The organism is Paenibacillus sp. 11B (assembly GCF_030487755.1).
GTDB lineage: Bacteria > Bacillota > Bacilli > Paenibacillales > Paenibacillaceae > Paenibacillus > Paenibacillus vandeheii.
On record NZ_JAUKNS010000006.1, the window covers coordinates 286,193 to 338,469 of the forward strand.

Consider the following 52,277-nt stretch of genomic DNA (forward strand, 5'->3'; position numbering starts at 1 on the left):
CCGGTTAAGGGTATCAATCATCTGAAACAGCTGTTCCTTGGTGAATGATTCCGCCATATCACGGAAAGACTCGGGATCAAGCACCCGATCCGTCAGTTTATCTGCATCCGGCACCATCTTAATCATAAGCAAATCACGGAAATAATAAAGTAAATTCTCCATGCACTTGTCCGCACTCTTGCCTTCATGCATGAACCCTTCGATCATTTGCAAGATATGACCTACATCACCCTTAAGGAGAGAAGCAGCCAGCTTCGCAAACTGTTCAGAAGGAATGCCTCCGGTCATATCCATAACCTGCTGATAGGTCACCCTTCCATCTGTAAAGGAAGAGATCTGATCCAAGACACTGAGTGCATCCCTCATCCCTCCGTCAGACAGGCGGGCGATGTACTGGAGTGCGTCCTGATCTGCTTCCATGCCTTCCTGTTCGCAGATCAGCGTAAGTCGTGCTGTCTGTTCTTCCAGGGACACCCGGCGAAAATCAAATCGCTGACAGCGAGAAATAATTGTCGCCGGAAGACGATGGGGTTCTGTTGTTGCCAAAATAAACATCACATGTGGCGGAGGCTCTTCCAACGTTTTGAGCAGCGCATTGAATGCCTCTGTCGTCAGCATGTGCACTTCGTCAATAATATACACTTTCTGCCGGACTTCAGTCGGGGCGTATTTCACCTTTTCCCGAAGATCGCGGATTTCTTCAACGCCACGGTTGGATGCGGCATCAATTTCCTGCACATCCATCACAGCGCCAGTCGTAATCCTGCGGCAAGCTTCACACTCGTTACAAGGCTCAGGCGCAGGCCCGCGTTCGCAGTTTACAGCTTTGGCCAAAATTTTGGCCGCACTTGTCTTCCCTGTTCCTCTGGGCCCGCTAAACAAGTAGGCATGGGAAGTCCGCTGTTCACGAATCGCGTTCTGCAAGGTCTGAATAATATGCTGTTGTCCCACCATATCTTGAAACGACTGGGGACGCCAAGCCCGGTATAACGCGATATGCTCCATGATGCGTTACCTTCCTTCCACTTCGCATTCGAGTCCTTTGTCGTTCCCCCATTATACTATATTCCGGGGTGAATCCAAACTTTATCTGACTCATCATGCTGGTTTTTTTAGACATATCAAAAAGACCTCTGCATACATACAACTGCAAAGGTCTCTACATTTAAATGGTAAGCCGTGCACCTGCTATCGATATTTGCGATCCAAGCGGCACCCCTTAACAACAGCTCGGGCTAGGCAACCCTCCGGCACAAGAGTGATCTCACTTATGGCTGCTTCCTTCCGGACCTGACCAGGTTCATGAGTACTCATTGCGGAGGACCCAACCGTCAACACTACGTTAAGGGACCAAACCTCACATCGACAAAACCTCTAGCAGGAATTCAACCTCGCTGTAGCGGATTGCGAGTTACAGGGCACCGCTACCTCCCCATCTAGCACGGTAAGAAATAGTATAACTTAAGGTTGTCTAAATTGCAACCGGAGGGAATAGGAGAGCACTACAATTACATAAAAACCTATAAAAACCCCTGCCGGAACGGCAGAGGTGATTTGAATGTAATAGTCAGACAATTCCCGAGGAATTGCTGAATTAGATTCCGTATTTTTTCTTGAAACGATCAACACGGCCGCCAGCATCGATAAACTTCTGTTTACCTGTGAAGAACGGGTGGCACGCGGAGCAAATCTCTACACGAAGTCCGTCTTTAACCGAACCTGTTTCAAAAGTATTCCCGCAAGCGCAAGATACTTGACCAATCGTGTATTTAGGATGAATTGCTGCTTTCATTACCTTTCACCTCTTTCCGCCCTGAGCCTCAAGCGGACCCAGAGTAAATGGCACAACATCGAAGATTATAACACGGCCTAATGCCAGTTGCAATCCATTATTGTCAAGAAGTGATCAGGCGTTTTGGACGTGCCATTCCGGCTGGCGGAACATGCGTATACGAGCCGATAACGACATCAGGCAGCTCTTCCTCAAAGATCTCAATCATTTGCTTCATGCCCAAAATATCACCTTGAGCTGGAGGAATTAATTCCAGATAGCTCTCCGGGTCAATATTGAGGTTACGCATTTGAATAAGACGCAATTCGGTTCTGCGAGCAAACTCAATCATCGCTTCAATCTCTTCCTCACGATCCGTTACTCCCGGGAAGATCAAATAGTTGATCGACGTATATACACCCTGGGAAGCAGCGTATTTCATCGATTTTTCCACGTTGGCCAGTGTATATCCACGAGGTTTGTAATAAGCATTATAGTGATCATCCAATGCACTGATTGTACTTACACGCATTAAATCAAGCCCGGCATCAACAATACCTCTCATGTGATCATTCAAACCGGCATTGGTGTTAATGTTGATATATCCCATGTCAGTTATGGAGCGCACTTCACGAATGGCTTCAATAATCAATTTGGCCTGCGTGGAAGGCTCGCCTTCACAACCTTGACCAAAGCTGATAATCGATTCCGGCGTCTTCAAGTGCTCCAGCATGACTTCAACGATTTCGTCCACTCGCGGACGGAAATTCATCCGGGTCTGCGGGGAAACGAAGCCACTATCATCCGGTTGTTCAGAAATACATCCGAAACAACCTGCGTTACAGGAATAAGATACCGGAACGCCGCCTTCCCAACGATTCAGGAAGGTATTAGACGAAGTCAGACATTCATACCCGAGCGCACAATTGGACAGATGGGTATAGAGGCGATTTTCAGGATATTGCTTCGTTAAACGTTTAACACCCGCACGTACGTCATCTCGATCACAGTTCAACGGATTCCATTGATCTGGGTGATCCGACATCCGGGCAGTGACGTAAAACTCACCATCTTTCCATACAACAGCCGAGTAACCGAACAACGGCAGTTTGTACTCCTTATCCGTCTTTACATACCCTGGCAGACACAACCGAGTGAATCCTTGCGGAAGCAAAGCCCCAACCGCCTGTGTGTCGCTAGGCATTGGCAGCATCTCGCCAGTATCCGGGTCCATACCAATCGGACGTGTACTCGGCAGTCCAACCAGCGTTGCACCTTCCGGCAAAGGAATCAGCTCATCCTCCATAATTTCGACGATCATATCTCCACTGCGGGCAAGCCCGTACAGGGAAGGATGATCAAATACATTACCTTTTTCATCTGCGTATACTAAATACATGATGTTCTCCTCACATCTAATAGGTTAAAGCCAAACGACGAGTATATTGTTATTCCTGCAGCAGCGCTGCAAATTGGAGTTAAATCAACGACGTAATTCTAGGTAGTTGTACCGGAAGCCGCAGTCTGTCTTGGCGAGCGCCGAGTCGTAGTCTGTCCGGAGTTACTTGTCGGACTGTTGCCAGCTGTATCAAATGCCGCCAAGAACTCAGCATTCGTTTTGCTATTACGCAGTTTTTTCAGGAAGCCTTCGACAAAGTCGTGGGAATCGTTCATGTTTTTACGGATCGCCCAGATTGTATCAAGCTCTTCCTTGCTCAGCAACACTTCTTCGCGACGTGTACCGGAACGACGAATATCGATAGCCGGGAAAATACGACGCTCTGCCAGCTTGCGATCCAGATGAAGCTCCATATTACCCGTACCTTTAAATTCTTCATAAATAATATCGTCCATACGCGATCCCGTATCAATCAATGCTGTAGCCAGAATCGTCAGGCTTCCACCCTCTTCCACATTCCGTGCAGAACCGAAGAAACGTTTCGGGCGATGGAATGCTGCCGGGTCAATACCTCCACTAAGTGTCCGTCCGGACGGTGGGATAACCAGGTTGTATGCACGAGCAAGACGCGTAATGCTATCCAGTAAGATAACGACATCTTTTTTCGCTTCAACCAGACGCAGCGCACGTTCAAGCACCAATTCCGCAACCTTGATATGGTTCTCAGGCAGCTCATCAAACGTAGAAGCCACAACTTCCCCTTTAACCGAACGCGACATATCCGTAACTTCTTCCGGACGTTCATCAATCAACAGGACAAATAGTTCAATTTCTGGGTTGTTGGTTGAGATGCTGTTGGCGATTTCTTTGAGGAGAAGTGTTTTACCCGCTTTGGGAGGTGCTACGATCAATCCGCGCTGTCCCAGTCCTACCGGGGCGAGCACATCCATAATGCGTGTGGACAAATGGTTAGGGGATGTTTCGAGAACCAGTTTCTTCTGCGGGTACAATGGGGTTAATGCCGGGAAGTGAAGTCGTTCCGCAGCCGCCGATGGATTCTCACCATTTACAGCGTTAACTTGCAGCAAACCGAAGTATCGCTCGTTTTCTTTAGGTGTTCTACACTTACCTGAGACGAGGTCACCTGTTCTTAGATCAAACTTACGAATCTGTGAGGCTGAGATGTAGATGTCTTCCGTACTTGGCAGGTAATTGATCGGACGAAGGAATCCGTAGCCTTCAGGTAAAATTTCGAGCACACCTTGCATAAACATTAATCCGCTCTGTTCAGCCTGTGCACGTAATATGGCGAAGATCAATTCTTTCTTTTTCAATGTGCCATAGTAGGGAATTTGATATTTTTTGGCCAGTTTGTAGAGGTCCGTTAGTTTCATTTCTTCCAAATCGGAAATTTGTAGATCCATATAATAACCACCTATTCAATTAATAAGTCCGTGAAATGGATAGTTTCGCTTGATGTTCCGGCTATAAGAGCAGCATCGTTCTGCAATTCTCTTCTGTCCATTGTACGGAATGTTACCGTTATAATGCAAATACTTGTCTTTGAGTGTAAGTTTCCGGGCGGGATGGCCAGCATTCGGCAGGATCCGCTAGTGAGTGAACACGAATACATGAGGCGTTCGATCCGGGCAGACCGGCTATGGAGCGCAGTTCAAACAAAACCGGGGTTTGGGGAAAAGGAAATGATGTTCTTACAGCCATATGAAGTCTGACTCAAAAAAAGACCCTCCGGTAAAGGAAACAGGAACATTTCGTCTTATCCCGGAGAGACTGAGAACTCTATTAAAACAGGTTTGCCCAATTATTGTAAGGATATGCAGCTCTGTCAAAATAATCACTTTAATGCCGTAAAACTCGCCATTCCATACAGAATTAATCTGTTTCTCGCCACACATCTGCACCTAGCAGACGCAGGTTGGTTACTAGATGATCGTACCCACGATCGATAAATTCAACGCCAGTCACTTCGGTCACACCTTCACTGACGGTGAGACCTGCGATCACCAGCGCTGCACCAGCGCGAAGATCAGATGCTTTTACCTTGGCCGCATTCAAAGCACTGCCTTCAATAATAGCTGAGCGCCCTTCGACACGGATCTTAGCGCCCATGCGTACCAACTCAGGAACGTGCTTAAATCGGTTGCTATATACAAAGTCGCTCAGGACACTCACACCCGTTGCCTGTGTCAAAACACTGGTCATCGGGGACTGCAAATCCGTCGGGAAACCGGGATAGACAAGTGCCTTAACGTCTACATGATTGTATCTCGGCTTGCCAATGACACGAATACTTTCGTCGAGCTCTTCAATGCCAACGCCCATTTCCAACAACTTCGCCGTTAAAGCCTCCAGATGTTTGGGAATCACATTGTCAATCAGAACGTCGCCACGCGTCGCAGCCGCAGCGATCATATACGTGCCCGCTTGTATCCGGTCCGGAATGATGGAATGACGGCAACCCTTCAGCTCCGACACACCTTCAATACGGATCGTTTCGGTACCGGCACCCTTGATGCTGGCACCCATTGAATTCAAAAGTGTTGCTACATCTATAATCTCAGGCTCTTTAGCCGCGTTTTCGATAATTGTAGAGCCTTTGGCACGAGTAGCCGCCAGCATGATGTTAATGGTTGCACCTACACTGCTTACATCCAGATAAATCTTTGCTCCACGCAGCTCTTTGGCATGCAAATGAATGGAGCCATGTTCATTCGTTACGGTTGCGCCAAGCGCTTCAAACCCTTTGATATGCTGATCAATCGGACGAGGCTCAAAGTTGCAGCCTCCTGGTAAACCAATGGTTGCTTCTTTAAAACGCCCAAGCAGTGCTCCCATCATATAATACGAAGCACGAAGCTTCTTCACGGGACCATTCGGCATCGGAATGGATTTAATATCGGAAGGATCGATCTTCATCTGACTGCCTTCCCAATGTACACGAGCACCGAGTTCCTCCAAAATTTCTGCATAAACCGCCACGTCACTCAAAAGCGGCAGGTTGTCCAGCACGACTTCTGACTCGGCAAGCAATGCTGCAGGAATAAGCGCGATGGCGCTGTTCTTGGCGCCGCTTATAGTTACAGTTCCCTGTAACGGACGTCCGCCACTAATCATTAATTTTTCCATAAAGCTTAATGTCCCCCTACGTGTTTTGCAGCCGGTTAACGGCAATACGTGCTGTTGGCTTTCGATGTAGAAATAAGGCGTGAAAATGGAAAGACACCGGCTAGGCGGTGTTCTTTCCACTTACACTGTATGGAACTGGTAAAGACAAATTACGCTTTGTTGTTAGAACCAAACTCGCGAATTTTACCTTTAACGGTTTCTTTGATTGCATCACGGCCTGGTACGATGAACGTACGTGGATCGTAAGCATCTGGTTTAGCTGCAAGCACTTCGCGAACTACTTTGGAGAACGAAATTTGGTTCTCAGTGTTCACGTTGATTTTGGAAGTACCCAGGGAAATGGCTTTGTCGATATCATGTTTAGGGATACCTGTACCACCATGCAGTACCAGTGGAACGTTAACTGCATCGCGAACTTCTTCCATTTCTTTGAAGCCCAAGTTAGGCTCGCCATGGTAAGGACCGTGTACGGAACCAAGAGCTGGAGCCAATGTGTCGATACCCGTTTCTTTAACGATACGTACACACTCGTTCAGGTCAGCGTACATGATACCACCGATAACGTCGTCTTCTTGTCCACCAACAGTACCTACTTCGGCTTCTACAGAAACACCTTTAGCGTGTGCATATTCAACAACTTTTTTAGTCATTTCGATGTTTTCATCGATGGAGTGGTGGGAACCGTCGATCATTACGGATGTAAATCCAGCATCGATCGCTTCTTTACACTTATCAAAGCTGGAACCGTGGTCCAAGTGAATAGCAACTGGAACGGTGATTTTCATGTCGTGAATGAGTCCTTCTACCATTTTAACTACTGTGTAGAAACCGCTCATGTGACGAGCTGCGCCTTCGGATACGCCCAGGATTACTGGGGATTTCTCTTCTTCAGCAGCAGCAAGAATCGCTTGAGTCCACTCAAGGTTATTGATGTTGTATTGACCAACTGCATATTTTCCTTCGAGTGCTTTGTTCAACATGTCTGTCATAGATACTAATGGCATGGTTTCAATCCTCCTAGGGGTGTTGGGTTGTGTCTATGGTTTTTAGCCGAAATCACATACGGGCTTATTATACCACATCCCATGTCAAATACTAAACAAGCATTTGCAAAAATGCTGTGCTTTGCAGCACAGTTTTCATAGACACAGCATGATGGCGTATCCATTTCCAATATTCCCCCGATACCAGACTGAAATACCCTTCATGCCTACCCACAGACTCTCAAAGCTTCACACGCAAAAAAATCCTGTATTCACAGGATTCAGCTGCACTTATTCGCAGTATCATTTCGAAGCTGCATATTGACTGCCACTCGCATTTCATCGATATCAAACGGTTTCGTAAAGTGCATGAGCGCTCCAAGATCCGTAGCTTCCTTGATCATGTCCAGTTCACCATAAGCCGTCATCATGATGACTTTGATATCCGGATCAATTTCCTTAATATGTTTCAGAATTTCCAGGCCATCCATGCCCGGAATCTTCATATCGAGCAGTACAAGATCAGGTTTGTCATTATTTACTATCTCCAGGGCAATCTTCCCATTAGGCGCTTGGAACGTATTATATCCTTCGCTGCTGAACACTTCCATTAACAGGATTCGGATACCATTCTGGTCATCGACAATTAACACTTTTTTATTTTCCACTGATTAACCTCCTAGAATTAGGAAAGCATGTACGTCTGAATCTGGATAACAATCCCATAGTCGTCATGATAAGTATTCTACCTCCCCCATTGAAATCCTGCTTACATCGTAAAATGCCAAAAACCATTTTCTCTTATCTCGACATATTAAAAAAGGATGTTCCGGCATCCTTATCGGTTGCCAAGAACATCCTTTTATTTATAGCTTAATAATCAGTGCTTATTTTCCAACGCTCTCCAGAGAAGCTTTTACAAACTCACGGAACAACGGCTGTGGACGGTTCGGACGGGAAGTGAATTCCGGGTGGAATTGTACTGACAGGAACCATGGGTGACCCGGAAGCTCCACGATCTCAACCAGACGTCCATCCGGGGATGTACCCGATATAACCAAACCGGCTTTTTCAATCGCTTCACGGTATTCATTGTTGAACTCGTACCGGTGACGGTGTCTCTCATAGACCAATTCATCATCGTAACAAGCCATTGCCAGGGAACCTTCTTGAAGCTTACAAGGATACAGACCCAGACGCATTGTTCCACCCAGGTTTTCGATATCTTTTTGTTCAGGCAACAAGTCGATTACCGGGAACTCCGTAGCTGGATTAATCTCAGAGCTGTTCGCTCCAGTCAAACCAACGATGGAACGTGCATATTCAATAACAGACACCTGCATACCCAGGCAAATACCGAAGAACGGAATTTGTTTCTCACGGGCATAACGAATGGCAGATACCTTACCTTCGATACCCCGATCACCAAATCCGCCAGGTACGAGGATTCCGCCTACACCATGCAGCAGATCGCCTACATTCTCATCCGTGATATCTTCGGAGTGAATCCAGCGGATCTTCACATCAGCATTGGATGCAAATCCTGCATGAGACAAGGATTCAACAACACTTAAATAAGCATCATGCAAAGCAACATATTTACCTACAATGGCAATCTCCACTGTATGCTCCAGCTTGTTGATCCGGTCAACCAGCCCTTCCCACTCGCTCATATCCGGTGCAGGAGTAGTCAGCTTCAGGTGGTTTACCACGATCTCGTCCAAACCTTCTTCACGCAGATTCAAAGGCACTTGGTACAATGTGTCTGCATCACGGCATTCCACCACTGCGTTTTCATCAATGTCACAGAAGAGAGCGATCTTGGCTTTCATGTCTTTGGAAAGCTCATACTCTGTACGGCAAACAATAACGTTTGGCTGAATTCCAATGCTGCGCAATTCCTTCACACTGTGCTGAGTTGGTTTGGTTTTCACTTCACCAGCAGCCTTGATGTAAGGGATAAGTGTTACATGGATGTACATGACGTTGTCACGACCTACATCGCTCTTGATTTGACGAATAGCTTCCAGGAAAGGCAAGCTCTCGATGTCACCCACCGTACCGCCAATCTCCGTAATAACGACATCCGAACCCGCTTCACGTCCTGCGCGGAATACACGCTCTTTGATCTCGTTCGTGATGTGTGGAATGACTTGTACCGTTCCGCCCAGATATTCCCCGCGCCGCTCTTTGCTGATGACGGAGGAGTATACTTTACCAGTCGTGACGTTGCTGTTTTTGGAGAGGTTGATGTCAATAAAACGTTCGTAGTGGCCAAGGTCAAGATCCGTTTCCGCGCCATCATCCGTTACAAACACCTCACCATGCTGATAAGGACTCATTGTTCCCGGGTCGATATTGATGTATGGATCAAATTTTTGAATGGTTACCTTCAACCCTCGGTTTTTCAGCAATCTGCCCAGCGAGGCAGCCGTTATCCCTTTGCCCAGGGAGGACACAACTCCGCCCGTCACGAAAATATACTTTGTCACTGTTATTACCCTCCTAATATAAGTACGGAATTCAGGCGATATATGGTATTATCGTAACCCGTTTCCCAGGTAATCATCGTTAAAAAGAGCAATGGCAGAAATTCCCTGCATCTGCGAACTGCTCTTTCATGCGAAGACCGTTTGTAAACAACGTTGTTCTACAGCGTAGAATGGTGCAAACCTTCCGGAAGCCATTACCCAGATCTGTCCCAAAAAAGAGATCATTGGATCAGTGAATTTGGTGTTTTGGATATACAAAAACAGACCACGGATTGTTGGCCGGGAGCATGCGGAATTCAAATCATTTTGCAAAATTCTGCCTCTAAAAATACAAAAAAAGTACTCCCGCAGGACGGGGCACTTTTTATAAAAAACATAAATATTTTGTCGCTCATTCATAAGCCCATGCAATAGTTTACCCGTTACCCCGTCTGCTGTCAAGGTTGACAATGCGGGGAAAATGGGTAAACTATCGATGTCAAAAATGACGGTTACTTATCGGAATCGTCGTCAAATTCAGCCTCGTCTTCAGACTCTTCTTCTTCGTCTTCATCGAGGTCTTCCTCTTCCAAATCGTCATCTTCAACCAGAACTTCTTCATCGCTATCTTCTTCGTCAAAGATGTCGTCTTCGTCATCATCATCGTCATCATCATCTTCGTCCTGATCATCATCAGAATTATCGAAGTCTTCGTCGCTGTTGTAGCTGTCTTCCTCTTCGCCGAAGTCCTCATCTTCCAGATCATCGTCTTCATCGTTGATAATGCGCGGACGCTTCGCACCCGTCATGGTATCTTCCGATCCAGCTACCGGATACCAGCGCTTCAAGCCCCACAGACTCGTACCGACGCAAGCAAAACGGCCATCGATATTAATCTCGGTATATAGCTGGGCGATAAACTCGTTGATTTCTTCATCAGTCATTCCGCGCTGTTTAGCTACCTCATTCATCAAATCACGGTAGTAATACGGCGTATTGGCCGCTTTCAGCACCATAAAGGCGAGGTCCACCAAAGGAATCTCTCTGACCTTTTCTTTATCAATTTTCAAATTGAGCGAGGTACTCACTGACAGACACTTCCTCTCACACATAATTCACTTTATATCCCTACGAACTGGAACGTTACGTATAACATATCCATTAACAAACCTAAGTAAAACCTATTTAGCGTTAAAAAGCAAGTTTTTATGTATGGATGTCTCATAATTCCAAGAAGCGACTTTTAAACGAGCAATATACAGACTGTAAGAGACAACTAACTGGCGGGCACATCATCTTTAGGTCAAAAATGGCAGCATCATATAAAAAAGACGGAGTCCCCCTCCGCCTTCTGACTGTATACCCTTGAAGGATCGCTCCTCCCAGGGTCCCCGCAAGAGCCCTCTAGCCCTCCATCCATCATATGTCCCTTCGCCCGTTTTGACACGAAGAGAATGTGTTTTTGTAAAAAAAGGGCAGGTTCCCCATGCGGCGAGATGAACGCATTCATAGAATACCTCAGCATGTTCATCCCGAAGGGGGCTGCCCATTATGGACTATACTGGTTTTCTACATCAATTGGTTGAAGGAATGCAACGTCCCGAACCAGAACAGGGGCGGCGATACCTAATTCGGTTCGCCAAACCGAAGCAATATGAAGCCTGCCTCGTGGAACTGTCGCGGATGAGGAATGAATTTACTGATCTTAGTGCGGTCCGCTCCTCCCGGCTGGCCCGCTCCATTATCGCCCCGGTGCATGACCCGGAAGAACTATATCGCTACAGTGATGACATTACGGTAGAAGAAGACGCGTCCATTTCATTGCATGCCGCCACCGCGCTACACAGTAAACCGAGCAGCGTTCAGGGCGTACCTTGGGGCGTAAAGCAGATTCGCGCTCCCAAAGTATGGTCCGTTTCCACAGGGCACCGGATAAAAATCGGTGTAATTGACACAGGTGCCGATTATCAGCACCCTGATCTTCGCTATTCGCTGGCACGCGGAATCAATCTGTTAAACCGCAGCCTGCTTCCTCATGATGATAACGGTCATGGCACCCATATTGCCGGAACCATTGCCGCAGCTAATAGTACGGCAGGCATGATCGGTGTAGCTCCCCGCTCGCTGATCTATCCGGTGAAGGCGTTCGACCATAATGGCTCGGCCTTTGTGTCAGACATCGTGCTTGGGATCGACTGGTGTGTGCGCAATCGGGTCGATATCATCAATATGAGCTTTGGCATGAAAACGCGCAGCAAAGCATTGCTTGATGTCGTGAACCGTGCGTATCAGGCCGGGATCGTCATTGTCGCTTCGTCAGGAAATGACGGCAAACGCCGCAGCATTGATTATCCGGCACGTTATCAGCAAACGATATCGGTCGGTGCAACCGACAAAAACCGGCGGATTGCCTCGTTCAGTAACCGAGGCGCATTCGTCGATGTATATGCGCCAGGGGACAAAATCGTCTCCTCCTGGGTGCAAGGCAAGCACCATGAGATGAGCGGCACCTCCATGGCGACGTCGCACGTCAGTGGCGCCATAGCGCTCCTGCTTGCAAAGCATCCTGGCCTGTCGCCAGCCGAGATCAAAACGCTCGTGAAGCGCTCGACCGTTCCGCTGCGCGCACGCAAGACCTCCACCGCGAAGAGCAAAATACGCGGTGGCGAGATTGACGCCCTCAAGCTAATGCAGGAGGGCGGAGGGTAAGGAGCGTCGGCTGCCGCTGGGGCCGCCCCGTGAAGCATCGCTAAGCGCAGCACTGCCGCGCGGTGTGATGCTTCATGGCGGTAACCATAGCGGCAGCCGGCGCTGGCCTTAAGTGCCTCGGGCCGTGTAACCATGGCCGCGGGCACAGCAAAAAGTCTCCATGTCCACGCTGCATTGCAGGCGCGTGGTGCATGGAGACTTTTTGTCAAAGCCATAGGGCGGCTGAGCACCGCCAAGGCTTGAATTACATTTTGTCCGGTGCGGACACGCCCACCAGACGAAGCGCTGTTGCGATGACGGTGCGTACAGCACCGATCAGCGCCAGACGCGCCTGCGTTTGTCCCGCGTCTTCAGTAATGACGCGCTCCGCACGGTAGTAACTGTGGAACAGGGATGCCAGTTCATATACATAACGAACAATACGATGAGGCGCATATCCCGTAGCAGCAGTCGCGATTTCTTCAGGCAGCTCACCCATTTTGCGAAGAAGGTCATATTCATGCTCCGTTGTCAGCTTCGAAAGGTCGATCTGTGACAATGGCAACAGCTCAATGCCTTGTTCTTCTGCCTGACGGTACACGCTGCATACCCGAGCATGTGCGTATTGTACATAGAATACCGGATTTTCATTAGACGTCGAAATGGCGAGGTCCATGTCGAAGTCCAGATGAGAATCCATGCTGCGCATGGTGAAGAAGTAACGAATGGCATCGATGCCTACTTCGTCCATCAGATCTTCCATCGTTACTGCCTTGCCTGTACGCTTGGACATCTTCACTTTCTCGCCGTTCTGGAACAAGCTCACCATCTGTGCAATCAACACGACCAATTTCTCCGGATCGTTGCCGAGTGCTTGCATGGCCGCTTTCATCCGTGGAATATAGCCGTGGTGGTCCGCTCCCCAGATGTTAATCATGGTGTCATATCCACGCGCATATTTATCACGGTGATAAGCGATGTCTGGCGTAAGGTACGTGTACGTACCGTCATTTTTAATCAAAACGCGCTCTTTGTCGTCACCATACTGCATGGTTTTCAACCAAGTTGCTCCGTCTTGCTCATAGATTTCATTACGATCACGCAATTCGTCAAGCACACGCAGCACTTCTCCGTTATCATACAGTGAAGTTTCGCTGAACCAGATGTCGAAATTGACACGGAAGCGATTCAAGTCACGTTTGATCTTGTCCAGCTCTTTCTCCAGACCGAAGTCACGGAAATAGGCAGCACGGTCACCCGGATGCATGGACAGCAAAGAATCACCCTTCTCGGCTACCAGCTCCTTGGCAAATCCTTTGATATCCTCACCGTGATAACCGTCTTCCGGCATCTCTGCATCTTGGCCCAGTTCTTGCAAATATCTAGCTTCAATGGAGCGAGACAGGTTAAACACCTGGTTACCGGCATCATTAATGTAGTATTCACGTGTTACATCATACCCGGCATAGTCGAGGATGTTACAAAGCGCATCACCAACAGCCGCTCCACGCGCATGGCCCAGATGCAGGCTGCCTGTCGGGTTGGCACTGACAAACTCCATCTCGACCTTGCGCCCTTCACCCACATTGATTCTTCCATAATTCTCGCCCTGCTCATGTACAAGCCCCAGCACAGGATAGAGATAGCTCTTGTCCAATTTGAAGTTAATGAATCCTGGTCCGGCAATTTCCGCCTTCTCGATTCCAGCTTCAGTCAGATTGAGATTGGCAATAATCTCTTCTGCAATCTGGCGTGGATTACGCTTGGCAATCTTGGTCAGTTGCATAGCGGCATTGGTCGCCAAATCGCCGTGTGTTTTCTCGCGTGGTACTTCAAGGGTAATGGTCGGCAGGTCCTCCTGCGCAACAATGCCAGCAGTAACAATGGCATTGCCGATAGCTGTACTTACCCGTTCGTTAATCGTATCTAATGGATTACGTGTCATGAAATTGGTTCCTCCTGTATATGCAAACTTATCGCGAAATGTCCGGATTCTTCGTCAAAGCGGTAAAAGTCGTAGCTCCACGCTGCGCGTGCGCTCAATCCCTGAATGGAAAGTTCCAGCTCCTGTGTATGCGTGGACAAGGCAAACGACATATACGGCGAGCGGTAAAAACCAGGGAGCTTGCGGCCTAGTTCAAACGTTTGCTCCGATTCCACCTCGCCATGACGTATAATCTTGATGGATTGTCCGCCCAGCTTCAATGTTGTTCGGGTAATACCGCCCTCGGGTCCGGTCTGTGGTTCTTCATACCGTACATAGAGCACAGATCCTTTCAACACGGCTTCACCCTGCATTTCCTGCAGTACATCTTCACCTTCATAACGGCTGTGCAGCCGGATCTGAACCGGTCGCATGTTCGACATGAATGTTAACCTCCATTATATTCGAGGCGACGCAAAATCAGGCACGGCCGGTGAGAACAGCCCTTCCTGTATTGTTGTGCCGCTATACGCGCTCATATTTCCGGATAGCTCGCTATCCTAAACTCTACTGTATAACTATATCCAGTTCACCCGCTCAATTCAAATCCAAATTCAGAGTTTTTGCCCATCAGCGCCAAAAAAAGCAGAGCCACACCTGTAAAGTGCAGCTCTGCCTTGCTTCATTAATAAGGAAATACGTTCCGTATCAGGTCCATCGCGGCTCATATGGAAATGGACAGGTCGACTCTACCAGCTTGGCGCGCACCTGTACGAGACAGCCACAATAGCGACAGGTCGTGCCGTACTGTAAAGCTGGACAATGGGAGCAAATGCTCATACGCCGCTCATATTCACTATCCTCGACTGCCGGACGTGAGCGTGAAGCCAACGCCACGAGCCGCGCCATCTTGGCTTCACTGATCTTTACATCATATTGATCATTACATCCCTTGCATGGTTGCTGCTTTCCGATATGTCCACCTGTCACAGATGCTTCCATTGGATCAGCCCTTTACAGCGACTACTCCAACAGAGGCCGGAGGCAGCACAAAACGCAGTTTGTTATTTTCGAGTGTAATACCCTTCCATTCCGCAGGTTGAACCCGATCCGGCTGTTCAAATGTGTTGAACGCACCATAATCTGCATGATGTAGAATCTGTCCCGATACAGAAGCAGCATCCGCTGATTCGATGTGACAGACCACTTCAAGCTCATCCGTATGACTAAGGTTACACGCTGTCACATGAATAATTCCATCATTGCTGCGAGAAGCCGACAAACTTAGTTGAGGGATGGTCTCGTCCCCGAATGTATATCCAGGACTCTCATAGTTCAGCTCCAATCGCTGTGCGTCCATATGCACCTGATACATATCGAACACATGATATGTAGGCGTAAGCAGCATCTTATCTCCTTCAGTCAGAACGAGCGATTGGAGAACATTAACGATCTGTGCCAGATTGGCCATGTGCACTCTTTTATTGTGTGCGTTAAAAATATTCAGGTTGATCCCGGCAAGTACGGCATCTCGCATCGTATTTTGTTGGTACAGAAATCCCGGATTCGTACCCGGTTCAACGTTATACCACGTTCCCCACTCATCCACGATAATACCGACTCTGCCCTCAGGGTCGTATTTATCCATAATCTCGGAGTGCTTCACAAGTAACTCTTCCATATATAGCGTCTTTTTCAACGTTGTGAACCATTCGGCTTCTCCAAATCCTGTAGCCTCACCTTTATCCGCCCACTCACCTGTTGGAATGGTGTAATAATGGAGGCTGATTCCATCCATAAAACGACCGGCCTCCCGCATTAATACTTCCATCCAGTCGTAGTTGTGATCGTTTGGCCCACAGGCGATTTTATATATCTCATTTCCGGAATAATTACGTACATATGTCGCGTAACGACGGTACTCATCTGCGTAGTATTCAGGACGCATATTACCGCCGCAACCCCAGTTCTCGTTCCCGACACCAAAATATTTCAGCTTCCATGGCTCTTCACGGCCGTTGCTCTTCCGCCAGTTCGCCATTGGAGATTCCCCATCAAACGTGATGTACTCCACCCATTCCTGCATCTCCTGCACCGTACCACTTCCCAGATTGCCACTGATATACGGCTCTGTACCGAGCAGTTCACACAATCTCAGAAACTCATGCGTACCAAAATGATTGTTCTCTTCTACCCCGCCCCAGTGTGTGTTGATCATGCGGGCGCGCTCACTTTTTGGACCTACGCCATCTTTCCAGTGGTATTCATCCGCAAAACAACCGCCAGGCCAGCGAAGCACTGGAATATGAAGCTTTTGCAGCGCAGTCAGCACATCGTTACGGATGCCCTCCGTATTCGGAATAGGTGAATCCTCTCCTACCCACAACCCTTCATAGATACAGCGTCCCAAGTGCTCGGAAAAGTGACCATATATATTACGATTTATTAATCCTTGTTCCGAATCAGCCTTTAAAATAACCTCAACCATAATTTCAACCTCCTAAAAGTAATTGTTATCGCTTACAATAACGTGTTTTTGAACAGGATTCAACCGTTTTTATTTCAACACAAACAAGCCCATTCCGGCTTCACTTGCCCGGAAAAGGCTTGTTTGTTCATGTCGGCCTCATCAGGCCAAATAAGTTAAGATTTACACTCTTTTAGATTGAAATCGCCTTAAAATTATTCCATGGCATGACGCCATTTACTCGTTTTCAGCGGGCAATAACATTTTTTTCTTCCATGTTGTTCCATCATCTGTCGTCTCATAAATCGCAGGAGAATTGTTGCTTGTTACGACGAGCCAACCTGTTTTGGCAGAAGGGAACGAAATGCGGGAGCTATAACCTGGATCCTTCAGGTCAATATTTTTCCACGTGGAACCTGCATCATAAGAACGTCCAATCCCTACTTTGCCTGCTGCAGGTGATCCTCCTGAGAGATAGGCCGTCTGATTACCGATCAACGCCATGTTCCCTGGGTGACCCCCTGGTTCTGCGGGACCTTTTCCGTTCCCTGTGCTGCTTGCACCTGGAGCCGGACCACCACCTGCTGTAGATTGAGCGAATACCTGTCTCCAATTCTTGCCCTCATTCCCGCTTGCATAGAGGGAATACGATTGCTGGGACATTCCTGCGTCGCCATACAGAAGGGCCCATACCTGGTTACCGCTTGCGTATAAGTCTCCACCGCTCCAGGTTGTTGATGCCACCTTCAACGATTGCGTCCAGTTCTTGCCGCTATTACTTGTCTGCATGATACGGTAACCCGAACCAGGAGCCACGACAATGGCATAACCTTGCTTCTCTGTCGCAAACACAGCTCCGCGTGTATTGGCTGGTGTAGAGATGGGGCTCCATGTTGCACCCCCGTCCTTTGTCATATATGCCCCATTATAGGTGTACCCAAAGCCTTCATTTTTAGTGCGAAAATCAATTCGCTTAAATTGTAAGCCACCAATATCCATCCGTGTCCAGTGTGATCCACCATCTGTTGAGCGGATGAGATACGTCGTAGGAGAATTCTTCACCTGAGCCAATGCAAATCCATTCACATTATTCGGAAAATCAAGTTGTGTGAACTGCCATTGACCGGTATAAATGGACTGCCACGTACAGCCTGCATTCGAGGTACCGATCAGGAATCCCTCGCCAGCAGCCCGTCCGGTTGTATTGTTTAAAAAGTCGATATCCGTAAATTGCAGTCGCTGGTCTTCCACACCACTGCCCTTTTTCAACGTAGCTGTTAATCCATGATCTCCACTTCCACACGTTGGGGAGGATGCAGCGTTAGCGCCTGGTAGTGTATGTACCGGACCAAGTCCCCAAGCCAGCGTTATCGATAATGCGAGTGCGCCGATCCGTTTCCATGTCATTCTGCTCATTGTTGTCATTGTGACACCTCCTTCTATGGTTTTACCCCATTTTGCAGGATTTAACGTAACAATTTGTTTATCCCGCGTGACATTATTGCAATAAAAAAACACTCATGCCCACATTTTGTATCTCATGGGCATGAGTGGTTCATCATTAATCTCTACTACGAGCCGATTTAAATGGGATATGTCTTAAAAGCAATAATCACAAAAGTGATACTTAAAATCAGGCACAGGACAAAATGCAATTTATTGTATTTAAGTGTCTTGATGCTAAAGGCAACATATAACATAGCGAGATTAGCCAGTATTAACGTTAAATTGATGAACAAAGTCATTGTTAATATAAGATTGATGGTAAATATCATAAGTACCGCTATAAACCATTTGGGATACATACTCAATTGAGCCCGGATTGCATGCATAACAAAACCCCTTCCCTCTATTTCCATATTATACATAAATATTAAGATAGAGTCATCCCGAATAAGTGTTTTCTGCATGACACACGGGTGTATTTATATATACAACAAACGGTAGAGGCATGGGAACGTACGTGCTATAATCGATGTTATGGACTTGAATTGCAAGCGAAAACCCACCTCATAAGGTTGACAGCCTGACGGTGGGTTTCGCTTGAATAGCAATATTTAATTCATGCACGCCGTGGCAGTCCACAGCCTTTCGGGGTCCTAAGAGTCTTTACCGTTGGCGCGGTGAAGGCTCTTTTTTATATATGGTCAAACCCAATCACCATATACTTCACGAATGTAATATATCAATGAATATATTACTGAATACTTTTGTAGTCCGTATAACATCATCCAGAAATGAGGTTCAATCAATCAAGTTTAAGAAACGATCATAAAAAAACGCCCTCTCCTACGCAGGCTTTTAACCCGGCGCAGACAGAGGACGCTGTTATTTTACTGTTATTTTACTATTACTTCACAAATCCAAGCAGCATTTCACGGATCATCTTCGCAGCCACAATTTGTGTCTGTTCCGTAGGATCGTAAATTGGTGCCACTTCCACCAGATCACAACCCACTACATTTACATCTGATCCTGCAATCATGTGGATGGCTTCAAGCAGTTCCTTGGACGTAATACCGCCCGCTTCTGCTGTTCCTGTACCCGGAGCCGCGGACGGATCAAGCACGTCGATATCAATTGTAACGTATACCGGACGGTTACCCATTTTCGGAAGAGCTTCCTTCATCGGAGCTGCCACTTCAAATGGATAGAAGTTGATGTTCTCCCGTCCGAATTGGAACTCTTCACGAGAGCCGGAACGAATTCCGAACTGATAAATATTTTTGCCACCCATCAGTTCAGCTGCTTTACGCACTGGTGTCGAGTGAGACAATGGCTCGCCTTCATAGTTTTCACGAAGGTCGGCATGTGCATCAATATGAATCAGGATAAGGTCGGGATATTTTTTGTACATTTGCTGAATGACAGGCCAAGTAACAAGGTGTTCCCCGCCGAGACCAATCGGGAATTTGTCGTCCGCCAGCAGGCCACCGATATATTCTCCGATGACTTCGAGACTGCGTCCTGCGTTACCGAAAGGCAAAAGCAGATCGCCGGCGTCAAAGTAAGTCATATCCACAATGCTTTTATCCAGGTAAGGGCTGTACTCTTCAAGTCCAACCGAAGCCTGACGGATATGGGAAGGACCAAAACGGGACCCTGGACGGAAGCTGACGGTGTAATCCATCGGCATACCATAAATGACCGCTTTGGAGTTCTCATAATCCTCTGAACTGCAAATAAACACGTTACCTGAATAAGCTTGATCCAATTTCATCTCAATAATCCTCCTTATTTCGTAAGGTCTTCCACGAATTTAGGAAGAACAAACGCCGCTTTGTGCAGACGTGGAGAGTAATATTTCGTATCCATCTCTGGAATCTGCGTCTCGTCCACCTCAAGCGGATTATGTTTTTTGCTCCCCATTGTAAAAGTCCACAGACCACTTGGGTACGTAGGGATATTACAGCCGTACACATGTACGATCGGGAAGATTTCTTTAACGTCCTTGTTTACCTTTTGGATCAGATCCGCTTTGAACCACGGGTTGTCCGTTTGAGCAACGAAGATCCCGTCCTCTTTTAGCGCTTCATAGATGCCTTGGTAGAAACCGCGCTCAAATAGCGGAGCAGCCGGCCCTACAGGCTCTGTGGAGTCAACGATGATTACATCGTATTCATTTTTATGCTCTATAATATGCATGTAGCCATCGTTCACCAGCACTTCGACGTTAGGCTCGTCCAACTTACCGGCGATTTCGGGCAGATACTTTTTGGAATATTCAATCACTTTCCCGTCGATTTCGACAAGAACTGCCTTTTCTACAGCAGCATGCTTAATGACTTCACGGATAACTCCGCCGTCACCGCCACCGACAACCAGCACCTTTTTCGGATTCGGGTGTGTGTTTAGCGCAGGGTGAGCCGCCATTTCATGATAAACGAATTCGTCTTTCACCGTCGTCATCACCATGCCGTCAAGCAGCAACATATTGCCGAATTCCTCGGTCTCTACCATAGCCAGATCTTGAAAATCCGTCTTTTCGCTTACATAGGTCTGCTTAATCTTCGCGGTGATTCCGAATGCGGGGGTCTGTTTCTCCGTAAACCACAATTCCATAATCTCTACCTTCTTTCCGTAAAGTTAATGATCAGCCATACCTGACAAAGCGCGGGTGCGCTGCCAGTTCGCCCAAGCACGTCCAGCGTTCGGCGCCATACAGCGTTATGGTTGCTGGCTGCGGGAAAGGTCCGCGTTTCACTACATTATATAGATTAAATTGACCAGAGCGTACAGAGCGTCTGAGTGATCAAATAATCACTGACAATGGTACTGTTCGATCTTCCTTGCCTGTTGTATGTTGTGCCGAACTGTTATCTTTCATTACCCTTTTGCATTATACGCGATTGACGTTTATACTGCAAAACGGTTTTTTTCTGCAAAAAAGCTATATTTTAAACCGTTAAACGGGATGATTGAATATCCATGTCACCGAATTCCCATACTGGAAAGAAAAGAAAGGAGCCCGTTCCATGACCCAACCAAGCCAAAAGACCCGCAAACGCGGGTTCCGCATATGGAAAGTCATCAAAAGTCTGACTCTGCTCGCTATTCTCGGCCTAATCGCCCTGACAGCAGGATTAGTCTACCTATACGCCACTAGTCTGCCGCTGGCTGACTCGGATCGCAATTCCAGACTGCTGGACAGCCAGGGCGAAGTCATTGCCACTTTCTCGGCGGGAGGCAAAGACTCGGTGCCTGTACAGTTAGGAGATATTTCACCTGACTTAGTCAACGCCACACTTGCAGTTGAGGACCGCAAATTCTATGATCATGTCGGCTTCGACATCCGAGGAATGGGACGGGCTGTACTCGTAAACCTGGAGCATATGCAGATGTCTCAGGGCGCAAGTACACTGACCCAGCAGCTCGCGCGCAACTTGTATTTGTCCCATGAAAAGACGTGGACCCGTAAAGCCAAGGAAGCCATGTACACGGCACAATTGGAGATGAAATACACCAAAGATGAAATTCTGCAGATGTACCTGAATGAAATCTATTACGGTCATGGTGCCTACGGAATCGAAGCGGCTTCGCGGATGTATTTTGGCAAATCGGCCAAACAGTTGACACTCTCCGAAAGTGCCATGCTTGCAGGAATTCCAAAGGGTCCGACGTACTATTCTCCATATAATCATATGAAGAACGCCAAGGATCGGCAGAAGGTTGTACTAAATGCCATGGCTGACATCGGCAAAATTACGCAAGCGGAAGCTGATAAGGCTTATGAGGAAATGCTCTCGTTCAAGCCGGAAAGTGAACGTAAAACCGTGGAAAGCGCCCCCTATTTCCGCGATTATATCCGGAATCTGGCCGTCAAGGAGCTGGGAATCAGCGAAGCGATGCTGGATCATGGAGGATTGAATATATACACCACGCTTGATCTGCGTGTGCAAAAAGCGGCGGAAGACGCCGTAGCCAAAGGCATGGATGCCAAAAGCGAGCTGGAAACCGCTCTGGTATCGATCGATCCCCGTACCGGATACATCAAAGCGATGGTGGGCGGCAAAAATTACCGCACCAATCAGATTAACCATGTACTGGCGACTACACGCCAGCCAGGATCTGCTTTTAAACCGATTATGTATCTGGCTGCCCTGGAATCCAAACAGCTCACCAGTGCTTCCATGTTTAAAAGCGAGCCAACCCTGTTTCATTATGACAATGATCGCAAAACCTATAAACCCGGCAATTTCGGGGATAAGTATTTAGGCGAGATTGATCTGAGACAGGCCATCGCCGCTTCGGACAACATCTACGCGGTAAATACGATTATGCAGATCGGACCTGAACAAGTGGTGAAGATGGCCAAGAATCTAGGGATTACGAGTAATATGAGCCCGGTACCCTCCCTTGCACTCGGAACCTCACCGGTTAGTCCTCTGGAGATGGCTTCCGCATTCTCCGCTATTGCCGCAGGTGGACAGCGAACACCTCCTGTAGCCATTCTGCAAGTGACGGACGCCGCAGGACGAGTAATCTATGAAACACCTCAGACCAAGGCTGAGAGGGTCGTTGAACCCGCTGCTGCTTATGTATTAACACGGTTGATGGAGAGTGTGTTCGAAAATGGCGGAACAGGCAATCGGGTATCTGCAACCATTAAACGGCCTGTCGCTGGCAAAACGGGGACAACGAATACGGATGCCTGGTTAGTTGGCTTTACCCCAGAGCTCTCCACAGCTGTCTGGGTCGGTTACGATCAGGGCAAAGCCATCTCCACATCCGACGGGCGTCGTGCGGCACCTATGTTTGCCCAGTTCACGGAACAGGCTCTTGCCAGTGTTCCACCGAAGATCTTCACCGTACCGGATAACGTCGTCAGTGTATATATCGATCCCGAATCCGGCAAACTGGCGGGCAATGGCTGCGCCGAGAAACGGCTGGAAGTTTTTATTGATGGCACAGAGCCGACTGAGGTCTGTCGCAGCGCTTCAGACGATTCGGGTTCAGAGGATGATAAAAACAGTCGCGAAGTGCAGAATCAGCAGGGAATACAGGAAGAGAAGCATTCATGGTGGAAGGATTTCAAACGCTGGTGGGTGGAATGACCAAAGTGACGTAAATACGTAATGACGCAATTACGTCACTCCAAAATTTCCAGTTTCAGCACAAAAGCAAAAGCCCCGAACCGATCATCTCGGTCACGGGGCTTTTGCTTCTTTTTTTGAACGGCTTTTTCACATTAATTAGGCAAGCGCTTCTTTCAATTCATCTGGAGAAGCGTTCCACCATTCTTCGTTATGCGTAATCAGCAGTTTTTTGAGTGCTGCGCGATCCTCCGGTCCAAGATCATCCAGCATGAACCGGCGCTTCATAGCATAATCCATACGATTCACATGTTCGGCCAGCAGTTTCCATCCACGACGCGCTTCTGTATCAATCCACATCTCACACGCGGTTGCTCCACCATAGAGCTGCCCCTGTTCGTTACGGTCCACAGCTACCCATACCAGCCATACCTGGCGTCCATTGGGTACGTCCTCACGATTGGTGGAGAATTTGATGTTGCGCTCTACCTTACTCTTCGCATGCATTGCACCAATATCGATCTTAGCTTCTCCGTTATCAATAATAACTGGAGACAGGTTGTTCAGATCAATAGAGCCTGCACCGAAGCCTTTGTGTTTGCTCTTTGCACTAACGATATTCAAGGCAATCTGTTTTTTGCCGTTTTGCTCGTTTTGGTCCATTTTATAGCCTCCAAGGGTTGATACAAATATTTTAACTAATAATCGCCCCAATGCAAACATATACATGCTGTAGATGCTTGTCAACGGGAGGTATTTAACGATGATTCCACGACGCGCCAAGAGCTGGCTCACCGCAATTATAGCCCTGTGTGTAATTGCCGGGGGGATATGGCTTGGTCTGGGTACCACACGCTCCATTCATTCTGACTTGCCTGCGCTCGCCCCGGAATCGGGCAAGCCTACGGCACCCGTCAAAACCCAAACATCTCCGGAAAGTATACAGACACCTACCGCTGAAGTGTTCAGCAACCGCGTAGTGGAATATCACATGGATGTGAAGCTGGTAGACGGAAATGTATTACAAGGGACTCAGACGATAACCTGGACACATCCAGGCAAGAAAACCGTCAGTGAGCTTTATTTTCACATGTATCCCAACGCCTTCTCTTCTGCCGACACCACCTTTATGAAAGAATCCGGGGGAAAGCTTCGCGGCGATGTTATGCCCACGGACGGTTATGGTTCCATGCATATTACAGAAATGAAAACAGAGGACGGGCTTTCCCTCCTGCATCGGATGCAATATGTGCAGCCGGATGACGGAAATATGAAAGATACTACCCTAATTAAGGTACGGCTGCCCAAACCTGTTAAAGCCGGTGAAAGCATCACGCTTCACACCCGATTCGAGGTCAAGCTGCCGAAAATTTTTGCCCGCATGGGAACAGCAGATAACTTTGTTATGGCAGGCCAATGGTTTCCTAAACTTAGCGTATATGAGCCAGTAGGCACACGTGGTCGAACGTCCGAAGGCTGGAATTTGCATCAGTATCATGGCAATTCAGAGTTTTATGCAGATTTCGGTATCTATAGTGTACGTATTCGGGTACCGGAAACATACAAGGTGGCTGCTACAGGATTCCCAACCCAGCAAGCTGTGGTGAAGAACGGCGAAAAAATCTATCAGTTCTATGCCGATGATGTACATGATTTTGCCTGGTCAGCCTCACCTGATTTTGTTTATGCGGAAGAGCCCTTCTCTGCTCCTAATGTGCCTGGCGTTCGAATCAAGCTGTACCTCGACCCTGCTCATGAGGATCTGAAGGAACGTTATTTCTATGCAGCCAAAGCAGCACTATCCAATTATAGCAAATGGTTTGGCCCTTATCCGTATTCTACACTGTCCATCGTTGTCCCGCCCAAATCGGGGAATGGTGCAGGGGGAATGGAATACCCTACTTTGGTCACTGCCTTCGGTGCGGATGATTCCGCTCCTGGTTACGATCTGGAACGCACGGTTGTGCACGAGATTGGACATCAGTATTTTTACGGCATGGTCGCCAGTAATGAATTTGAAGAGGCTTGGCTGGACGAAGGATTCACCTCCTATGCGGAAGACAAACTGATGGAACAGGAATACGGACTTATCCCGAATCTGCCCGTACAATCAGGTCTCATTACTTCCCCAGCTCCACTGACACAAGACTCCTGGAAGTTTGATTCCCAGAATCATTATGCAGCCAACGTATACACAAGAGGCAAGCTTGTATTACTCGGGATCGAGCAGCAGGTTGGTGCTAAAACGATGGAGCGCATTCTCTCGACCTATGTGAAGAAATACCGCTTCAAACACCCTACTTCTTCTGATTTTCAAAAGGTCGTGGAACAAGTGACCCGCACGTCCTGGTCGGATTATTTTGAACAATACGTGTACGGAGACGGCATGGCTGACTTTGCAGTGGAGAAGATTAAGGTCACTCCCGTCCTGAAAGACGGTCAAACCTTGTACGAGTCGTCGGTTACAGTGCAGAAAAAAGGCAGTGAATATACGAAGGTGCCTGTTCGAATTATGTTCGAGGATGGGAAAACCATGACGAAAGAATGGGATGGTAGCAAGGAGCGCATTACCTACAAATTGACCTACACTTCCCCGGTTTCCTGGGCGATGACTGATCCGCTATACACGATCGTGCTGGAGAACCATCATATGAACAATTTTCTGAAAGCCGGACTGGATGAGCCAACCAAATCCCGCTGGAGTATGAGCGCAACCAAACTTATAGAAGCTATATTCGGAAGTCTGTCATGGTGAGGTGGATACAGTGAAAGCGAAAATACGTGAAGGCTGGTTTCTCGTCCGTCAGCATATGTTCATTGCGGCACTCTTATTTCTCTATCAATTAATATGGGGATACTTTCTTTATCGGATGGTACAGTCAGCTGTAGTCCCGCTTCTCCTGCGTTATCCTGAACCTGATGCCGGGGAGCTAAGTACGATTCTATTCAAAATGGAGAGCCAGCTTGGTCTGTCAACAAACCCGGAGGTCCATCGCTATTTATGGATTCTAGGGGCTATGCTGCTGCTGCGGATGCTAATTAGCCCACTCATTCAGGCAGGGCTGCTCTACTCACTCCAGCATTTTAATCATTCGGAAGAGCGCGTTCCATTCATTCGCGGCATCAAAAATTTGTGGAAACCGATGCTGTTACTTCACACGATTCGAACCGTATTGCTGCTGCTGCCGGCTTATTGGCTTGCACCGAAGCTCTATTCCATCTTTATGGATGGCTTTCATTCCCTCCAACTGCTCTTGCCGGGTATTCCCTATGTTGCTGGTTGGATTGTATACGGGTGGGTAATACATCATGCCCTTCTCTACATGCAGTTTGGGGTCTCGGCTCCTGACGGGGAAGGCGGAGCCCGTGGTACGTTCCAGGCCTTATGGATTGCTCTGCGCCAAATCATCACTCTGATCGGTATTGCGACCCTGCTGGGCGGTCTTCATCTGCTGGTCTTTGTTGCCTTTACCTCAGCTTCATGGTTAGTAACAGGCTTAACCGGCCTTATACTACAACAAACGTACCCACTTGCCCGGTGCTTGCTGAGTCTGTGGAAAATATGCGCCCATTTCCGGTTATGGCAGTCCAACTCGGTCAAGGAATAAATTGAACGATCAAAATTGTTACTATCTCTATGTAAAGTTAAGTTCATCAAATGCCGTTAAACAAGCAAACCTCGACCTTTCCCCGTCAAAGGTCGAGGTTTTTTTTGCTAATTTTGTTGCTAAACGTTGCCAAAGTGATATACCTCTGTTACAATAATCGCAGTGAGTTTTTAGTAACAACTTTGTAATCTTTACCTTCATATTTGTAACTACTTAAAATTTAATCGTCATTTCTTGATTTCGCAGGTGCACAACTAGCATAGCCAAATTCCTAGCACCTGGGAAGCGGGGGAACCAGTTATGGGTGAATTGATCTTGCAACAGAGGGATCATAGGGGACCTTCAACCGAATCCTTAAGCTAACCTCGCAGGCATTGGAAGGGGTATATCTTTTGTTTAAGAAGAAATTAACCGCAGCTGTACTTAGCCTCACATTCGCATTATCGCTTGGAGCAGGCAGCGCATTCGCAGATTCAAAAATGGACCAAGTCATTGATTCAGCAATGGGAACTACATACAAAAGCGGAGGAACAACGCTTAACGGCTTTGACTGCTCTGGGTTTACAAGTTATGTATTCGACAAGCTGGGCATTGATCTGGCGCGCCAATCAAGTTCACAATTCGACATGGGCGATTCAGTATCCCGTATGGAAATGAGACCAGGTGATCTGGTATTCTTCAATACAACGGGCAAAGGGGTCTCGCACGTAGGAATCTTTGTAGGAGATGGAAAGTTTGCACACTCCTCTTCTTCCAAAGGAGTTACAATCAGCGCATTAAGTGAAAGCTATTGGGCTAACCGCTATGTTGGCGCTAAACGCATTATGAGCACGGACGCATATGAGACATTGGCCATCGACTAGGGACAAGCGGAGCAACGTCATGCTGTAACAATAACACTACTGTAACGAAGCATAATAGAACCGTCTGGTACATTCTCCGCAGGAATGTATCCGGCGGTTTTTTTGTGCTTCGTTTCATCAAAAGTATTTTGGGATAAGCTATCTAACCTAACTTTACTTTTTTCAGGGCTATTTTGCATTGCTTCGTCCGTGCTCTTATAATGTTTTTACCCATCCCACTATAATATAAACGAAATTACCGGAACTTTTGTTTCACGTATCTACATAAAAGTGTACAAAAAGAATATGTACATAATTCTCAGTTATACCAGTGAACCCATATACCTCTGGAATGCCGATTATGATATGTTCATTATGGAGAGGTGTAGCATATATGTTAAATCAACCAATCAAACCTATGCTGCTGTATCCGTTGCAGCCTAATCAAATAAAAAGATGGAAGTATAATAGTTTGAAATGGGATGGCTTTAGAATACTGATCCACTATGAGAATGGTAAAGTTCGTGCATTTTCAAGGCACGGTTACGGAAATTACATCAAGGTTTCCGGAATTGTTAGATATAAAGCTTCCCGTAAAATCAGCGATCCTGGATGGAGAGTGCATAGCATTTGATTTAACCCAGCCCAAGGATCAGCCACCGAAATACTGGTGGGATGATGCTATGGTAAGATTTAATACTAAAACTGAGTCAGGGGTTAAAAGAATTGTGACCACTAGTGGACCGAGTTCACGATCTATTATGCAACTTAAGCACAATTGCTGCTGTACTCTATGTTACAGTAAAGTAATATTCTTGAGGAGGTCTTTTTCTTTTGCATACTGAACACCTGGACATCATAAACAACGGCTAAATAGGAAATACGAACCAATCCTTTTGATTACTTTTATGCTATAATATGGTCAAAAATTAAAAGGAGTTGTATTTATCTCTAACCGGAAAATTATATTTGTTCTGCTTGCTTTACTTTTGTTTTTGTACGGCTGCACGAGCAAATCAGTTAGCGAAAAGCGTTTAGTTGCAAAGTCAGATAATTGGGTAGTTACAATTGATCTTGTACCAAATGAAGATAAGTACGAAGAAATTCCTTCCATACAATATATTGGAGAAGATCCTGTTGATGAAGAGGTAGAAGTTAATATTCTACATCCAAACAACAGTGCAACTAAAAACACAGTTAGTACTACAATTTCTCCAAATGAAGTGATTCAACTACCTACAAGGAGCAGTGTGGATGATTGGAAAGATGTTAAAAGTGTGAAGATAGTTTGGGGAGGAGAGGAAGAGGAAATTCCTGTAACTGAATGAGCACTATCTTAACACAATGGAAGAAGAGAAACAGCTTGAAAACGCTTATAGCCCTTAGCTTCCTCGGAAGCAATAAGGGCTATAAGCGTTTATTTTCTTATTTTTTTTCTTAAACTACACTAATCTACCCGATTAGTAGTTTTTGTTTGTCCAGTTCCAACGAGCACCAACTTCATCAGACGGATCATAATTTGATGAAGGACTTATTGTGATTGTTGGCACACCCGAGAAACCAAGCTCTCCATTTGCCAAATAAGTCCTATGGAAGTATTTCCCAACGGCAGAGCTTGAGTCAGGGGCGCTGTTATTACTATGTGCCTTACCCGCTTTTACTTGGCCAGAACCTTTGTGTCCGTCAACTGTGTAGTAGCCACAGTCTTGGCTCCACCAACTACCAATTAGGTTAATAGCCCAACCCACTCCAGCTCCTGGATTGTATGTGTTGTATCCTGACCAAATAGTACCGCCATTTGTTCTTCTCGATGGGCAACCTGGGTATGCAGTTGGGCGGTCTTGGTATCCTCTCGCTTGATAAGAGTACTTAGCTGTTTCCGGATACGGATCGAAATCATCGGTCCAAGCAATCCCGAATTTCTCTTCGGATGTGAAATTTGGTCTGTAGCTCCAATCCCAATTGTATGAAAAGATAAAATCAACATAACCTGATGGAGCTTTAACTTGACTCACTACCAAGCTATGGGTCCAGTTAGGTAAAGACATGAGGCTAAAATCCTCGGCAACCCCTTCTTCACTCTCGGTTAGTTGGCCAAGAGCGTTTTTGTGAGCTGTAAAGATCGCTTTTTCCTCATAAAGATATTCCTTTTGATACAGTTCTAATGTATCGATTACTTCTTGAGTGTATCCTGCGTTTTTCAGATAAGTATTGATCTCTTGCTCGTTTATTCCATTTAATTCAATGACTTGATCCTCCGCGGCTGCAGATCCAGCTAAAACACTTGTGAATAAGCTTAAAATTAACAGTAAGGTTGTAAATCTTTTTTTCTTTACCATTCAACTATACATCCCTTCTCTATAAAATAGTATAAAACCAAGGATATAATACTATTTAATCCCATTTATGTATATGGGTATAAGGTCATTTAGGAAAATGGTTTATTTCTTTATTTACATAGATTTACGGGAACGTAACCCGATTTCGCTAAAGCCTTTTCAATCTTTCCATATGGTACAATGAAAGAAAATGGGTGAGGAAGTAATGATGAATAAAAGCAAAAATGTATGGTACGTAATATGGACTCACTCGGACGTATTGTTATTCCTATTGAGATGAAACGTTCACTTGACGTGGAAATCGGTAATTCTCTTGAGTATTTTATTGATGAATCGGATCGTAGAATCTTACTGGGAAATATAGGGCAATGGAATGTTTCTTCTGTTCAGCTGGTGATCATTTAACATATTTCAAAAATTAGTCAGTAGCCACAACAGAGTCTGGTGAAGAAAGAAAGTATACCCGCAGCAAAGACATGATCCTGGAATTGATTCATGTCATGGAAAAGTATCTGCTGAAACTCAAAAAAGGTGGGCAGATCTGCTTGGTGTTAATAAGTTGCAAAATAAAAATGTTTCACTAAGAACGGTAAACTTCCTTCTCCGAAGTTCGAAGAATTTTGTACACCTATTTCTGTACATTAAAAAAGCCAAAGATATCCTTGATCCATAAGCAAAAGGATATGTTTGAGTATTTTTGTACAGATAACTCTATGTAGATACTAATTATTTTTTTCAATAACGAGGACTTGCCAAATGAACGCCTCTTTTGTAGAGTGAAAACAAGCATAGATATGGAATGACATATCTATGCTATTGGTTAAATTAAAATCATTATAGCTTGTTCACAATGAGAGGAGCGTGCAGTTGTATGGATGAAGCCCCTGTGACGTTTCACGTTGTGCCCATGCAAGAAGAACATGCGGAGCTCATCTGTGATTGGCAGTATGATCCGCCTTATAATATTTATAGCTGGCTGCCCTGGGAGCAGATGAAAGCACTCGAAGTGGAATTCGGAGATCCCCAGCTTCGGAAGGAACAATATGCAGTGGTGTTGGGAGAGGATCATCAAATTTGGGGTTTCGCTCAATACTTCCCACTTGAAGGTGTCACTCGCATTGGGCTTGGTATGCACCCCGAACGCTGTGGTCATGGTCAGGGAACAGCTTTTGTCTCGGCCATTGTGAAGGAAGCCCTTCGCCGGAACCCGGCAAACGAAATTGATCTGGAAGTCCTGACCTGGAATGAACGGGCCATTCGTGTCTATCTCAAGGCAGGATTTGTTACGCAGGATACATACGAACGACAGACACCGAGCGGTTTGAAACCTTTTTACTGCATGGTCTATGAAGGTCCACGCGATTAAATAGGGCTTCAAATCATCGAAAAAGTCCCCGGTTATGTGATTAGTTCAAAAAATTACCACAAAATGCTATGATGTAACTACAGGTTCCGTTATAATGATATGGATAGTTTCAGGTTAGATGATCTTTCATTCTGGAGGGGACATAAGGGATGCACAAATGGATCATGAGCGGGGTATTTTTTGCAGCGTGCGCTTTAGCTATTGTACTAATGTTTACGCTTCCAGGGAAAGAGGAAGTTGCAGAAGAAGCGAAACCGACGATGCCGCAAGTTACCATGGATGCAGGACAGGCCGAGACACTGGTCAAAGCCAACTGTATTACCTGTCACGGTGATCAGCTTCAAGGGGGCATGGGCCCTAGTCTGCAGAAGATTGGCAGCCAGGACGATGTGGAGAAGATTTATACGACCATTGTCAAAGGCAAAAGCGGCGGTATGCCTTCGTTCAAAGACAAGCTGAAGGAAGAAGAAATCGCGAATATTGCGATGTGGCTGGCGGAGAAGAAGTAACCCCATCGTTTAAGGCGAACAGTTAAGACAGGTTGCAAGCATGTATAGCGTGGTGGCTTCAATCACCTCCTGCTCTTTAACGCATGCTCTAAACCACGTTGATGCTGAACGCATAACGTAGCCAACCGTATCACAGGGTTACCGGGTTTAATCAATGTTCTACAGATAAGAGGCTCTCACTCTCCCTTGCCGGGAAAGTAAGAGCCTCTTGGTCATATTTACATGCTTAGCGTGTAGAGAAAGCTCCGGTGAAAATATGCGGCGCTATGGCTACTCCGGTTGCATGAGCTCATTCTGCCGCCTATAATTCATCCTAAAGAAGAATGGTTTACTGCGTTTTTGCCTTCTGCTCGGCAAGGAAAGCCTGCACTTCACGTGCAGACGGCATCCCGGACTGGGCGCCGAGCTTCGTCACGGACAACGCGGCTGCGCCCATGGCGAAGCTTACCGCCGCGTCCAGCGTCTCTCCGCGCGCGAGGGCTACCGCCAGCGCGCCGTTGAAGCAATCGCCAGCGCCGGTCGTGTCGACGGCGCTTACGGCGTAGCCGGGCGCACGGCATGCGCCGGCACGCCCTGCCTGTACGCGGCCGCCAGGCGCCGCCGCGTATACAGCCCCCTCGGGGCCGAGCGTCGTAACGACAGCGGCCCCGAGGGATGCGGCGAGCTCTGCGACCGCCGCATCTACGTCTTCCGGCCGGAGATCATCCCGGCCGGTAAGCACGGCAAGCTCGCTGCGGTTCGGCGTAACGACGTCGACGCACCGCAGGAGCTCCTGGGGCAGACCCGGCACCGCGGGAGCCGGGTTGAGCACCACCAATGCGCTGCCTTCAGCCGCCAGTTGGGCGGCGCGGGTGACCGCAGGCAGCGGGATCTCCAGCTGCAGCAGCACCGCTGCGGCTGCAGTCAGGCTTTTTACCGTATCCGCCTCTTCCAGCATCGCAGGCACAACCCGCCCATTCGCTCCAGGAATGACAATAATCCGGTTATCTCCTTTGGAGAGCCAGATGGAGGCCGTACCTGTAACCGTATCATTCAGAATACGGACTTGTGAGGCATCTGCCCCACTTTCCGTTAGACTGTGCAGCAAGCGTTCACCAAAACCATCCGATCCTACCGCACCAACCATCGTTGTCTGTCCGCCAAGTCGTGCTGCTGCCACCGCTTGGTTGGCACCTTTACCTCCGGCCAGATAGTGCAGTTCCTCCCCGCTCACCGTTTCCCCTTCCTCGGGAATAATGTCCGTCTTCACCACCAAATCCATATTAAGGCTGCCTACGACAGTAATAAGCGGTTTGTTCTGATTATCGTCTGACATGTATGCTTCACTCACTTCCGGTAGTGCGATGATAACCGCGCCAGTTTATTCCGACCTCTTTTTCTCAAACGCCTCGTTATATTGCTCTGCTTCTTTAATATCTACAGATGTGATGCCACCTTCATCCCAAGATGTGAGACGTAGCGTGACCGTTGTATAGTCAATCGTAATAAAAGGGTGATGATTGAATGCTTCTGAAATCGCTGCGACCTCGTCCACAAATGCAATCCCTTTCATGTAGTTGGAAAATACGAACTTGCGGACAATCCATCGTCCCTCTTCCAGTTCCCAGCCTTCCAGCCTTCCCAGATGAGCTTCGACTTCCTCTTGCGTAAAAACCATACGTTATCTTCCTCCCCATATGATGGCTCATCACAGACAGCTGTCCGCGGTGCCATCAAAACCTTTGGTGCTACCACAGCAACCCAAACGCATAGGTCCACCGCCCTGCGGTTCGCCCGTTTCATGACTATCATCTTACCACGGACAAGCCTCAAATTCCAATAGTACAAATGGCGCTAGATCCACTAACCATAAGGCTTTTGGGAGATTCTCCAACCCCGTTTTCCATGCCAAATATCTTATAGGAGCATACTAAATGAGTGGTACAAAAGTCAGCTCTTCTTCCCCAATTAAGATATGAATTCGGTGCTGTTCCTTGTCATGAATGACCACTCCACTTCCTACCGGAATGACAGACTCCTCGCCCAGCGCATAGAACAGATCTTCCGCCAATGCCTCATCCACTTCGAGTTGCTCTGTTACACCAAGGCGTGACCATTCTTCCTCATCCATCTCAAAGAAAACATAGCGGTCCGGTATTCGGCCTATAGCCTGTGTCAAATCTGTCAATATTCCTTCATAATCCCGTCCATGCTTTACGCCCATTGACTTTTCACTCCTGTTTAGCCCCTAAGGAGCAGATTTGTTCTTATTATACCTGAAAATAACCCTTAAAAAAAAAGGCCATCTGGTCGATAAATACTATACATGACCGTTTTAACTGTTTCTGCAACCCTCAAGGTTGCCTAACATTAAACGGATTGCGGTGTAACGTTCGTCCGGAAGCCCGAATAAAGCCGCTTGAAAGGATTCAATTTTATCTCATGGATGAGGTGTATGATGGAAATTTCAACGATTATCGGACTAGTTTTAGGGCTGGTTTCACTTGTAGTGGGTATGTTCCTGAAGGGTGCACCCCTTATCAACCTGGTTAACAACCCGGCAGCCTACGTTATTATTTTTGTTGGTACGGCAGCAACTATTTTCATGGCATTTCCCATGTCTGAAGTTAAAAAAATCCCCAAGCTATTCGGGGTACTGTTCAAAAAGCAGCAACTGATTGACCGTGTTTCTCTAATCGGCACATTTATGGACTGGGCTTCCACCACCCGCCGTGAAGGTTTACTTGCACTTGAATCGAAAGTCGAAGATATTGATGATCAGTTCCTGCGCGGCGGTATGCGTATGATTATTGACGGCAATGATCAGGAATTTGTAAGTGATGTACTCATGGAAGATATTCATGCTACAGAAGAGCGCCATCGTGGCGGTGCCTTGATCTTCGCCCAAGCGGGGATGTATGCACCAACGCTCGGGGTACTCGGGGCCGTTGTAGGTCTCATCGCAGCGCTTGCCGATCTCAGTGATATGGAAAAGCTCTCTCATGCGATTGCAGCAGCGTTTATCGCGACACTTCTCGGTATCTTTAGCGGTTACGTGTTGTGGCATCCGATGTCCAATAAACTGAAGCGGATGTCCAAGAAAGAGATGGAAATCAAGCTGATGATGGTCGAAGGCTTGTTATCGATACAATCCGGTGTATCCACCATTGCCATTAATCAAAAATTATCTGTATTCCTGACACCTTCCGAACGTAGACAGTTGGAAGAGAAGGAGGGCTCATCAGGTGAAAAAGGCTAAAAAACACGAACCGCATGAAGAACATATAGACGAGAGCTGGCTGCTTCCCTACTCCGACTTGATGACGTTGTTGCTCGCTCTGTTTATCACACTATTCTCTATGAGCTCTATAGATGCAACGAAGTTTGAACAGATGGCTTCAGCTCTGAGCAGCGCATTGAACGGTGGTTCGGGTGTACTGGATCATACATCCATGAACCCTACAGATTCCACTACAGATTTGGGCAAAAACAAACAGCAGCCTGAAGATATCAAGAAGACACCGGCTCAGATTACAGATGCGCAGATGGCTCAGAAAGAACAGGAAGATCTGGAGAAACTCAAGAAAAAGCTTGATCAATATATTCAGAAAAATGGCCTTTCCGACCAGCTGAATACCAAGCTGAATCAGTCTGAGCTCAAGATCACGATCAGTGATAACGCCCTGTTCTCCTCAGGCCGGGCTGATGTTAAGCCCGAGTCTCGTTCACTGGCCAAAGCCATCTCTAGCATGTTGCAGGAATTCCCGGAATATGAAGTCGTTGTGTCTGGCCATACTGATAATGTTCCCATTTCGAACAGCCAATATAAGGATAACTGGGATTTAAGTGCCGATCGAGCACTGAATTTCCTCAAAATTCTGTTATTAAATGAGACGCTGGACCCAGCGAAATTCACACCTAGTGGTTATGGAGAGTATCACCCGATCGCTAGCAACCAATCTGAAGCTGGACGAGCTCAGAATCGTCGGGTAGAAGTTTCAATTATCCGTAAGTACCAGAGTAACAACACGTCCGTGAAAGCAGTTGAACAAGGTAACTAACGGGGCGTTCGTTGTGCAAACTCACGCTTAAGTCACTCTCCTTCATTACAGGAGAGTGACTTTTTTCTATCCACTGATATTAAAAAGCGCCGCTTTCCTTTTGGAAAGCAGCGCTTTGACAATCATTATTTATTATTTATTCCATCGTATAGTCCAGGAGACTGCTTAATTCCGATTTTTCTGCGGACGTTAGTTCTCTCCATGTGCCTGTGGCCTGTTCGCCAAGATGAATGTTCATAATTCGAATCCGCTTCAACTTCCGAACCTCATAGCCAAATGCACTGCACATCCGGCGAATTTGACGGTTTTTCCCCTCCGTCAGAATAATGCGGAACACCCGATCAGATATGCGAGTCACCGTACAAGGCAACGTCATTTCGCCAAGGATCTTGACGCCTGTGCTCATGCCTCTCAAGAAACTTGGCGTTACTGCACGATCCACGGTCACAATATATTCTTTCTCATGGCGCCCTTCGGCTCTTAGAATTCGATTGACGATATCTCCGTCATTGGTCATCAGGATCAGACCTTCCGAATCCTTATCCAGACGACCAATCGGGAAGATGCGCTCTTTGTGCCCTACAAAATCAACGATATTCCCTTGAATGTGACGCTCAGTTGTACTCGTTATTCCAACAGGTTTATTGAGCGCAATATATACGTGTTTGCGTTTTTCCTTAATGGGTTGACCATTAATTCGAACATCATCACCATCTTCTGCTTGACTGCCCAGTTCTGCCGTCACTCCATTAATCGTTACTTTTCCGCTTTCCACCAATCGGTCGGCCTCCCGACGGGAACAAAAACCTGTTTCACTGATAAATTTATTAATACGCAAAAGGTAATCTCACCTCGTCTAGTTCTCTTCGTCTGTAAGTTCATTGTCCGTCTTATGCTCTTCCTCTATACTTTCCGTTTGCTGCTGGGAAGCAGGTAGGTCGATAATGACGGTCGTCCCCTTGTTCATGACGCTTTTGATATCCATCATGCCCTTGTGTGATTGAATAATGCGCTGGCTGACCATCAGGCCAAGCCCTGTACCCGATTCCTTGCTTGTAAAGAATGGTTCTCCCAGCTTAGGCATCAGTTCTTCTGGAATTCCAGTGCCTTCATCCTTGATTTCAATCCGAACCCGATTATTCTCTTCGTCATGATTGAGTTTAATTCGGATATTGCCTCCGTCTGGCATAGCCTCCATGCCGTTCTTCAACAAGTTAATGAAGACCTGCTTCAACTGGTTCTCTTCACAGTGTACCATAGCTGAGTCGGATGAAGCATTCAGTACAAACTCCACACCATGCAGATGCGCCTGGCTGTCCAGTAATGATATAACATCTCCCAGAATGAAGCGAATATCCCGTTCCTGAAAATGAACCGCCTGTGGTTTCGCCAGTATCAAAAACTCTCCCACAATGAGATTAATTCGATCCAGCTCGGATAGCATCAAATCCAGGTGACGATGATTAAGCTTATTCGTCTCTTGTTGGAGCTGGAGGAAGCCACGCAGCGTCGTAAGCGGATTACGTATCTCATGTGCAACCCCGGCAGCCAGCTGGCCTACCGTCGTCAGTTTCTCGGAACGTCTGAGCAGCTCCTCCATACGATTACGGCTGGTAATGTCTCTGGATACACTAATTAGTGCTGTAATCTCGCCTGCTTCATCCCGGACTGGAGCTGTACTCACGCTAACTTCGACACGGCTGCCGTCCTTCTTCATCCATGTCGTTTCATTAGAGGTAATGGACATGCCCTCAATCAACTGGGCATGCTGCTCTCGCATCTGCTCTTCAGTGCCAGGAGGGATAATCTTCAATTGGCGGCCTTCAACTTCACGACTGCGCCAGCCATATAACTGCTCAAAGGCACGATTCACCCGCAGTACATTTCCATCCAGATCCGTAATATGAATCGCGTCTGCCGTTTGGTTAATGATCGATTCCAAATGCTCTTTTACCGCCCGATTTTCTTCATACATCTGTTTCAGGCGATTCGTATAATGCCCCAAATTACGAATCATGGCATTAATACGATTGGCTAATTGGCCCAGTTCATCTTTCCTTCTCACTTTCAGACGGAAGTCAAAATGACCGTCAGCCACATCATTCACTTTGCCCAAAATAGATTGAATAGGACGCGTAATATAGCCCGCAAGCAAATAGCTGCCAAAGATCACAATCTCCAGCAACACAAGTGAAATCGAGGCATGGCTAACCAGCTGTTCAGATACCATGGAGGATATTTGCTTATAGTCCATGACAATACTGATCACATAAGATGATTCATTTGGAGTAAATATAGGAATGAAGCTTTTGAGTACCTTTTGTTCATGAGTTTCACTGACAAAGGATACATTCTGCCCAGTACGAATTGCCCGTACAACCGCCTTGTGATCCTCTTCTGCGGTACCATATTGATATGTACCGAAACGAATAGGCCTGTTGTTTAGCTTGCTGTGGTTCGTATCCCTTCCGTCATTGCTCATACTTGAGCTGCCGAAGGTCAACGGGTTGATGCCTGTAATCTCCAGAATCGATGGATTAACTTCACGAATCTTATTCAAAATCTCGTCTGGACCAGAGATCTTCACATAGCTGTCAACAGCGGCATTATTATAGAAGGGATTGATTATGTAATTTCTCTTCCCATCATGATAGTAACCCCAGATATCAACATCTGACGGATTTGATGTAGAGTATTCGAATCCATCCGACCAAAAATGGTCCAATTTCTGTCCCTGTGAAATTGTAACCTGATGATTTTCGAAAAGCTGTTTAAATGCCTGATACCAATACGTCATGGATTTGGTAGACAATCCAATCTCCTTTGGATCGGAAGACCGGGTAACCACAATATCATCAGCCGTTTGCTCCATCAACGAAATATGGGAGACCCCGACTTTTTCTCTCATGCGAACCAGATCTTCATTTGTGATATTATGAATATCCGGGTCCAATTCTTCCGCTGCCATTACAGAGGCCAACCACAGATTGTTCCCAATCTGTCGTTTTACATATTCTGAACTGGACTGACTCTGTTCGACAGCAATTGCAATCTGTTTGGCCGTAAGCACCATCTTGTTTTCGCTGTCCTGCCTTAAATTCTCTTCTGTAGTATAATAACTCAGTGCTATATTCAAAACTAATATGACGAGCACCGAGCACGACATAATCATGGATAATTTCGTTTTAATAGACAACTTTTTCGTTCACCTCTCGGCTTGTACCCTCTGGCGATATATGGCAAAACCTATATCCATCATAACTGTTGTCTGTCTATTTGAAAAGGATAATTGACCCTCGTCCAAAAGTTACCGTTTGGCTGAAAAACGCGAATTCCATTGTATTTTGTCTTTTCCATGCCTACAATGGGAATAACCACTAAAAGATATACACAAATCCACAGGCATGTGGATAGTATGTTCATAACTATGTGAGCAACTCATCAGTTATCCACAGACTTATACACAACATGTTAACAAACGAATGTTTGTTCGCCGCACAAATGCTCTTTGGAAGGAGTTTTATATTTTAATGAAGGATGACGTTCTCCAACCTGATCTTTCGCATCTCTCGGAGGAGGCTCAACATGAGCACTGGATGCGTGAAGCTATTGCTGAAGCTTACAAAGCGGAAGCACTTGGTGAAGTACCCATCGGGGCTGTAATTGTTCAACATAACCGCATTATTGGACGTGGTTACAACCTGCGCGAAACAACACTTGATTCCACAGCGCATGCGGAGATGGTCGCCATAAGGCAGGCCAGTGAGGCCATCGGTGCATGGAGACTCCTGGATTGCAGTCTGTACGTCACACTGGAGCCTTGTCCCATGTGTGCAGGTGCTATTGTACAATCCAGAGTACCTCGAGTCATATATGGTACCGCTGACCCCAAGGCCGGCTGTGCAGGAACGCTGATGAATTTATTGCAGGAACCTCGTTTTAATCACCGAACCGAAGTGGTTGCTGACATTCTGCAACCGGAGTGCTCCACCATGCTGACTCAGTTTTTCCGGCGTTTACGCAAAAGATAGAATCTGGACACCCATCAGGAAAGGAAGTGCAATCCATGCCGCTTACACTGTACGACACACCAAAAGGGATAAGTCTCCGGTTACTTACTTCACAAGATACAGAAGCGTATCTTGCTCTTATTCAAATCACACGTCTTCCCTACCAAGCTGTTGAGCCTATCCGGGATGATGAATTCTATACGCTGCATGCGCAAACCAGACGTATTCAGGATAGAATGCAGGCAGCAGAGGAAGGAACAGGGTATCAATTCGGAATTTTCACAATCGATGATGGTGTTCTTATTGGCCAGGTTAGCTTGAACAATGTCGTTCAGGGTGTTGCCAATTATGCTGATATGGGATACTTTATCCATCCAGACTATCAGGGCGGTGGACGAATGACAGCAGCCGTGAAGCTCGCTGTATCCTACGCCTTCCGTGCCTTGAAATTGAACCGTGTTCAGGCGGCCATCCTGTTATCCAATACTGGTTCCAAACGTGTCCTGGAGAAAAACGGCTTTCAGGCTGAGGGCATTGCTCGTAAATATCTCAAAATTAACGGAGCGTATCAAGATCATCAGATCCACGCTGTGCTGGCCGAGGACTTAGGCGAATCGTTACAGTAATTGAACAAACCGTGGAAACAACATACAAAGAGCCGCTCAACCCTAAGGTCGAGCGGCTCTTTGCTTTAACGTATGAATCGGTGACTTAGTATCCGTAAGATGCGTTCATTAGTTCTTCAAACTCATCCATTGTTATAACGTCCTCACCAGTAGGAATATTGATTTTGAAAGCTGGCTTCTCGTTAATTTTGGTGTATGTGTTTGATCCAGTGAATGCAAGCTTAACTTCATCCTTGGTATCAGGCTGTTTAATCAACAGATCAGCAACCATTTTTTGATATACCGGGAAATCTTTTTTGTCTAAAGCAAAATCAATGTGGAACTGGTTAATGGTCAGTGTGTCTTTCAACTGGTCCAGATCTTTAGCCATTTCAGCTTGATCTGCTTCAGTGATCTTCAAATCCTCTTTGGCTTTGTCGATATCTGCCTGACTCATTTGCAACATGTCACGATATTCTTCTTTAGAGATGATATCCAGTACTTTTGGCAGTGCTTTGGTTACCAGAACAGTAACGGCTTCTTTCACATTGTCATTGTTGACCGAAAATTGAACCACTTGCTTGGCATCCAGACCTTCAGGAAGCTGTGCATCCTTCACATTCAGGTTTTTAAAGAATTTATCCTGATCGTACTCGCTCAGAACCGCATCCATAACTTCATTGCTCAGCTTTTGTGTTTTCGCGGCATCCATAGCATCCGGGTTCCATTCCGTTCCTTCTTGCTCAGCCAGTTCTTTCAGATCCAGCTCCAGGAATTTACCAACAACCGTTTCCGGAATCGGGAAGAACGGAATACTTGGCACTTTAACATATAACTTCTCAGCGGTCATAACCATTGGAATGGTAAATGTCATGCCCATATCGCCCTTAAGCTCAATGCCTACAGTCATTTCGGTTTGCATTGGTTCACTTTGGTATACACCAGTAACATTCAACTGGGCATCCTTCAGCATGCTCATAAACTGAGACATCGTTGGATCCTGCTGTGACTCGTCTGCAGCTTTATAGCTCAATTCATTAATAGTGAAATTAGAACTCATCTCATACGAAGTCAGTTTGGAAGCATTGGCTGCCGCCGTCTTCATTGCCTCTTTCGGTTCTTGCTTGCTGCTACATGCTGTCAGTGCCATAGATACGGTTAACAGCAACGTAAGAAGAAGCGCCCCCATACGTTTAGTCATTTGTTTCTCTCCTCTCGTGATAACCCCAAAAAAATAATTCAATATCAATGATATACCATTTATTCTGAAACGGAAACACGATTTGGGAAATTTGTGAGCTTTACTCTCTAAATTGGCTACAAAGACCTAGGTAAGCTTTAAATATCAATGGTGCACTCCTTTAATTCATGTATGAACGCGCAAAAACCCCGGTTAGTTAACCGGAGTTATAGGAATTGTTATGCATTTTTAATATGTGCTAAAAGAAAGGAATGATCTTTCCTTTATTTAACCTAGCCCTGAGGATTGTTATGATCCACATGGTTCTGGTTTTTTACTTTTTTGGAGCCTGACAACGGTTCCTGCATGGAAGAATGCTTTTCAGGTTTTCGGTGTTGCTCAGCAGCCTGGGCTTCAGGCACAGGTGTTGTTTTGGGTTTGCTCATGTTGTTCCCCCCTCTTCGTTTGGATTAGGAATGGGACGGGTCCATATCTTCCGTTTTGTCATGATTCATGGAATCCTGATGCCGACGGTCATTCGAGTCCTGTTGAATCTGTTGGGCATGGTGACTATTCACAGGTATCTGATCCAGATCGGCGACTACATTTTGCAAGTTTTTATCAGTTCCAGCTTTGGCTTTGCTCACGAATTACCACTCCTTTGACGTCTACCTACTGTCTGGTTTTGGGTTGCAACGACTGGGCACATTCATGAATATGACGCGTGTAATCCTGAGCCAATTCTTGAATGGGCTCTGTCCGCTCATCCGTCGTTCTGCCATCACGTTCCACATCAATCAGCTGCACGCTGACTTCACGAGCATCCACATAGGCACACTTGAAATCAAAAGAGTACATCTGGTGTCCCGCTGTTGCAATGTGAATTCGAATAGCCTGCTGATCGGCCTCGTCAGCCATAACCTGAGCCCGATCTCCGACATTTAGAACTTCAGGCAATCTTTCCTGCCAAGCACCTACAAGCTCCGTCTGATCTATGTTTAATTCGCGGTTCATCTTACCACCTCCACTCTTATATAAAATGCGGCGATTCGGATATTTTTATGCATCACATGGATATTGAAACAAACTGATTTTCTGAAGTAAACACGCTCTGGAAATACAGCGTATATGCAACTGCGCAAGATGTATAAATAAATGCAAAAAAGGACCCGAGCTTATCGCTCTGATCCTTATCATAATTGTAGTATGGCGGAGAGGGTGGGATTCGAACCCACGTGGAGTTGCCCCCTAACGGTTTTCAAGACCGCCCCGTTATGACCGCTTCGGTACCTCTCCAGGACATTAACTTTTATAAACTTGCCAACGAAATTGATCATAACATAATTGCATGCCAGAAAGCAACCTTTTTATAAGAATTTATATATCCAATTTTATCAAGAAGGGATTTCCCCCTACCAAGTAAAGATAAACCGCGCTGGCCCGACGATTGGAATTGTTGTTCAGAATCTGTTCAGCCATGCCCTGTATAATTGAATCTAGACTTTTTCATGATGAGGTGATGAAATGTTTATAGGTGTGTATCGGAACAATGACCCTTTGAACTCCTTACCTGAGGAACGAATCAGCGAACTGATCTCGGAGGGAATGAAAAAAGGTGCGCATGTTTTCCTTTTTGATGCCAGTCACATTGATGTGGAACAGGAAGTGATTCATGGTACCTTCCGGGAAGGAAATTCATGGGTGCAAAGGAACGTCCCCCTCCCTGACGTGGTACTTAATGAAGCACCTGAGCCTGGTCAGAACAGACCTGAATGTGAGGACTGGCTGCGCCGGAGGGTCCCTTTTACAACATTTCTGATTCATGGAAAATACGACATTCAGAAGAAATTGGAGCCCCTCTTCAAAGATTACCTCATTCCGACAGAATGCTTGCAGGATCCGGATCAATTTCTTGCTTATTTGGATGCTCACGGAGAAGTTGTTGATTTCCGAATACATATTCAGCGTGATGGAACGGGACGATGGGCCCTGACCAGAATGTATGCCCGCACTGGAAATACGGACTCCATCATCAGCAATATAAGTAAAGGTGGCCGCATTGAGGATGCCGCTGATCTGCTCTATCGTTTATTCCCAAGTCAAGCAGACCGGATCAGTCGTGAGATGGAGCGGCTTGCTATTCGTATAGCAGAGACAATCAACCGTTCGTATTCCTTTCTTATTGATGAGCTTGGCATGGATTTTATTGTGACTCCGGAAGGCCGAATATATTTCGTGGAAGCCAATGTTAGCCCCCCAACACCGTCTCATGAACAGGTTCGAGCAGCAAGAGCGATTGAATATGCCCACTATGTAGCCAAAGCAGGGCAATTAGCACCCCATCCCGTTATTGCCATGCTTACCAATGACCCCAATGATAAGCAACTCGTGAATGCCTGTGCCTATTCAGCAAAATGGAATAATGCAGCGTTTTATTATTTTGCTCCACACGATGTTCATGCTGAATTGCGCTATATCAAAGGGTATGTCCTGGAGGACGGGGAGTGGGAAGCTCGGTACTGTCCCTTCCCCGATGTGGTCTATGACCGATTGAAGGCACGTGGAAATACGAATTACAGTGATGTATACGAGGCTTTAAGACATATACCTTTCACCGATGAACGAAACGTAGGTTCCTTTAGCAAGAACGAAATTTTTGAAATACTTCAAAATCATGCAGAGCTTAGTTCGCATCTGATCCCGCATACTGCCGTTGAAAACGGTGGTGAGATTTTGGCTTTCATCGATACTTACGGGACTTCCATCATTAAACCCTCGATAGGCCCGTTCGGCAGCGGAATCATTGTTGTTCAGCGTGAACAGGAAGGCTTCTCCGTAAAGACTCATGAGCTTGTTCACCAAATGAATGGTGAGGAGTTCGGGCAACTGATTTCCATGCCTGCAGCCCAGAAGGGATTAATTATTCAAAAGTTTGTTCGTAGCGAAACCCGGAACGGACTTCCTTATCATATAAGACTGCATTTAGTCCGGAACGGAAGCGGGGAATGGTCTTTTATTTCCGCTTTTCCTTTTCTCTTTACCCCTAGCGAGTATAAAGTGGTAAACGACGCCGGTTCACTTCGTGCATTTACGACATGGGACTGCCTTTCTCATCATGAGTTTCCTAATAAGGAAGAAGTCATGCTGATGAGGCTGGAACGAATGGCGAGCATGACGGCTGATCACATTGCAGGCCATGTGAAGGAGCGAATCTGCGAGCTGGCCATTGATGTAGGGATTGATTCGCTGGGTGAGATTTGGATTTTTGAAGTCAACATGAACAAAATCGATTCAACGCACAGGGAATTTGAAGTCGCACAACATATGATTCCGTTTGCACTTTCTTTGCGTTAATTCTACATTTACAAAATGGACATGCGTACTTGGCTGCGTTGTACAAAATAACCATAAGCCTACCCAACAAAAAAACCGTCTCCTTAGCCAATGGGAAGTTCGAACTTCCATTGGTCAGGAGACGGTTTCTTTCATTCATTTAATTGAATAGCTTAGGAACGACGTGCAATCACGCTGACTCCGCCCATGTAAGGACGCAGTGCTTCAGGAATAACCACTGTTCCATCTTCTTGTTGGTAGTTCTCCAGTATAGCAGCTACTGTACGCCCTACTGCCAGTCCTGAACCATTTAAGGTATGAACAAATTCCGGTTTCGCTTTTGGTTCTCTACGGAAGCGGATATTGGCCCGACGTGCCTGGAAGTCTTCGCAGTTGGAGCAAGACGAAATTTCACGATACGTATTGCTTTCCGGCAACCAGACCTCTATGTCATACGTTTTCGCAGAGGTGAAGCCCATATCTGCCGTGCACAACGTCAGAACACGGTAAGGCAGTCCCAATAATTGAAGCACACGTTCCGCATTTTGTGTCATTTTCTCCAATTCCTCATAAGAGGTTTCAGGAGAAGACAGTTTCAACAACTCCACTTTATTGAACTGGTGCTGACGAATCAAGCCGCGTGTATCCCGTCCAGCAGAACCGGCTTCCGATCGGAAACAAGAGCTGTATGCTACAAAGTGCTTCGGCAGTTGATCTGCATTTAGAATCTCCTCGCGATGATAGTTCGTTACCGGAACTTCAGCGGTAGGTATCAAGTAATACTCTGTATCTTTCAGCTTGAACAGGTCTTCCTCGAACTTCGGCAGTTGACCCGTTCCAAACAAGCTGTCCCGGTTTACGATGTATGGTGGCAAAATCTCTTCGTATCCATGCTGATCACTGTGGAGATCCATCATGAAGTTAATCAAGGCACGTTCCAGACGTGCACCAAGCCCCTTATAAAAGGTGAAACGTGATCCTGTTACTTTGGCAGCCGCTTCAAAATCAAGAATATCGAGATCCTGTGCGATTTCCCAGTGTGCTTTTGGTGTAAAGGAAAACGACTTAGGCTCTTCCCAACGGCGAATCTCCACATTATCATCTTCAGACGCACCAATAGGTACACTCTCATTAGGGATATTCGGAATCGCCATCGTTAGATCATTGATTTTCGCTTCCAGTTCACGCACTTCTTCGTCCATTGCTTTGATTCGGTCGGAAACCTCACGCATCTCAACAATCAGATCGTCCGCATTCTCACCATTCTTTTTAAGTTTGGCTACTTCACCTGAAACGGTATTCCGGCGATTTTTCAGGTTTTCATTCTCTTGCAGCAATTCGCGACGCTTGGCATCCATCTCCGAGAACCCGGCGATTAGATCCAGCGATTTGCCGCGGTTTGTCAACGCTTCTTCAACACGTGCGTACTCATTCCGCAATATTTTTACATCAAGCACTAGATATCCCTCCTAAATAACACCACAAAGTAGAAACCTTCCTTTTTGCCCATTCCATAGCTTTGCGGCTCCGCATCACTTTTATGATTCCTTATTGGTAAAAAACAACCTATGGCCTCCGGCGCTACCCTACGCTGCGATTCCCGCTTAAACACGGGCAACATCAGGCATCCGACCAGACAGCACCGCACCAGCAAGCCTTGTGAGCCTCTGAAGGACTGATCTGGTATACCGGCAGATCATAGGTTGTATATCATTCACTATTGGTTCTGTACAGACTGTTTATACGATCTGGCCATGTCTACGAAGTAAGCATGCAGTCGATAATCATCTGTCAGTTCAGGATGATAGGAGCAAGCCAGCAGATGCCCCTGCCGAGCAGTAACAATCTCATCCTTGTAAGTGGAAAGAACCTCTACCTGGTTCCCCACACTCTCAATCAGAGGTGCCCGAATGAACACAGCCCTTACCGTTTCCTCAATACCTTTAACCGGAAGATCTGTTTCAAAGCTCTCCCTCTGCCGTCCAAATGCATTTCTGGATACGGTCATGTCCATCAGCTCCAGATGAGCTTCCTCTTGTCCTGCAATATGTTTAGCCATAACGATCAAACCAGCACAGGTTCCGAACACTGGTTTACCCTCAGCAGCGAATGCCCGAATGGCCTCCATGAAACCATATTTGCGCATTAGTTTGCCAATCGTGGTACTCTCACCGCCAGGAAGAATCAGCCCATCCAGCTCCTCAAGTTGCTGAACCTGTTTGATAGCCAATCCTTCTGCTCCGGCCCGTTCAATACTACGAATATGCTCTGTGACTGCCCCTTGAAGTGCTAAAACGCCGATTTTCATTTGCAATTCCCCTTCTCTTACCAACCGCGATCCTGCATGCGCTCGGAAGGCGCAAGTTTGGAAATCTCAATACCTTTCATCGGTGCCCCAAGGTTTTTGGACACTTCAGCAATCAGTTTGTAGTCTGTATAATGCGTTGTCGCTTCTACGATGGCACGTGCAAATTTCTCAGGGCTGTCCGATTTGAAAATCCCTGAGCCTACAAATACACCATCTGCGCCCAGGTGCATCATAAGTGCAGCATCTGCAGGAGTTGCTACGCCACCAGCTGCAAAGTTAACTACAGGCAGCTTTCCATTCTCATGTACATCCAGCAAAAGCTCATATGCAACGCCCAGGTTCTTCGCTTCAGCATATAGCTCGTCCTTGGACATATTGGTTACTTTACGAATCTGACCATTAATAAAGCGCATGTGACGAACGGCTTCGACAATGTTTCCTGTTCCCGGTTCACCTTTGGTACGAATCATGGAAGCTCCTTCGCCGATCCGGCGCAACGCTTCGCCCAAGTCTTTGGCGCCACATACAAACGGTACAGTGAACTCATGTTTGTCGATATGGAATACTTCATCGGCTGGAGTCAGAACTTCACTCTCATCGAGGTAATCCACTCCCAGGGATTCCAGTACCTTGGCTTCAACATAATGTCCAATCCGCGCTTTGGCCATAACAGGAATGGTTACGACTTTCATCACTTCTTCAACAATAGTTGGATCCGCCATACGGGCTACTCCTCCTGCTGCACGAATATCAGAAGGAACACGCTCTAATGCCATAACTGCTGTCGCACCTGCTGCTTCAGCTATTTTAGCTTGTTCGGCATTCATAACGTCCATAATGACGCCACCTTTTTGCATTTCAGCCATACCTCTTTTAACGCGTGATGTTCCCGTTTCCATATTCCAAGCCCCCCGTAATGTATGTGTCAATCTTGTCCAAGAACAGGATGTGAAACCTCTAATGTCAGGTAGAAGAACAATAGACTTTTTAGCTGATTCATACGTAGAATTCTAACTTGATATTTTACCGGAAAAATTGTAAATATACAATCCATCCGGTCGGAATTACTTGTATTTTGTCAATGGACCATCGACACAATATTAAAAATGCCATTTTATCCTGTTCTCTTGGAGCCTTTGCCTATTAGAACAGGTTTTTGATGCCATCAAACAGATCAACGAAGAAATCTTTTACTGCACGGAAGAAGAGACGGAACCAGCCGCCTTTTTCAGCTTCTTCTGCGGTAATTAGGTTCACTGTCTTCTCCTGAGGTTCGATTCCATCCGCTTTATAAGTATAAGTAACGGTCCCAACTTTGGTTCCGGCCTTGATTGGAGCAACCAGCTTATCAGCCTCAGTTACATTGGCTTTAAAAGTGACATCCAGGTTTTGAGTACCTTTGGGTACAACGAAACTAACAGCATTATTCGTCACTACAGGTACAGTCGTTTCCGTCCCTTTTTTCACAGGTACAGCTTCCCAGCCTGTGACTTTAGTTTTGGCAGCAACCGCCTGTTTAACTTCAAAATTGTTGAATCCATAATCCAATACTTTCTTCGTTTCTCTGAAACGCGCCGGCTCTGAATCCGTACCCATAACCACACTAATCAGACGCATGCCATCACGTTCAGCTGTTCCTGTAAAGTTATTCCCTGCGTTCGTGGTATGGCCTGTTTTCATTCCGTCTAGACCCTCGTAGGCATAGCTTTTGAAATTGGTTATATTTTTATTCGCTTCCAGCATCCAGTTATAGTTGATGATAGGATCTTTATCATTTGGACGGAATTTATAAGATTGAATTGTTGTAAAATCTTTGTAGTCCGGGTGATCCATGATGATGTATCTGCACAAAATGGCCGCATCCCGTGCCGACATAACGATTTCTTTATCTTCAGCTGGACGGAAATCCGCAGGCATATCCGCACGGTCCAGACCTGTGGAGTTGATGAAATAGCTATCTTTCATTCCCATACGCTTCGCTTCATCATTCATCATTTTCACAAAAGCTTGTTCGGAACCTGCAACATATTCAGCCAAAGCAACCGTGGCATCGTTAGCAGAACCTACGGCCATAGCAATGTATAGCTCCTTGACCGTATGCTGGTCACCCTCTGCGAGGAAAATTCGAGATCCAGTACTTTGTGCCGCGTTCTTTTTAACTGTAACGATATCATCCCAGCTAAATTTCCCTTGTTTGACTTGCTCAGCCACAATATACTCAGTCATCATTTTGGTCATGCTGGCAGGCGGCATAGCTTTATCCGCATTAACATCGAGTAGAATTTGTCCAGTTGAAGCCTCCATCAGCACGGCTGATTTTACATCGAGTCCCAGTGTATCTACTGAAGGAATGTTCACGATCTTTTCTGTCTTCGTTGTTGTAGCCGCCGCGGTCAATACCTGGCCGGAATCGCTGGCAGCAGCCATAACAGGCATTACCGCAGACATGCAGAGCATATTAATCAGCATAACCGAGGCTACACTTTTTTTGAGCATTTGACGTTTTTTCTTATTCATTTGTTTGGCTTTCAATGATGAATACTCCCTTCGGTCCGAAGCTACTTTTGTGTGCTTCAGGTGCAGCTTGAGCTGCGATTTTTTCTTAGTCCCTATCAGGTGAAGATGACGTGTGAGATGTGTAGTATATGCGCTGTATCGAAAGAGCAATGTCATTGCTCCTGAAGTCGTATCGATTGTCACTTAGTTAGCATTAAATAAATGCATATGTAAAAGGACGTCCGCGCTTCTTTTCTAGCTGGGCAACCTTTTTCTATCAATCCAGATTCATTGTCAAAAGCAGTTTCATAGACTCACGTCAAAAAACCGCCGCAACGCCCTAATCCATAAAAGGATCATCACCGCTTGTTCTATTCTATCACAGGGGTATCCGCAAAAAAAGACAGGCCCGGCGAAAATCGCCAAGCCTGTCCTGGAAATAATTAACACAATTCGGATTACAACGAGTAGTTAGGTGCTTCTTTTGTAATCTGTACGTCATGTGGATGACTCTCGCGAAGTCCCGCACCTGTAATACGAATGAATTGAGTGTTATTACGAAGCTGTTCCAAACTGCTTGTACCACAGTATCCCATACCTGAACGAAGACCACCAATCAACTGATGAATGGTATCAGATAAAGGTCCTTTGTAAGCAACGCGTCCCTCAATTCCTTCCGGAACCAGTTTCTTGTCATCATCCTGGAAGTAACGATCTTTACTTCCTTGTTTCATCGCAGCCATTGAACCCATGCCACGGTAAACTTTGTAACTACGTCCTTGGAAGATTTCCGTTTCTCCCGGGCTTTCTGCCGTACCTGCAAACAAGCTTCCCAACATAACTGCATGAGCACCTGCAGCAAGAGCCTTGGTAATCTCACCAGAGTACTTGATACCACCGTCAGCAATGATTGGTACGCCATATTCACGTGCTACATTTGCACAATCGTATACTGCTGTAACTTGAGGAACACCGATACCAGCAATTACACGAGTTGTACAGATGGAGCCTGGACCAATTCCTACTTTGACAACTGACGCCCCTGCTTCGATCAATTCACGGGTTGCATCGCCTGTAGCAACGTTACCAGCAACAATTGTCAGGTTAGGGAAACGCTCGCGCAGCTGACGAACGGCATCAATGATGTTAATGTGATGTCCATGTGCCGAGTCTACTGTAATCAGGTCAACACCAGCTTGAACCAATGCATCAGCACGTTCAAAGGTATCTTTGGAAATCCCGATCGCTGCACCAACCAGCAAACGTCCTTGTGCATCTTTAGCTGCGTTAGGGAATTGAATTGCTTTTTCAATATCTTTAATGGTAATGAGACCTTTCAGTGTGTTGGACTCATCTACTAATGGAAGTTTCTCGATTTTGTGTTTCTGAAGAATGCCTTCTGCTTCTTGCAGTGTAGTACCTACAGGCGCAGTAACCAAATTCTCACGAGTCATGACTTCACTGATTTTAATGGAGAAGTCGTGGATAAAACGCAAGTCACGATTTGTCAGGATACCCACAAGCTTTTGATCTCCTTCAACAATCGGTACACCGGAAATGCGATATTTCGCCATAACCGATTCTGCATCCGAAACCAGATGTTCCGCTGTCAATGAGAACGGGTTGGTGATAACGCCACTCTCCGAGCGTTTAACCCGATCCACTTCCTCCGCTTGCTGCTCAACAGACATATTTTTATGGATGATACCAATACCGCCTTCACGGGCAATCGCAATAGCCAATGTCGCTTCAGTAACAGTATCCATACCAGCACTAATCAAAGGAATATTCAGTTTTACGCTGTCACTCAAACGAACAGATACGTCCACTTCTTTAGGCAGTGTCTCGGACTTCCGGGGCACCAGCAGTACATCGTCGAAGGTGAAACCTTCCTTACCAAATTTATCTTCCCACACGCGGGCGTTCCTCCTTATGTTTGCTCAGCTTTACGGTCCAAAACCCGAAGATCCCAGGCTGTATTTTATGCCGAAAATACGTTTTCTGAAAAATTTATTATTGCCATCTTAGCAAAGCGTTATTTAGACTGTCAAGGGAAACTCCCTGGTTATATTAGGTGTATTGCCTGATGCATACAACTGTATTTCTTGCACGGACAGGTTCATTTCATATATAAAAAAAGCCACTCCATATGAGTAGCGTTTACCTAGGTTAAACCAGATCGTTAACTGTATCTAAACTAATATTTAATTCTAGTTTTCTTCCTTATAAACAAATAAATAAAAACCACCACCGAATAT

46 protein-coding genes, 1 tRNA gene, 1 other RNA gene and 1 riboswitch (1 of these 49 cut by a window edge) are annotated in these 52,277 nt (G+C 46.4%); of the genes, 14 read left to right on the plus strand and 34 right to left on the minus strand.

The genetic code is table 11. The features are described from left to right. From dnaX to rpoE, 10 genes are all read right to left on the minus strand, one after another. Positions 1–1,005: the 5' portion of a DNA polymerase III subunit gamma/tau gene (gene dnaX, locus Q0V21_RS25505; RefSeq protein WP_301881174.1), read on the minus strand. The gene continues 756 nt to the left of window position 1, outside the view; only the first 1,005 of its 1,761 coding nucleotides appear in the window; it begins with the start codon at positions 1,003–1,005; its stop codon lies beyond the left edge, outside the window. Positions 1,006–1,177: 172 nt separating this feature from the next. After that, an RNA gene (gene ffs, locus Q0V21_RS25510) (signal recognition particle sRNA large type) lies at positions 1,178–1,445 on the minus strand. 149 nt (positions 1,446–1,594) lie between these two features. Further along, on the minus strand, positions 1,595–1,792 hold the full coding sequence (gene rpmE / locus Q0V21_RS25515) for a 50S ribosomal protein L31 (protein WP_024628775.1): 198 nt from the start codon (positions 1,790–1,792) through the stop codon (positions 1,595–1,597). 103 nt (positions 1,793–1,895) lie between these two features. Then, complete coding sequence (locus tag Q0V21_RS25520; RefSeq protein WP_079345588.1) at positions 1,896–3,170, minus strand: radical SAM family protein; 1,275 nt, start codon at positions 3,168–3,170, stop codon at positions 1,896–1,898. Between the two features lie 98 nt (positions 3,171–3,268). Further along, complete coding sequence (rho, locus tag Q0V21_RS25525) at positions 3,269–4,594, minus strand: transcription termination factor Rho (protein WP_024628777.1); 1,326 nt, start codon at positions 4,592–4,594, stop codon at positions 3,269–3,271. Between the two features lie 469 nt (positions 4,595–5,063). Next, the gene (locus Q0V21_RS25530; protein WP_024628779.1) at positions 5,064–6,317 is read right to left on the minus strand and encodes a UDP-N-acetylglucosamine 1-carboxyvinyltransferase; all 1,254 of its coding nucleotides are present in this window, start codon (positions 6,315–6,317) and stop codon (positions 5,064–5,066) included. A 149-nt stretch (positions 6,318–6,466) separates the two neighbouring features. Further along, the gene (fba, locus tag Q0V21_RS25535) at positions 6,467–7,321 is read right to left on the minus strand and encodes a class II fructose-1,6-bisphosphate aldolase (RefSeq protein WP_024628780.1); all 855 of its coding nucleotides are present in this window, start codon (positions 7,319–7,321) and stop codon (positions 6,467–6,469) included. 260 nt (positions 7,322–7,581) lie between these two features. Next, complete coding sequence (locus Q0V21_RS25540) at positions 7,582–7,968, minus strand: response regulator (protein ID WP_024628781.1); 387 nt, start codon at positions 7,966–7,968, stop codon at positions 7,582–7,584. 219 nt (positions 7,969–8,187) lie between these two features. Further along, entirely contained in the window at positions 8,188–9,792 is a 1,605-nt protein-coding gene (locus Q0V21_RS25545) for a CTP synthase (protein WP_024628782.1), read from the minus strand. 491 nt (positions 9,793–10,283) lie between these two features. Then, positions 10,284–10,859, minus strand: a complete 576-nt coding sequence (gene rpoE, locus Q0V21_RS25550; protein WP_079345582.1) for a DNA-directed RNA polymerase subunit delta — start codon at positions 10,857–10,859, stop codon at positions 10,284–10,286. A gap of 463 nt (positions 10,860–11,322) precedes the next feature. Between rpoE and Q0V21_RS25555 the strand changes: the two genes are divergently transcribed. After that, the gene (locus Q0V21_RS25555; protein ID WP_079345578.1) at positions 11,323–12,480 is read left to right on the plus strand and encodes a S8 family peptidase; all 1,158 of its coding nucleotides are present in this window, start codon (positions 11,323–11,325) and stop codon (positions 12,478–12,480) included. Between the two features lie 244 nt (positions 12,481–12,724). On the opposite strand, the gene argS is transcribed toward Q0V21_RS25555, so the two are convergent. The 7 genes from argS to speE form a co-directional block, all read right to left on the minus strand. Continuing rightward, positions 12,725–14,404, minus strand: coding sequence for an arginine--tRNA ligase (argS, locus tag Q0V21_RS25560; RefSeq protein ID WP_285080731.1), 1,680 nt, complete (start codon positions 14,402–14,404; stop codon positions 12,725–12,727). Then, entirely contained in the window at positions 14,401–14,826 is a 426-nt protein-coding gene (locus Q0V21_RS25565; RefSeq protein WP_079345574.1) for a YwiB family protein, read from the minus strand. The genes argS and Q0V21_RS25565 overlap by 4 nt, the downstream gene beginning before the upstream one ends. A 265-nt stretch (positions 14,827–15,091) precedes the next feature. Continuing rightward, entirely contained in the window at positions 15,092–15,385 is a 294-nt protein-coding gene (locus Q0V21_RS25570) for a DUF6171 family protein (RefSeq protein ID WP_301881177.1), read from the minus strand. Between the two features lie 4 nt (positions 15,386–15,389). Further along, on the minus strand, positions 15,390–16,871 hold the full coding sequence (locus Q0V21_RS25575; RefSeq protein WP_301881178.1) for an alpha-N-arabinofuranosidase: 1,482 nt from the start codon (positions 16,869–16,871) through the stop codon (positions 15,390–15,392). A gap of 216 nt (positions 16,872–17,087) precedes the next feature. Further along, entirely contained in the window at positions 17,088–18,275 is a 1,188-nt protein-coding gene (locus tag Q0V21_RS25580) for a WD40/YVTN/BNR-like repeat-containing protein (RefSeq protein ID WP_301881179.1), read from the minus strand. 925 nt (positions 18,276–19,200) lie between these two features. Then, positions 19,201–20,070, minus strand: coding sequence for an agmatinase (gene speB, locus Q0V21_RS25585; RefSeq protein WP_024628791.1), 870 nt, complete (start codon positions 20,068–20,070; stop codon positions 19,201–19,203). 14 nt (positions 20,071–20,084) lie between these two features. Further along, entirely contained in the window at positions 20,085–20,912 is an 828-nt protein-coding gene (gene speE / locus Q0V21_RS25590; protein WP_090905341.1) for a polyamine aminopropyltransferase, read from the minus strand. A gap of 413 nt (positions 20,913–21,325) precedes the next feature. On the opposite strand from speE, the gene Q0V21_RS25595 reads away from it, so the two are divergent. After that, complete coding sequence (locus tag Q0V21_RS25595) at positions 21,326–23,404, plus strand: transglycosylase domain-containing protein (RefSeq protein ID WP_301881180.1); 2,079 nt, start codon at positions 21,326–21,328, stop codon at positions 23,402–23,404. A gap of 138 nt (positions 23,405–23,542) precedes the next feature. Here the strand turns inward: Q0V21_RS25595 and Q0V21_RS25600 are convergent, their stop codons facing one another. Further along, entirely contained in the window at positions 23,543–24,046 is a 504-nt protein-coding gene (locus Q0V21_RS25600; RefSeq protein WP_079345562.1) for a YwhD family protein, read from the minus strand. Positions 24,047–24,146: 100 nt separating this feature from the next. Between Q0V21_RS25600 and Q0V21_RS25605 the strand changes: the two genes are divergently transcribed. The 5 genes from Q0V21_RS25605 to Q0V21_RS25625 all read left to right on the plus strand — a co-directional run bounded on the left by Q0V21_RS25605 (position 24,147) and on the right by Q0V21_RS25625 (position 29,161). Beyond that, on the plus strand, positions 24,147–26,138 hold the full coding sequence (locus tag Q0V21_RS25605) for a M1 family metallopeptidase (protein WP_024628795.1): 1,992 nt from the start codon (positions 24,147–24,149) through the stop codon (positions 26,136–26,138). A 10-nt stretch (positions 26,139–26,148) separates the two neighbouring features. Continuing rightward, positions 26,149–26,991, plus strand: a complete 843-nt coding sequence (locus Q0V21_RS25610; protein ID WP_301881181.1) for a hypothetical protein — start codon at positions 26,149–26,151, stop codon at positions 26,989–26,991. A gap of 251 nt (positions 26,992–27,242) precedes the next feature. Beyond that, positions 27,243–27,380, plus strand: a riboswitch (cyclic di-AMP (ydaO/yuaA leader). A gap of 3 nt (positions 27,381–27,383) precedes the next feature. Continuing rightward, positions 27,384–27,854: a C40 family peptidase gene (locus Q0V21_RS25615; RefSeq protein WP_024628797.1), complete on the plus strand. Its 471-nt coding sequence runs from the start codon at positions 27,384–27,386 to the stop codon at positions 27,852–27,854. A gap of 373 nt (positions 27,855–28,227) precedes the next feature. Further along, a complete protein-coding gene (locus Q0V21_RS25620; RefSeq protein WP_079345556.1) occupies positions 28,228–28,467 on the plus strand; it encodes an ATP-dependent DNA ligase in 240 nt (79 codons plus the stop codon). A gap of 355 nt (positions 28,468–28,822) precedes the next feature. After that, positions 28,823–29,161, plus strand: coding sequence for a hypothetical protein (locus Q0V21_RS25625; RefSeq protein ID WP_179132658.1), 339 nt, complete (start codon positions 28,823–28,825; stop codon positions 29,159–29,161). A gap of 132 nt (positions 29,162–29,293) precedes the next feature. Here Q0V21_RS25625 and Q0V21_RS25630 read toward each other — a convergent pair whose 3' ends face one another. Continuing rightward, positions 29,294–30,172 carry a hypothetical protein gene (locus Q0V21_RS25630; protein ID WP_301881183.1) on the minus strand — a complete coding sequence of 293 codons (879 nt, stop codon included), beginning with the start codon at positions 30,170–30,172 and terminating at the stop codon, positions 29,294–29,296. Between the two features lie 871 nt (positions 30,173–31,043). On the opposite strand from Q0V21_RS25630, the gene Q0V21_RS25635 reads away from it, so the two are divergent. Together Q0V21_RS25635 and Q0V21_RS25640 are read left to right on the plus strand one after the other, a co-directional pair. Then, positions 31,044–31,538 carry a GNAT family N-acetyltransferase gene (locus Q0V21_RS25635; protein WP_079345550.1) on the plus strand — a complete coding sequence of 165 codons (495 nt, stop codon included), beginning with the start codon at positions 31,044–31,046 and terminating at the stop codon, positions 31,536–31,538. A gap of 149 nt (positions 31,539–31,687) precedes the next feature. After that, positions 31,688–32,047: a c-type cytochrome gene (locus Q0V21_RS25640; protein WP_094939379.1), complete on the plus strand. Its 360-nt coding sequence runs from the start codon at positions 31,688–31,690 to the stop codon at positions 32,045–32,047. 328 nt (positions 32,048–32,375) lie between these two features. Here Q0V21_RS25640 and rbsK read toward each other — a convergent pair whose 3' ends face one another. From rbsK to Q0V21_RS25655, 3 genes are all read right to left on the minus strand, one after another. Further along, a complete protein-coding gene (gene rbsK / locus Q0V21_RS25645) occupies positions 32,376–33,362 on the minus strand; it encodes a ribokinase (protein WP_301881186.1) in 987 nt (328 codons plus the stop codon). Between the two features lie 45 nt (positions 33,363–33,407). Further along, a complete protein-coding gene (locus Q0V21_RS25650) occupies positions 33,408–33,704 on the minus strand; it encodes a 4a-hydroxytetrahydrobiopterin dehydratase (protein WP_024628801.1) in 297 nt (98 codons plus the stop codon). Between the two features lie 252 nt (positions 33,705–33,956). After that, positions 33,957–34,250, minus strand: coding sequence for a hypothetical protein (locus Q0V21_RS25655; protein WP_285080742.1), 294 nt, complete (start codon positions 34,248–34,250; stop codon positions 33,957–33,959). A 234-nt stretch (positions 34,251–34,484) separates the two neighbouring features. Between Q0V21_RS25655 and motA the strand changes: the two genes are divergently transcribed. Beyond that, positions 34,485–35,285 carry a flagellar motor stator protein MotA gene (gene motA / locus Q0V21_RS25660; protein ID WP_024628803.1) on the plus strand — a complete coding sequence of 267 codons (801 nt, stop codon included), beginning with the start codon at positions 34,485–34,487 and terminating at the stop codon, positions 35,283–35,285. Further along, complete coding sequence (gene motB, locus Q0V21_RS25665) at positions 35,272–36,087, plus strand: flagellar motor protein MotB (RefSeq protein WP_079345542.1); 816 nt, start codon at positions 35,272–35,274, stop codon at positions 36,085–36,087. The genes motA and motB overlap by 14 nt, the downstream gene beginning before the upstream one ends. A 136-nt stretch (positions 36,088–36,223) precedes the next feature. Here motB and rluF read toward each other — a convergent pair whose 3' ends face one another. Next, positions 36,224–36,925, minus strand: a complete 702-nt coding sequence (gene rluF / locus Q0V21_RS25670) for a 23S rRNA pseudouridine(2604) synthase RluF (protein ID WP_285080743.1) — start codon at positions 36,923–36,925, stop codon at positions 36,224–36,226. Between the two features lie 18 nt (positions 36,926–36,943). After that, the gene (locus tag Q0V21_RS25675) at positions 36,944–39,283 is read right to left on the minus strand and encodes a PAS domain S-box protein (protein WP_301881188.1); all 2,340 of its coding nucleotides are present in this window, start codon (positions 39,281–39,283) and stop codon (positions 36,944–36,946) included. Positions 39,284–39,617: 334 nt separating this feature from the next. On the opposite strand from Q0V21_RS25675, the gene tadA reads away from it, so the two are divergent. Together tadA and Q0V21_RS25685 are read left to right on the plus strand one after the other, a co-directional pair. Then, on the plus strand, positions 39,618–40,118 hold the full coding sequence (gene tadA / locus Q0V21_RS25680; protein ID WP_094939376.1) for a tRNA adenosine(34) deaminase TadA: 501 nt from the start codon (positions 39,618–39,620) through the stop codon (positions 40,116–40,118). A gap of 35 nt (positions 40,119–40,153) precedes the next feature. Next, positions 40,154–40,723: a GNAT family N-acetyltransferase gene (locus Q0V21_RS25685; RefSeq protein WP_301881189.1), complete on the plus strand. Its 570-nt coding sequence runs from the start codon at positions 40,154–40,156 to the stop codon at positions 40,721–40,723. Between the two features lie 85 nt (positions 40,724–40,808). Here the strand turns inward: Q0V21_RS25685 and Q0V21_RS25690 are convergent, their stop codons facing one another. The 5 genes from Q0V21_RS25690 to Q0V21_RS25710 all read right to left on the minus strand — a co-directional run bounded on the left by Q0V21_RS25690 (position 40,809) and on the right by Q0V21_RS25710 (position 43,178). Further along, positions 40,809–41,903, minus strand: coding sequence for a hypothetical protein (locus tag Q0V21_RS25690; RefSeq protein WP_301881190.1), 1,095 nt, complete (start codon positions 41,901–41,903; stop codon positions 40,809–40,811). A 272-nt stretch (positions 41,904–42,175) separates the two neighbouring features. Then, a complete protein-coding gene (locus tag Q0V21_RS25695) occupies positions 42,176–42,328 on the minus strand; it encodes a small acid-soluble spore protein P (protein WP_024628810.1) in 153 nt (50 codons plus the stop codon). Between the two features lie 24 nt (positions 42,329–42,352). Continuing rightward, positions 42,353–42,529 (minus strand): hypothetical protein, encoded by a 177-nt coding sequence (locus Q0V21_RS25700; protein ID WP_173405207.1) that lies wholly within the window; start codon positions 42,527–42,529, stop codon positions 42,353–42,355. A 25-nt stretch (positions 42,530–42,554) separates the two neighbouring features. Further along, positions 42,555–42,896: a hypothetical protein gene (locus Q0V21_RS25705; RefSeq protein WP_301881191.1), complete on the minus strand. Its 342-nt coding sequence runs from the start codon at positions 42,894–42,896 to the stop codon at positions 42,555–42,557. Positions 42,897–43,089: 193 nt separating this feature from the next. Then, positions 43,090–43,178 (minus strand) — tRNA-Ser (locus tag Q0V21_RS25710). A 228-nt stretch (positions 43,179–43,406) separates the two neighbouring features. On the opposite strand from Q0V21_RS25710, the gene Q0V21_RS25715 reads away from it, so the two are divergent. Next, positions 43,407–45,236, plus strand: coding sequence for a YheC/YheD family protein (locus Q0V21_RS25715; protein ID WP_301881192.1), 1,830 nt, complete (start codon positions 43,407–43,409; stop codon positions 45,234–45,236). Positions 45,237–45,388: 152 nt separating this feature from the next. On the opposite strand, the gene serS is transcribed toward Q0V21_RS25715, so the two are convergent. The 5 genes from serS to guaB form a co-directional block, all read right to left on the minus strand. After that, positions 45,389–46,672, minus strand: a complete 1,284-nt coding sequence (gene serS, locus Q0V21_RS25720) for a serine--tRNA ligase (protein WP_079345530.1) — start codon at positions 46,670–46,672, stop codon at positions 45,389–45,391. Positions 46,673–46,932: 260 nt separating this feature from the next. Next, positions 46,933–47,523, minus strand: coding sequence for a pyridoxal 5'-phosphate synthase glutaminase subunit PdxT (gene pdxT, locus Q0V21_RS25725; RefSeq protein WP_024628814.1), 591 nt, complete (start codon positions 47,521–47,523; stop codon positions 46,933–46,935). Between the two features lie 17 nt (positions 47,524–47,540). Then, entirely contained in the window at positions 47,541–48,422 is an 882-nt protein-coding gene (pdxS, locus tag Q0V21_RS25730; RefSeq protein WP_024628815.1) for a pyridoxal 5'-phosphate synthase lyase subunit PdxS, read from the minus strand. 244 nt (positions 48,423–48,666) lie between these two features. Beyond that, positions 48,667–50,055 (minus strand): D-alanyl-D-alanine carboxypeptidase family protein, encoded by a 1,389-nt coding sequence (locus tag Q0V21_RS25735; RefSeq protein ID WP_443145078.1) that lies wholly within the window; start codon positions 50,053–50,055, stop codon positions 48,667–48,669. 422 nt (positions 50,056–50,477) lie between these two features. Then, complete coding sequence (guaB, locus tag Q0V21_RS25740; RefSeq protein ID WP_024628817.1) at positions 50,478–51,935, minus strand: IMP dehydrogenase; 1,458 nt, start codon at positions 51,933–51,935, stop codon at positions 50,478–50,480. Positions 51,936–52,277 lie beyond the last annotated feature (342 nt).

What these genes read in the sequence shown, in the direction of transcription:
- fba (WP_024628780.1), bottom strand. Translation starts at nt 7,321, where the DNA reads ATGCCATTAGTATCTATGACAGACATGTTGAACAAAGCACTCGAAGGA.
- Q0V21_RS25565 (WP_079345574.1), bottom strand. Translation starts at nt 14,826, where the DNA reads ATGTCGAACATGCGACCGGTTCAGATCCGGCTGCACAGCCGTTATGAA.
- Q0V21_RS25600 (WP_079345562.1), bottom strand. Translation starts at nt 24,046, where the DNA reads ATGGACCAAAACGAGCAAAACGGCAAAAAACAGATTGCCTTGAATATC.
- motA (WP_024628803.1), top strand. Translation starts at nt 34,485, where the DNA reads ATGGAAATTTCAACGATTATCGGACTAGTTTTAGGGCTGGTTTCACTT.
- Q0V21_RS25655 (WP_285080742.1), bottom strand. Translation starts at nt 34,250, where the DNA reads ATGGGCGTAAAGCATGGACGGGATTATGAAGGAATATTGACAGATTTG.
- Q0V21_RS25635 (WP_079345550.1), top strand. Translation starts at nt 31,044, where the DNA reads ATGGATGAAGCCCCTGTGACGTTTCACGTTGTGCCCATGCAAGAAGAA.
- Q0V21_RS25640 (WP_094939379.1), top strand. Translation starts at nt 31,688, where the DNA reads ATGCACAAATGGATCATGAGCGGGGTATTTTTTGCAGCGTGCGCTTTA.
- speB (WP_024628791.1), bottom strand. Translation starts at nt 20,070, where the DNA reads ATGAAATTGGATCAAGCTTATTCAGGTAACGTGTTTATTTGCAGTTCA.
- speE (WP_090905341.1), bottom strand. Translation starts at nt 20,912, where the DNA reads ATGGAATTGTGGTTTACGGAGAAACAGACCCCCGCATTCGGAATCACC.
- Q0V21_RS25715 (WP_301881192.1), top strand. Translation starts at nt 43,407, where the DNA reads ATGTTTATAGGTGTGTATCGGAACAATGACCCTTTGAACTCCTTACCT.
- rpmE (WP_024628775.1), bottom strand. Translation starts at nt 1,792, where the DNA reads ATGAAAGCAGCAATTCATCCTAAATACACGATTGGTCAAGTATCTTGC.
- Q0V21_RS25650 (WP_024628801.1), bottom strand. Translation starts at nt 33,704, where the DNA reads ATGGTTTTTACGCAAGAGGAAGTCGAAGCTCATCTGGGAAGGCTGGAA.
- Q0V21_RS25575 (WP_301881178.1), bottom strand. Translation starts at nt 16,871, where the DNA reads ATGGTTGAGGTTATTTTAAAGGCTGATTCGGAACAAGGATTAATAAAT.
- Q0V21_RS25570 (WP_301881177.1), bottom strand. Translation starts at nt 15,385, where the DNA reads ATGGAAGCATCTGTGACAGGTGGACATATCGGAAAGCAGCAACCATGC.
- Q0V21_RS25705 (WP_301881191.1), bottom strand. Translation starts at nt 42,896, where the DNA reads ATGAACCGCGAATTAAACATAGATCAGACGGAGCTTGTAGGTGCTTGG.
- pdxS (WP_024628815.1), bottom strand. Translation starts at nt 48,422, where the DNA reads ATGGAAACGGGAACATCACGCGTTAAAAGAGGTATGGCTGAAATGCAA.
- Q0V21_RS25520 (WP_079345588.1), bottom strand. Translation starts at nt 3,170, where the DNA reads ATGTATTTAGTATACGCAGATGAAAAAGGTAATGTATTTGATCATCCT.
- Q0V21_RS25595 (WP_301881180.1), top strand. Translation starts at nt 21,326, where the DNA reads ATGACCCAACCAAGCCAAAAGACCCGCAAACGCGGGTTCCGCATATGG.
- Q0V21_RS25530 (WP_024628779.1), bottom strand. Translation starts at nt 6,317, where the DNA reads ATGGAAAAATTAATGATTAGTGGCGGACGTCCGTTACAGGGAACTGTA.
- tadA (WP_094939376.1), top strand. Translation starts at nt 39,618, where the DNA reads ATGAAGGATGACGTTCTCCAACCTGATCTTTCGCATCTCTCGGAGGAG.
- Q0V21_RS25685 (WP_301881189.1), top strand. Translation starts at nt 40,154, where the DNA reads ATGCCGCTTACACTGTACGACACACCAAAAGGGATAAGTCTCCGGTTA.
- Q0V21_RS25620 (WP_079345556.1), top strand. Translation starts at nt 28,228, where the DNA reads ATGTTAAATCAACCAATCAAACCTATGCTGCTGTATCCGTTGCAGCCT.
- Q0V21_RS25690 (WP_301881190.1), bottom strand. Translation starts at nt 41,903, where the DNA reads ATGACTAAACGTATGGGGGCGCTTCTTCTTACGTTGCTGTTAACCGTA.
- rho (WP_024628777.1), bottom strand. Translation starts at nt 4,594, where the DNA reads ATGGATCTACAAATTTCCGATTTGGAAGAAATGAAACTAACGGACCTC.
- Q0V21_RS25695 (WP_024628810.1), bottom strand. Translation starts at nt 42,328, where the DNA reads ATGAGCAAACCCAAAACAACACCTGTGCCTGAAGCCCAGGCTGCTGAG.
- argS (WP_285080731.1), bottom strand. Translation starts at nt 14,404, where the DNA reads ATGACACGTAATCCATTAGATACGATTAACGAACGGGTAAGTACAGCT.
- pdxT (WP_024628814.1), bottom strand. Translation starts at nt 47,523, where the DNA reads ATGAAAATCGGCGTTTTAGCACTTCAAGGGGCAGTCACAGAGCATATT.
- Q0V21_RS25630 (WP_301881183.1), bottom strand. Translation starts at nt 30,172, where the DNA reads ATGGTAAAGAAAAAAAGATTTACAACCTTACTGTTAATTTTAAGCTTA.
- Q0V21_RS25580 (WP_301881179.1), bottom strand. Translation starts at nt 18,275, where the DNA reads ATGACAACAATGAGCAGAATGACATGGAAACGGATCGGCGCACTCGCA.
- rbsK (WP_301881186.1), bottom strand. Translation starts at nt 33,362, where the DNA reads ATGTCAGACGATAATCAGAACAAACCGCTTATTACTGTCGTAGGCAGC.
- Q0V21_RS25605 (WP_024628795.1), top strand. Translation starts at nt 24,147, where the DNA reads ATGATTCCACGACGCGCCAAGAGCTGGCTCACCGCAATTATAGCCCTG.
- Q0V21_RS25555 (WP_079345578.1), top strand. Translation starts at nt 11,323, where the DNA reads ATGGACTATACTGGTTTTCTACATCAATTGGTTGAAGGAATGCAACGT.